Annotated in this window: 42 protein-coding genes and 1 riboswitch; of the genes, 37 read left to right on the top strand and 5 right to left on the bottom strand. The window is 28.7% G+C overall.

Translation table 11 applies throughout. The features are described 5' to 3' along the window. The 4 genes from IC219_RS19645 to IC219_RS19630 all read left to right on the top strand — a co-directional run. Positions 1 to 808, top strand: an 808-nt coding sequence (locus tag IC219_RS19645) for an exosporium glycoprotein BclB-related protein (protein WP_285894939.1), incomplete at its 5' end; no start/stop codon positions are given. Positions 809 to 953: 145 nt separating this feature from the next. Beyond that, complete coding sequence (locus tag IC219_RS19640; RefSeq protein ID WP_227435699.1) at positions 954 to 1715, top strand: epoxyqueuosine reductase; 762 nt, start codon at positions 954 to 956, stop codon at positions 1713 to 1715. Between the two features lie 263 nt (positions 1716 to 1978). After that, positions 1979 to 2257 (top strand): CD3324 family protein, encoded by a 279-nt coding sequence (locus IC219_RS19635; RefSeq protein ID WP_227435701.1) that lies wholly within the window; start codon positions 1979 to 1981, stop codon positions 2255 to 2257. A 295-nt stretch (positions 2258 to 2552) separates the two neighbouring features. Continuing rightward, entirely contained in the window at positions 2553 to 3116 is a 564-nt protein-coding gene (locus IC219_RS19630; RefSeq protein ID WP_227435703.1) for a DUF1062 domain-containing protein, read from the top strand. A 280-nt stretch (positions 3117 to 3396) separates the two neighbouring features. Here IC219_RS19630 and IC219_RS19625 read toward each other — a convergent pair whose 3' ends face one another. After that, on the bottom strand, positions 3397 to 4026 hold the full coding sequence (locus IC219_RS19625; protein WP_227831921.1) for a DUF3786 domain-containing protein: 630 nt from the start codon (positions 4024 to 4026) through the stop codon (positions 3397 to 3399). Between the two features lie 318 nt (positions 4027 to 4344). On the opposite strand from IC219_RS19625, the gene IC219_RS19620 reads away from it, so the two are divergent. The 8 genes from IC219_RS19620 to IC219_RS19585 all read left to right on the top strand — a co-directional run bounded on the left by IC219_RS19620 (position 4345) and on the right by IC219_RS19585 (position 12222). Further along, positions 4345 to 5004: a response regulator transcription factor gene (locus IC219_RS19620; RefSeq protein WP_227481835.1), complete on the top strand. Its 660-nt coding sequence runs from the start codon at positions 4345 to 4347 to the stop codon at positions 5002 to 5004. Between the two features lie 204 nt (positions 5005 to 5208). Next, a complete protein-coding gene (locus IC219_RS19615; RefSeq protein ID WP_227435711.1) occupies positions 5209 to 6267 on the top strand; it encodes a lysylphosphatidylglycerol synthase transmembrane domain-containing protein in 1059 nt (352 codons plus the stop codon). 244 nt (positions 6268 to 6511) lie between these two features. Further along, complete coding sequence (gene fdhF, locus IC219_RS19610) at positions 6512 to 8656, top strand: formate dehydrogenase subunit alpha (protein WP_227481836.1); 2145 nt, start codon at positions 6512 to 6514, stop codon at positions 8654 to 8656. Between the two features lie 47 nt (positions 8657 to 8703). After that, positions 8704 to 9537: a formate dehydrogenase accessory sulfurtransferase FdhD gene (gene fdhD / locus IC219_RS19605; protein WP_227435717.1), complete on the top strand. Its 834-nt coding sequence runs from the start codon at positions 8704 to 8706 to the stop codon at positions 9535 to 9537. 11 nt (positions 9538 to 9548) lie between these two features. Then, positions 9549 to 9722 (top strand): hypothetical protein, encoded by a 174-nt coding sequence (locus tag IC219_RS19600; RefSeq protein WP_227435728.1) that lies wholly within the window; start codon positions 9549 to 9551, stop codon positions 9720 to 9722. 36 nt (positions 9723 to 9758) lie between these two features. Then, on the top strand, positions 9759 to 10310 hold the full coding sequence (locus IC219_RS19595; RefSeq protein WP_227435731.1) for a 4Fe-4S dicluster domain-containing protein: 552 nt from the start codon (positions 9759 to 9761) through the stop codon (positions 10308 to 10310). Positions 10311 to 10330: 20 nt separating this feature from the next. Beyond that, positions 10331 to 11707, top strand: coding sequence for a [FeFe] hydrogenase, group A (locus tag IC219_RS19590; protein WP_227824508.1), 1377 nt, complete (start codon positions 10331 to 10333; stop codon positions 11705 to 11707). Next, complete coding sequence (locus tag IC219_RS19585) at positions 11707 to 12222, top strand: 4Fe-4S dicluster domain-containing protein (RefSeq protein WP_227435736.1); 516 nt, start codon at positions 11707 to 11709, stop codon at positions 12220 to 12222. The genes IC219_RS19590 and IC219_RS19585 overlap by 1 nt, the downstream gene beginning before the upstream one ends. An 83-nt stretch (positions 12223 to 12305) precedes the next feature. Here IC219_RS19585 and IC219_RS19580 read toward each other — a convergent pair whose 3' ends face one another. Then, on the bottom strand, positions 12306 to 13589 hold the full coding sequence (locus IC219_RS19580; RefSeq protein ID WP_227824507.1) for a conjugated bile salt MFS transporter: 1284 nt from the start codon (positions 13587 to 13589) through the stop codon (positions 12306 to 12308). A gap of 193 nt (positions 13590 to 13782) precedes the next feature. Here IC219_RS19580 and IC219_RS19575 point away from each other — a divergent pair, with 193 nt between their 5' ends. The 8 genes from IC219_RS19575 to clpX all read left to right on the top strand — a co-directional run bounded on the left by IC219_RS19575 (position 13783) and on the right by clpX (position 22923). Next, positions 13783 to 14205: a DUF3783 domain-containing protein gene (locus IC219_RS19575; RefSeq protein ID WP_227481839.1), complete on the top strand. Its 423-nt coding sequence runs from the start codon at positions 13783 to 13785 to the stop codon at positions 14203 to 14205. A gap of 107 nt (positions 14206 to 14312) precedes the next feature. After that, positions 14313 to 15251 carry a phosphoglycerate dehydrogenase gene (locus IC219_RS19570; RefSeq protein WP_227435742.1) on the top strand — a complete coding sequence of 313 codons (939 nt, stop codon included), beginning with the start codon at positions 14313 to 14315 and terminating at the stop codon, positions 15249 to 15251. 186 nt (positions 15252 to 15437) lie between these two features. Then, on the top strand, positions 15438 to 17462 hold the full coding sequence (gene ligA / locus IC219_RS19565) for an NAD-dependent DNA ligase LigA (RefSeq protein WP_227824506.1): 2025 nt from the start codon (positions 15438 to 15440) through the stop codon (positions 17460 to 17462). A gap of 157 nt (positions 17463 to 17619) precedes the next feature. Next, positions 17620 to 18969, top strand: coding sequence for a ribonuclease PH (gene rph / locus IC219_RS19560; protein WP_227435745.1), 1350 nt, complete (start codon positions 17620 to 17622; stop codon positions 18967 to 18969). After that, positions 18969 to 19439: a metallophosphoesterase family protein gene (locus IC219_RS19555; RefSeq protein ID WP_227435747.1), complete on the top strand. Its 471-nt coding sequence runs from the start codon at positions 18969 to 18971 to the stop codon at positions 19437 to 19439. Before rph ends, IC219_RS19555 begins: the two co-directional genes overlap by 1 nt. 193 nt (positions 19440 to 19632) lie before the next feature. Next, complete coding sequence (gene tig / locus IC219_RS19550; protein ID WP_227435749.1) at positions 19633 to 20919, top strand: trigger factor; 1287 nt, start codon at positions 19633 to 19635, stop codon at positions 20917 to 20919. A gap of 150 nt (positions 20920 to 21069) precedes the next feature. Beyond that, positions 21070 to 21654 (top strand): ATP-dependent Clp endopeptidase proteolytic subunit ClpP, encoded by a 585-nt coding sequence (clpP, locus tag IC219_RS19545; protein WP_227435751.1) that lies wholly within the window; start codon positions 21070 to 21072, stop codon positions 21652 to 21654. An 18-nt stretch (positions 21655 to 21672) separates the two neighbouring features. Then, on the top strand, positions 21673 to 22923 hold the full coding sequence (clpX, locus tag IC219_RS19540; protein WP_227435752.1) for an ATP-dependent Clp protease ATP-binding subunit ClpX: 1251 nt from the start codon (positions 21673 to 21675) through the stop codon (positions 22921 to 22923). Between the two features lie 60 nt (positions 22924 to 22983). Here clpX and IC219_RS19535 read toward each other — a convergent pair whose 3' ends face one another. Both IC219_RS19535 and IC219_RS19530 read right to left on the bottom strand, forming a co-directional pair. Further along, positions 22984 to 23514, bottom strand: coding sequence for a chromate transporter (locus IC219_RS19535; protein WP_227435754.1), 531 nt, complete (start codon positions 23512 to 23514; stop codon positions 22984 to 22986). Continuing rightward, positions 23502 to 24014 carry a chromate transporter gene (locus tag IC219_RS19530; RefSeq protein WP_227435756.1) on the bottom strand — a complete coding sequence of 171 codons (513 nt, stop codon included), beginning with the start codon at positions 24012 to 24014 and terminating at the stop codon, positions 23502 to 23504. The genes IC219_RS19535 and IC219_RS19530 overlap by 13 nt, the downstream gene beginning before the upstream one ends. A gap of 171 nt (positions 24015 to 24185) precedes the next feature. Between IC219_RS19530 and lon the strand changes: the two genes are divergently transcribed. Then, on the top strand, positions 24186 to 26549 hold the full coding sequence (gene lon / locus IC219_RS19525) for an endopeptidase La (RefSeq protein WP_227435758.1): 2364 nt from the start codon (positions 24186 to 24188) through the stop codon (positions 26547 to 26549). Then, positions 26539 to 27150 (top strand): ribosome biogenesis GTP-binding protein YihA/YsxC, encoded by a 612-nt coding sequence (yihA, locus tag IC219_RS19520; protein WP_227435760.1) that lies wholly within the window; start codon positions 26539 to 26541, stop codon positions 27148 to 27150. The genes lon and yihA overlap by 11 nt, the downstream gene beginning before the upstream one ends. Positions 27151 to 27346: 196 nt before the next feature. On the opposite strand, the gene IC219_RS19515 is transcribed toward yihA, so the two are convergent. After that, a complete protein-coding gene (locus IC219_RS19515; RefSeq protein ID WP_227831920.1) occupies positions 27347 to 28717 on the bottom strand; it encodes an MFS transporter in 1371 nt (456 codons plus the stop codon). Positions 28718 to 28903: 186 nt separating this feature from the next. Next, positions 28904 to 29019, bottom strand: a riboswitch (FMN riboswitch). 276 nt (positions 29020 to 29295) lie between these two features. Between IC219_RS19515 and IC219_RS19510 the strand changes: the two genes are divergently transcribed. The 15 genes from IC219_RS19510 (at position 29296) to IC219_RS19440 (ending at position 43606) form a co-directional block, all read left to right on the top strand. Further along, entirely contained in the window at positions 29296 to 30375 is a 1080-nt protein-coding gene (locus tag IC219_RS19510; protein WP_227831919.1) for an ATP-binding protein, read from the top strand. A gap of 174 nt (positions 30376 to 30549) precedes the next feature. Continuing rightward, the gene (locus tag IC219_RS19505; RefSeq protein WP_227831918.1) at positions 30550 to 31437 is read left to right on the top strand and encodes an AraC family transcriptional regulator; all 888 of its coding nucleotides are present in this window, start codon (positions 30550 to 30552) and stop codon (positions 31435 to 31437) included. Further along, the gene (locus IC219_RS19500) at positions 31434 to 31850 is read left to right on the top strand and encodes an SRPBCC family protein (RefSeq protein ID WP_227831917.1); all 417 of its coding nucleotides are present in this window, start codon (positions 31434 to 31436) and stop codon (positions 31848 to 31850) included. Before IC219_RS19505 ends, IC219_RS19500 begins: the two co-directional genes overlap by 4 nt. Before the next feature lie 421 nt (positions 31851 to 32271). After that, positions 32272 to 32952 (top strand): DUF881 domain-containing protein, encoded by a 681-nt coding sequence (locus IC219_RS19495; RefSeq protein ID WP_227435794.1) that lies wholly within the window; start codon positions 32272 to 32274, stop codon positions 32950 to 32952. Between the two features lie 28 nt (positions 32953 to 32980). Continuing rightward, the gene (locus IC219_RS19490) at positions 32981 to 34324 is read left to right on the top strand and encodes a GspE/PulE family protein (RefSeq protein WP_227831916.1); all 1344 of its coding nucleotides are present in this window, start codon (positions 32981 to 32983) and stop codon (positions 34322 to 34324) included. A 151-nt stretch (positions 34325 to 34475) separates the two neighbouring features. Next, positions 34476 to 35561, top strand: a complete 1086-nt coding sequence (locus IC219_RS19485) for a type II secretion system F family protein (RefSeq protein ID WP_227831915.1) — start codon at positions 34476 to 34478, stop codon at positions 35559 to 35561. Positions 35562 to 35613: 52 nt separating this feature from the next. After that, positions 35614 to 35964, top strand: a complete 351-nt coding sequence (locus IC219_RS19480) for a type II secretion system protein (RefSeq protein ID WP_227435800.1) — start codon at positions 35614 to 35616, stop codon at positions 35962 to 35964. A gap of 261 nt (positions 35965 to 36225) precedes the next feature. Then, positions 36226 to 37098, top strand: coding sequence for a pilus assembly protein PilM (locus IC219_RS19475; protein WP_227435807.1), 873 nt, complete (start codon positions 36226 to 36228; stop codon positions 37096 to 37098). After that, the gene (locus IC219_RS19470) at positions 37099 to 37542 is read left to right on the top strand and encodes a hypothetical protein (RefSeq protein WP_227824498.1); all 444 of its coding nucleotides are present in this window, start codon (positions 37099 to 37101) and stop codon (positions 37540 to 37542) included. Positions 37543 to 37556: 14 nt separating this feature from the next. Continuing rightward, positions 37557 to 38141: a hypothetical protein gene (locus IC219_RS19465; protein ID WP_227481851.1), complete on the top strand. Its 585-nt coding sequence runs from the start codon at positions 37557 to 37559 to the stop codon at positions 38139 to 38141. A gap of 252 nt (positions 38142 to 38393) precedes the next feature. Next, positions 38394 to 39434: a YecA family protein gene (locus IC219_RS19460; protein WP_227435821.1), complete on the top strand. Its 1041-nt coding sequence runs from the start codon at positions 38394 to 38396 to the stop codon at positions 39432 to 39434. 80 nt (positions 39435 to 39514) lie between these two features. After that, a complete protein-coding gene (locus IC219_RS19455; protein ID WP_227435824.1) occupies positions 39515 to 39880 on the top strand; it encodes a hypothetical protein in 366 nt (121 codons plus the stop codon). Between the two features lie 4 nt (positions 39881 to 39884). Continuing rightward, positions 39885 to 40202 carry a hypothetical protein gene (locus tag IC219_RS19450; protein WP_227435827.1) on the top strand — a complete coding sequence of 106 codons (318 nt, stop codon included), beginning with the start codon at positions 39885 to 39887 and terminating at the stop codon, positions 40200 to 40202. Positions 40203 to 40249: 47 nt separating this feature from the next. Beyond that, positions 40250 to 41854 (top strand): FAD-dependent protein, encoded by a 1605-nt coding sequence (locus tag IC219_RS19445; RefSeq protein WP_227831914.1) that lies wholly within the window; start codon positions 40250 to 40252, stop codon positions 41852 to 41854. Between the two features lie 123 nt (positions 41855 to 41977). Then, the gene (locus IC219_RS19440) at positions 41978 to 43606 is read left to right on the top strand and encodes a Na/Pi cotransporter family protein (protein WP_227435832.1); all 1629 of its coding nucleotides are present in this window, start codon (positions 41978 to 41980) and stop codon (positions 43604 to 43606) included. Positions 43607 to 43941 lie beyond the last annotated feature (335 nt).

Genomic DNA, 43941 nt, shown 5'->3' with positions numbered 1-43941 from the left:
CCTCACACGCCGACCGTGGCCCTCCGCCTGCGCTATGTTGAGTGCCCCAACCTGTTCACCACTCCTTCCAGTATCCCACGGGCTAAAAGCATCCACATGCCCATCCCCCACAACAGGAAATACAGGAGCAGATGGAGCAACAGGACCAACAGGGGCAACAGGAAATACAGGAGCAGATGGAGCAACAGGACCAACAGGAGCAACAGGAAATACAGGAGCAGATGGAGCAACAGGAGTAACAGGTCCAACAGGAGCAACAGGTCCAACAGGGGCAACAGGAATACCAGGAGCTAGTGCTATAATACCTTTTGCATCAGGTATACCACTAGCACTTACAACTATAGCTGGTGGATTAGTGGGCACACCAGGATTTGTAGGTTTTGGAAGTTCAGCTCCAGGCCTAAGTATAGTTGGTGGAGTAATAGACCTTACAAATGCAGCAGGAACATTGACTAACTTTGCATTTTCAATGCCAAGAGCTGGAACAATAACATCTATTTCAGCATATTTTAGTACAACAGCAGCGCTTTCACTTATTGGTTCAACAGTCACAATTACAGCTACACTTTATGAATCAACTGCACCAAACAACTCATTTACAGCTGTACCAGGAGCAACAGTTACACTGGCTCCACCACTTACAGGTATATTATCACTTGGTTCAGTTTCTAATGGAATTGTAACAGGATTAAATATATCAGTAACAGCACAAACTCGATTCTTACTAGTATTTACAGCGACAGCGTCAGGACTTTCATTAGTTAATACTGTAGCAGGATATGCAAGTGCAGGAATTTCGATTAACTAAATTATATAATTAAAAAAAGGCTTCTAGTATCTGATTGATATTAGAAGCTTTTTTATATTAATTGATGAGCAGAATATAGCATACTATTATATAATATAAAATAATAGTATTAAATTAGAAAGAGATACTTTTTTGGGGGGATATTATGAAAAATAGAATTGAAAAATTAATGAATAACTTTGTAAAAGATTATTATAATTCAAATGATGTGACTCAAAAGTGGCAAGAGCTTTTATTTGCCTATGCTTCTGCTGAAGATGAAATGTTTTATCAGTTAAAAAATATTGTAGGAACATCTCATGCTATGCCAAAAGATTTTTTAAAAGATGGTAAGACTATAATTACATATTTTATACCCTTTGATAAAAACATAAATAATAGTAATATTGGAGGGCTCGAATGTTCAGAAAGTTGGGCAAGAGCTTATATAGAAACTAATAAATTGATTTCCGATTTAAATAATTTTTTATGTGAAGAGCTAGGCAACATGGGATTTGACTCCTATGCTATTCCTGGGTCATATAATTTTGATAATGATAAATTGATTAGTGATTGGTCACAAAGACATGTAGCATTCATAGCAGGTCTTGGAACTTTTGGTCTAAACAATATGCTTATTACAGAAAAAGGATGTTGTGGAAGGATAGGAAGTATAATCACAAGCTTAAAGTTAGAACCAACTAAAAGACCAGAAAAGGAATACTGCTTGTATAAACATAATAATAGTTGTAAAAAGTGTGTAAGTAAATGTGTGAAAGAAGCTTTAAAAGAAGATGGGTTTGATAGAAATAAGTGTTATGAAATGTGTATGATAAATGAGAAAAAATATTCTTATATAGGTGGATGTGATATCTGTGGAAAATGTATAGTTGGAGTTCCATGTTCAGTAATAAACCCATCAATGTAAAAGTTTTTTTTTAATTAACAATTCTAATTTGATATATAATAAACTACAAATATAAATAAAAAATAAAGAAATTATGTTGATTGACAACTATTTGTGCTATTGATAGACTTATATGTATCGCTGTGATATAAGGAGGGGTGAGACTTTATGCTTGATTTAATCTTTATTTTTGCATAGCAAGGGCTATTGCAACTATAAAATTTAATATACAGATAGCCCTTTGCTATTCCTAATAAAAAATTACTGTTTAATAGGAGAGCAAAATGAGCTATAAAAAAGCAATACATATATTACCAGAAGAATTACTTGAATTGATACAAGAATATGTGGATGGAGAATGTATTTATATTCCCAGAAAATCAAACAATAAAAGAGAATGGGGAAGTAATACATCTACTCGTGAAGATTTAACAATTAGAAATATGCAAATTTATGAAGATTATCAAGTTGGTCATGATTTGCAGTATTTATCAGAAAAATATTATCTGTCTTTGAAGAGTATTCAAAGAATTATATTACAAGAAAAAAGAAAAGATATTTAAATATAAGCCAGTATAGTTATATAACTATACTGGCTTATTTTCTTTTGTTAAAAATGTTTAAGGTATAGTTTTTTTTTAGTGGATGCTATAATTTAATTAATTTCAGAAGCTTATATAATAAGAAAATTCAGCAGTAGTGTCTATATTAAGAGAAAATAATTTATTATATAAGTGTGTAATTGAAATTTAAATTTATTAAAAATTAGGAGGTACTGTTTTGAAAAAAATGCTTGATTATATTCCACCTTTTCACGACTTTCTATTTTAGCAATATTATAGAAAGGAAAATGTATTTATGCAAAAAATTACTTGGGAGATTGAGTATAAATCCCAATTGCCAGTAATTAGGTACTGTAAAAAATGTGGGAAAAAGACTGAATACATCTGTTCAGATTTATTTAGAGTGAATGCCCAACATAAGTATTTAGATATTTGGTTAATATATAAATGCTCAAATTGTGATTCAACATGGAATTCAACCATATATTCTCGTATTAATCCAAAAAACTTAAATCCAGAGATATTAGAACAATTTTATACGAATGATTATAATCTTGTTAAACAATATGCTATGAATGTTGAGTTTTTACATAGAAATGGGGCGAAAGTTGGCATCCCAGAATATAAAATAGTAGGTCAAGATATTTGTATTGATGACTCTACACAAATTCGTATTGCAAGTAAGTATCCATGTCAATTAAAGGTATCCACGTTATTACGTGAGAAGCTTGGCATATCTAGAAAGGTCTTTGAAGACATGTTAGACTGTGGGATGATAAAAAGTATATCTGGAGTTGACCTAAGGAGAAGTAAGTTAAATTATGAGATTGTGTTACAAATTGGAAAGAGTAAACAATAATATTTAAATCGGTTAGACCAGCCAGTTTAACATGTTTTATGTAACATCATTTTAAATAAGTATAGCAGCTTTAAAAAATACAAAGAAGCTATACTTATTTGTGTATAATAACATTATCTTTTTTCTAGATTTTCTAATATCTCATAGTAGTGTGTTGTAGCTAGTGCACTTGGTTTACCTTATCTGATAAATATTGATTTTCTACGTTCATTTCTTAACTCCATTTCATATTAGATTCTGACTAAATTTATCAAGAATTCTACTACAATAGTATCAATGTTTATAATTGATTTACTTTATTCAAAATTGCATCTATAGCTGTGTCAGGAACAACTGCTAAGTCTTCTGCATTAAAATAATAAATTATATTAGAGTCAAATAATATATTTGAATTTGGTGGAAATTCATCATCTCCAAACCAAAGTATAAATATCATAGAAGTATTACCTATGTATGTAAACTTATAAGCTAGGTCACCCATCTTTACTTTTTCAGCTCCAATATTCTCCATGACCAGTTTATATTTATCTATTTTAGATGTAAAGATTTCTGAAAGTCTTGCTAGAGTTCTATTTAGAAAGTTAGGATAATAGACATTGCCTCCAGGAATTTCTTTAAAAGTTATATATTTATTTGTAAGAGGTATACCTTTAGAATTACACAAATACCTAAGCATTAGAATCTTAAGTTCGAAATTTTTACAGAGACTTCCATTGCTATTCCAAACTTCTCCACTCGGATAATCAACTATATACTGTCTACCAAAAAAATCAATAGTAAATTTGCTTGAATCACTATTAAAGTCAATATTACTTAAATTACTAATTGTATGAGGGTCTAATTCTTTGAGTTTTTTTCGTGCATAATCAAATGGAACATTATAATTACTTGTTTTGATATTTTTATCCATAATATTTTCCTCCGATTTAAAGACCTATGTATATATTTATAAAAAGTTTTCTTATTATTGATTTTATTATATATCCAGAATATTACAATATTAAATTAATAAATAAATTTTGCTATTTAAAGGAATCTATGTAAAATAAATATTAAGTGTTTAAAATATAAATTTTTTATGTTTGAAGTGTTAAAATGATTCTGCTATAAAATATTAATTAATTGCTTTAAGTTATAATATAATAGTATGAGATTTTATATAAATTTATAAAGATATAACTAAATATATAAATTAAGGTGTCATTAAAGATGTAATGGAGGTGTTAGTATGTCTAAGATACTAGTAGTAGATGATGAATTAGATATGTTAAAGTTAATTGAAAATATATTAAAAAGAGATGGGCATGAAGTAAAGGTAATTAGTGATGTAGAAAACATTTTTGATATTGATTATAATCCTTTTAATCTAATAATATTAGATGTAATGATGCCCAAAATGGATGGTTTTGAAGTATGTAAAATTATAAGAAATAAGGTTGATTGTCCAATATTGTTTTTGACAGCTAAAAATATGGAAAGTGATGTTATGTATGGTCTTGGTATAGGGGCAGATGATTATATTACAAAGCCTTTTGGTGTAGGTGAGTTAAGAGCCAGAATAAATGCTCATTTGAGAAGAGAAAATAGAGAGAAAAAAAATTCATTAACTATATCAAATGTTCAATTTAATTTTTTGGGAAAAGAAATTTCTGTTGATAATAATAAGATAAATTTTACTAAGAGTGAGTACCTAATATGTGAATTTCTAGCAAAAAATAAGGGACAAGTCTTTTCAAAAGAAAGAATATATGAGCATATATATGGATTTGATGGAGAAAGTGATATAAGTGTTATTACAGAACACATAAAAAATATACGAAGCAAGTTGAAATCTTATGATATTTATACAATAGAGACTGTATGGGGGATAGGATATAAGTGGATATAATAAAGTATTACTCAGTGCAAATACATTATATATCTACAAAATGTTTGTAAAATATTAATCTATATATTAAAATTTAATTTATAGATTAATATTTTTTGTAAATTACAAAATTGTAAGGTATTTTGTTATAAAATATTAATATTAGTAGTGTATACTAATAATATGGTGTTTAATATAAATCTTGAGCAAAGGATGGTTTTTCTAATGGATAAACTAAAAAATATTAGAAAGAGTCTACTACAGTATACATTTTTATTTTTATTAATAGGTATAACAATTTACTTGGTATTTAAAACATTAGATATTAAGATGTTATCAAATGTTATAACTATGGTAGATAAAAAGTTTTTATTTGTAGGGGCTTTGGCAATAATGTCTCACATAATGCTTGAAGGATTAGTAATGAAGATAATTATAGAAAGTACTCACAAAGTCAATATTAGATTTATTGGTTTCAAGCTAGCCATTATGGGATTTTATTATAATCTAATAACTCCATTTGCTTCAGGAAGCCAACCAGTACAAATATATGTACTTAAAAAATGCAAAATGCCACTTAGTAAAGCAAGTGCAGTTGTTACAAATAAGTCTATTATTTTTCAAATAGTAGTTACTGTTTATTGCACAATATTAGTATTAATGAATCTAGCTATGCTAGAAAAACAAATGAAAGTAATCATGCCCTTAGTGTTTCTAGGAATAGCAATTAATTCATTTGTTTTAATTATGATAATTTTAGTTATTTTAAATCCTCAAAAAATAAAATATTTTATGAGAGTTTCAGTAAAATATTTATCAAAATTTAAGTTTTTAAGATTCCTAGAGAGTAAAGTAGACTCTATAGAAAATTTTATAGATGATTATAGTAAAGCAATAAGTTTTTTTGCTAAAAATAAAAAAGTATTGATTTTAACTATTATAGTGACTTTTATTCAATTAAGTGCTTACTTTAGTGTATCATTTTGGATATATAAAGCATTTAATTTACAAGGTTATAGTTATATTTATATATTAACACTACAAGCTTTTTTATATATGGCAATATCTCCAATACCAACACCTGGTAATGTAGGAGCTAATGAATTAGCATTTTTCACTATATTTAAATCAGTATTTCCTCAACCTCTAATGGGTTATGCAGTATTTTTATATGGTGGATTTATGTACTATTTGATTCTGATTGGAAGTGGTATCTTTACTGTAATCACTCACTATAGAATGAAAAATAGAATTGGTAGAAATGCCATTTTAAGTGAAAATTAGATAAATCTAAATAAGCATATAGTAAAAAATATGTCATAAGAACTATAATATTTTAATTAGGCGATTAAAATATAAGGACTGTTATGACATATTTTTTTTGAAATTTAAAAGGAATTGTGAGAAAATTGTTGAATTTAATAGATAATATTGCAAAATATTTGTAAATTTTGCATATTATAAAAGTACTTTATTATCTTTAAGGTAAATTTTACTCATCAGGGGATAAATCTAAGGGGGGAAATGTATGGAGAAGAAAATTTTAACAGTTTGTCCATACTGTGGAGCTGGATGCCAATTATATCTAGTAGTAAAAGATAACAAGATATTAAAAGCAGAGCCAGCTGATGGTAGAACAAATCAAGGAAGTTTATGTTTAAAAGGTCGTTATGGATGGGATTTTCTAAATGACCCTAAAATTTTAACACCTAGACTAAAAAAACCAATGATAAGAAAACAAGGTGTGTTAGAAGAGGTTGAATGGGATGAAGCTATAAGTTATACAGCTTCAAGATTAAACGAAATTAAAGAAAAATATGGTCCTGATTCTATTATGGGAACAGGCTCTGCAAGAGGGCCTGGTAATGAAGCAAATTATATAATGCAAAAATTTATGAGAGCTACAATAGGAACTAATAATGTTGACCATTGTGCTCGTGTCTGACATGCACCATCTGTAGCCGGTCTGGCTTACTCATTAGGTAGTGGTGCAATGTCTAATTCTATACCAGAAATAGAAAACGCAGATGTTTTATTCATATTTGGATATAATGGAGCAGATTCACATCCAATAGTTGCAAATAGAATAATTAAAGCTAAGAAAAATGGAGCTAAGTTAATTGTTACTGACCCTAGATTAACTGAGTCTGCAAGAATTGCTGATATACATCTACCTATAAAGGGTGGAACAAATATGGTTTTAGTAAATGCTTTTGGAAACGTTTTAATAGAAGAAGGTCTTTACAATAAAGACTTTGTTCAAAACCATACACAAGGATTTGATGAGTACAAAGAAATTGTTAAACCATATACAGCTAAATATGCTGAGAAGCTGACAGGAATTCCAGAAGAACTTATAAGAAGAGCTATGAGAGAATATGCAAAAGGTAAGAAAGCAATGATACTTTATGGAATGGGTGTCTGCCAATTTGGTCAAGCTGTTGATGTAGTTAAAGGGCTTGCATCAATTGCTCTACTTACAGGTAATTTTGGTAGAGAAAGCGTTGGAATAGGACCTGTACGTGGACAAAATAATGTTCAAGGAGCTTGTGATATGGGGGCTCTTCCTAATGTATATCCTGGTTATCAAAATGTAACTGATGATAAGATAAGAGAAAAATTTGAAAATGCTTGGGGAGTAAAGTTATCTCCTAATAATGGATATAGTTTAACTCAAGTTCCAAATTTAGTGTTAAAAGAGAAGAAGCTTAAAGCTTATTATATATTTGGGGAAGACCCAGTACAAAGTGACCCAGATGCATCAGAAGTTAGAGAGGCTTTAGATGAGTTAGAGTTTGTTGTTGTTCAAGATATATTTATGAATAAGACAGCACTTCATGCTGATGTTATACTGCCAGCTACTTCTTGGGGCGAACATGATGGAGTATATACATGTGCAGATAGAGGATTCCAATTGATGAGAAAAGCTATAGAGCCACAAGGAGATGTAAAACCAGACTGGCAAATTATAAGTGAAATTTCTACAGCAATGGGATATCCTATGAACTACAAAAATACTAGAGAAATATGGGATGAACTAAGAGCATTATGTCCAAATTTCTTAGGCGCTACTTATGAAAAAATAGAGGCTCAAGGTTCTGTTCAATGGCCTTGTAAGAGTGAAAGTATGGAAGACAAAGGAACTATGTATCTATATGAAGGACAAAAATTCTCTACTCCTAATGGAAGAGGTAATTTATTTGCTGCAGAATGGAGACCTCCTATGGAAGTTGAAGATGATGAGTATCCATTTAGTTTATGTACTGTGAGAGAAGTTGGTCACTATTCAGTAAGAACTATGACTGGTAACTGTAGAACACTTAGTTCATTAGAAGATGAGCCAGGTCGTGTTCAAATAAATTGTAATGATGCAGATAGATTAGGAATTGAAGATGATGAACTAGTTAGAATTAGTTCAAGAAGAGGAAGTGTAATAACAAGAGCAACAGTAACTGACAGAGTTAAAGAAGGAGCAACATATATGACTTATCAGTGGTGGGTTGGAGCTTGTAATGAGCTTACAATAGCAAACTTAGACCCTATATCTAAAACACCAGAATACAAATATTGTGCTGTTAAACTTGAAAAACTTGATGACCAAGAGTTAGCAGAGAAATGTGTAAGAGAAGAATATCAAAGTCTTAAAGATAAAATGACTGCCACAAATGTTTAGTAGTTATTAGATTAAAGATTTATAAAAAGCGGAAGGGCAAATATCTTATGGAGAATATATACTCAAAAACTAAGTCCCAAGAAAATAGTAAAGGTGAAGTTTTTGAAAACAGTTATAGTTTAGTAGATTATGAATACATGAATTCTTTTAAATTAGAAATAAGCAAAATAAATGAACATGATTTATCAAATGAATATGAAGAAATAATTGCAGAATATCCACTTAGCTTTATTTTAAATGATAAATACATAAATACATTTTTATGTACACCATATAATTTAAAAGAGCTTGTAGTTGGTTTTTTGAGAACAAAGGGATATATAGAAAATAAAAAAGACATATTAGATATAGAAATAAATGATAAGGAACGTGTTACAAAAGTAACTATTCAAGAGAGACATAAGGATGAAGAGGAACAAATTATATTTTTAAACTCACTAGACTATATAAGTTGTGCTCCTGTAGAGAGTAATATAAAAATAAATTATGATGCGATTTACAGTATAATGGATAAAAACTTAAATTCGTCAGAATTATTTAAAAATACAGGTGGAGTACATAGTGTATCCATATTTGATAATGATAAAAAAATAGTGACCTGTGAAGATGTAGCAAGGCATAACGCAATGGATAAAGCAATAGGGTTTTGTGTTTTAAATGAAATATCACTAAAAGATAAAACTGTAGTTGTAAGTGGGAGAATATCTTTAGAGATGATACTAAAGGCAGCTATGACTCAAATTCCTATTGTAATATCAAAATCAGCACCAACTAATTTATCAATAGAGCTTTCTAAAAAATTAAATATAACTCTTATTGGATTTGTAAGAGGAAGACGAATGAATATCTATGCAAATTCACAGAGAGTTATCAAAAAGTGAGACTGAAGCGTATGTATGCTAATAAAGAAGAAAAAAAATATTCAAGATGTGAAGTGTGTGGAGTAGTAATTGATGATACTGACAAAGTATATGCCAATAAATATAATTTGTGTAAAAAATGCAAGCGAAATATAAGTATTGAAAAAACACTAAAATATATAAATATATATAATAAAAATAACTAGGGACTTAGAAATATACAAATTGAAAGGTGGGATAATATGAATAATAAAATAGGCTCTTTTGTAATAGCAGACCCAAGTAAATGTACAGGTTGCAGATCTTGTGAAGTAGCTTGTTTTACAATGCATAACCAACATAATAATGTAGGATATACGGTTGGGACAGTTGACATACCAGTTATACCTAGACTCTATTTAGTAAAAGGTGATACTTTCTGTATGCCAATACAATGTAGACATTGCGAAGATGCTCCTTGTCTAAATTCATGTCCACAAAAAGCTATAAACAAAGAGAACAATGTCATGTTTGTTAATGAAGAAAAGTGTATAGGGTGTAAAACTTGTCTCCTAGCATGTCCTTTTGGAGCTATAGATTTACTTCCACAATATAAAGATGGTAAAGAAGTAGAACAAGTAATTTTGGAAGAAAATAAAAAAATAGCGTATAAGTGCGATTTATGTAAAGACAATGAAAAAATAGCTTGTATAAGCGCATGTCCTCAAGATGCATTAAAACTTGTTACTCCAATAGATGACAAAAAAGCTAAGAATAGACAAGCTGCACTTAGTTTATTGTTGACAAATAAATAAAGGATAAAGGGGTGACGTTTATGATAATAAATATAGATAAAGATTTATGTACTGGATGCAGAGAATGTTCAAAGGTATGTCCAGTAAATGCTATTGAGGGGGAAGAAGGAAAACCACAAGAGATAAACTTAGATAGATGTGTTATGTGTGGTCAATGTGTTCAAACTTGTAAATCGTATGCTTCAGTTATAGATGAAGGATTTGAGTTTTTGAAAGATAAAAAACAAGAACGAAAAATACCAGAATCAATAAATGAACCTATATTCGCAGCACATAATGTATGCGATGTAGATAGGGTAAAAAAAGCTTTAAGTGACCCAGATGTATTTACTATGGTTCAATGTGCACCAGCAGTTAGAGTAGCTTTGGGAGAGGATTTTGGATACTATCTAGGATATTTAGGTGCTGGAAAAATGGCAGCAGCGCTTAGAGCATTAAAATTTGATAGAGTTTATGATACTAATTTCGCAGCTGATTTAACTATAATGGAAGAAGGTAGTGAGTTAATTAAGAGGGTTACAGAAGGTGGAACTCTTCCAATGTTTACATCTTGTTGTCCAGCTTGGGTTAAATTTATGGAAAAAAATTATCCTAAGTTAACTAATCACTTATCTTCTTGTAAATCACCTCAACAGATGGGTGGCGCAATATTTAAGACATATGGCGCAGAAATAAATAATGTGGATGCATCTAAAATATTTAGTGTTTCTATAATGCCATGCACATGTAAAAAGTATGAATGTGATAGAGAAGAGATGGATTCTAGTGGATATAGAGATGTAGATGTAGTGTTAACTACTAGAGAACTAGCTTACCTAATAAAAGACATGGGAATTGATTTTAAAAATTTAAGAGAAGAAAAGTTTGACAGCCCTTTAGGTAGTTACAGTGGAGCTGGAACTATATTTGGTGTTACTGGTGGAGTTATGGAAGCAGCTATAAGAACAGGTTATGAGCTTATAACTGGAGAAAGCATACCTAATGTAGAAGTAAAACAAGTACGAGGAGAAAGTGGTTTTAGAAAATCAACTATTAAGGTAGGTGATTTAGACTTAAGAGTTGGTGTAGTAAGTGGACTGCAAAATGTAATACCAGTACTTGAAGATTTAGAAAAAGGAAAGTTGGATATAGATTTTATAGAGGTTATGACTTGTCCTGTTGGATGTGTAAGTGGTGGAGGTCAGCCAAAAATTTTACTAGAAGAATATAAAGAATTAGCCTATGAAAATAGAACAAAAGCAACATATGTGCATGATGAACACTTGGCAATTAGAAAATCTCATGAAAATTCTGACATTAAAAAATTATATGATGAATATCTAGTGGAGCCATTAGGAGAAAAATCTCATCATTTATTACACACTACATACTGTATAGGAAAGGAAGTGGCTAAGTAATGAATTATTTTGTTATAGCAGACCCTGATAAGTGCATAGGATGTAGAACTTGTATGATAGGATGTGTGGTTGCACATTCAGATGAAGATATTTTTTACAAAAGTCCAGACGAGATAAACTTTAATCCAAAACTTTCTGTCATAAAAACAAAGGAAGTTAGTGCTCCAATACAATGTAGACATTGTGAGGATGCTCCTTGTGCAAAGGCCTGTCCAAATGGTGGTATAGTTAGGGTGGGTAATACAATAAAAATAAATGAAGAAAATTGTATAGGATGTAAGACTTGTATGCTGGCATGTCCTATAGGAGCAATAGATATAGTTACACTAAAAGATATAGACAAAGGAAAGCTTTGCTTTAGAGAAAGAATGACAGCAAACAAATGTGATTTTTGCATAGATTCACCAGAAGGACCAGCATGTGTAAATGTATGTCCAACAAAAGCATTTACTATAGTTAAAGATGAGGATATAGATAATACTGTTAAAAATAAAAGAAAGTTAGCTATATTATAATATAATTAATAAAAAGATGGAGTTCTAGTTGTTATTAGAGTCTCCATCTTTTTTGTATAATTTTTATAGGGATTAAGAATTAATTATTGTGCCAATTTATCTAACCTTTTCTTATTTAACTTTGTCATTCCCATAGAAGCTGTGATAAGTAAGGCATAGGCGACTATAACTGATAAAATTATAATAGACCAAGAGAATTTATAGCCAAAATTATCAACGAGTAATCCAAATAATGTTGAACCAAGTGCAAATCCAATTGCAAAAATTAACTGAACAATGCCAAAAATACTGCCAAACTCCTTTTGACCAAAAAAAGCACCAGTTAAATAAGCAGGTCCTATCATATAAGCAAATACAGAAAGACCCTTTAAAATAGCAAATACAAATGCAAGATTAGAAGATTTATCGACAAATAGTAATGATAAAGTAGCTATAAGTACAAATATAAAAGATATAATCAGTGGTTTTATTTGACCAAATTTATCAAACAATAATCCTCCAAATAAATTACCAATAAGAGCAAATAATGCAAAAGTGGAACCTACTGTTCCTATTAAAATTGGATTTATATAATTTCTAAGGTAGGTCGGATATTGTACAGATAATGATGAAACATATATACCTACAAAAGCAAATCCAATTGTCATAATCCAAAAATATTTATTCTTTTTAGCCTCTTTTAACGTATAACCCCATACTGAAGGGGTTATTTTATTAGGTGTTTCATCATTTTTTATTTTAGAGTTTATTTTCTCATTAGTATCTTTAGGCATTTTAAGCATAAATAATGTCACAGGTATACCAACTATTAGTGCTACAATTCCAAATGTTAGATAAGAACGGCTATATCCTTGAGATGCTAATGAACGAACTACAAGTTGTTGTAGAAATATACTACCAATAGAGCCACCAGCAAAAGCAAAGCCCATAGCTTTTCCTTTACTTTTTTCATCAAACCAAGCACTTATTAAAATTGGTATTCCTATCGCAGATATAATTGTAGCTCCAATTTGTACGATGCATGATACTGTATAAAATTGCCATAGTTCAGTACATATAGAAAATGTAGCAAAACCAATGCTAGAAATTATACAGCCTAATAAATATAATATCTTAACATTGACCTTGGAAAATAATTTACCTATAAATGGTGAAGCAATTGCTGAAGCAATAGTACCAAAAGTAAATATTAGAGAAAAAGATGCTAATCTAAAACCTTCTCCTTCTACAACATAACTTATAAACTGAGGCTGTATACTTGCTACAATACTAAATGGTATAGCTTGTATCAACATGCAACCAAGTACTATAATCCAAGCAGATGAAAAGTTTTTAATGCTAAAATTTTTGTTTAGTAGTGTCTTCATGGTATGATATCTCTCCTTTAGATTATAATTTGTAAATATTAATCTAATTATTCTAAATTTATATATTAGTTTTGGATAGATGAATTAGTTGTATGTAATTTGGGGTATTAATATAAAAATTATCTGTAAAAATTGATTATTTTAAATAGATAGGGTAAATTAAAATATATAGATAAATGAAAGGATGGATAAAATGTCATTTGAAAAAATAAATAATAATAATCTAGATAAAATACACAGCAGGAAATGTATTATGTTTGTAAATTTTAATCAAAAAGAATTATCATTAATTAAAAATGTTAGTAATTTTGCTGGAATAAGAGACCATATCATTTTAAGTGATAAAAATGGTGAAAACATAGTAAGAGATATTTTGGATGGGAATATATCAAGTGAATGTGATAATGGAATTAAAAGTAAGTCTGTAATATTTAATAATATTTCCAGCACACAAGTAAATGCATTTTTAGAAGGATTGAAAAAAGTAAGAATAAATAGACCTTTTACAGCAATGGTAACAGAGACATCTATTGATTGGACATTAAATAATTTAATAGAAAATTTAGTTCAAGAACGCAATGCTATGTCTTCAGGAAAAACAATTGAGCATAAGTAAATTAGTTTTTAGAACCATCTTCTAATAAATTTAACTAATATGTGTTAAGTATCATATTATACTGTAAGATATAAAAATCTTAATATAAGTGGATGGAGGAAAGTAAAATGAAAGTATTATTTACAATAAATTATGGAGAAGAAAAATTTAAAAAAATAAATGAATTAGGATATGATGTTATACATTATTCTGAAGATAGTATAGAAAATAATGAAGATGTAAACACTGCAGATGTGCTAGTTACATATAATCCTTTTGACAGACTAGATATTTCCAAAATGGAAAATTTAAAATATATACAAACAACAAGTGTAGGTATAGACCAAATACCAAAAGAAGATGTGTTAAAAAGAGATATCAAAATAGCTAACAATAGAGGCGGGTATAGTATACCTATTGGTGAAAGCATTGTTATGTATATTTTAGAAATTTATAAAAATAGTGCAAAATTTTTTAAACAACAGAAAAATAAAGAATGGAAAATGGATTTTTCTGTATCAGAATTATATGGTCAAAGGGTTGGATTTCTTGGAACAGGAACTATATCATCAGAAGCAGCTAAAAGGTTAAAGGCCTTTGGTGTAGAAATATGGGGAGTCAATACTGATGGAAGTAATAAAAAATACTTCGACAAGTGTTTTTCTACTGAAGATATGGATGTTGTATTTAAGGAATGTGACATAATAGTCGTAGCAATGCCTTCTACAAAGAGTACAGACGGAATAGTAAATAAAGATATGTTTAATCTTATGAAAGAAGGTTCTGTATTTATTAATGTAGGTAGAGGAAACACCATTAATCAGAAAGATTTAGAAGATTGTGTAGAGAAGTTTAGAGGTGTAGCGTTAGATGTATTTGAAAGTGAGCCTTTAAGTAAAGATAATAAACTATGGGAGCTTGAAAATGTTATAGTAACTCCTCATAACTCTTGGGTGTCTGATAAAAATAAAGAGAGAACATTTAATATGGTCTATAATAATTTAAAACATTATATAATAGAAAATAAACCTGTAGATAATGTTGTAGATATATCAAAAGGTTATTAAATATATAAAAATTCTAATGAAAATAAAAAACTCTTATTGGTATTGTTAGAGATACTATAAGAGTTTTTTTTGTAATAAATTTAAAGTCAAAAAAGTGATATACTAAAAAATATATAAATAGGAAATAATTAATTATAGGGAAATTTTAAAATGATTCAATTTAAAAAATATGAAGAGGTGCTAAGAGTGAGCGTTAAAAATGAAATTAATAAACTTATAGAACAAATAAACTATCATAATGAAAGGTATTATAACCAAGATAGCCCAGAGATATCGGACTACGAATATGACAAGCTAATGAAAGAACTAATATCTTTGGAAGAACAAAATCCAGAACTAAAGAGAGTTGATTCTCCAACAAATAGAGTAGGAGGTAAGCCATTAGATAAATTTAATCAAATTGTACATAAAACTCCTATGCTGAGTTTATCAAATGCTTTTTCAGAACAAGATTTGAGAGATTTTGATAAGAGAGTTCAGGATTATGTGGGAGACAATGTTGAATATGTTGTTGAATTTAAAATAGATGGGCTTTCAGTAGGTCTTACCTATGATAATGGAGCGTTTGAAAAAGGAGCAACTAGAGGTGATGGGATTGTGGGAGAAGATATTTCTCAAAATTTAATGACGGTCAAAAGCATACCTCTTAAAATAGATGAAAAAAAAGAGTTAATAGTTAGAGGAGAAGTCTATATATCAAAAGATAACTTTAGAAAAGTGAATGAACAACAAGAAGAACAGGAACAACCACTATTTGCTAATCCAAGAAATCTTGCAGCAGGTTCATTAAGACAATTAGACTCAAAATTAACTGCAAAGAGACCACTAGATATATTTGTATTCAATATGGAAAATATAGAAGATTATGACTTAAAAAGTCACAGCGAATCCTTAGAATATTTAGAAAAGCTAGGCTTTTCAGTAAGTCAAAATTATAAAGTTTGTAAAAATATAGATGAAGTTATCGAACATATTGAACATTGGACAGAAAATAGAGGTAATTTAGAATACGAGATAGATGGAATGGTAATAAAAGTAAATAATATAAAACAAAGGGAAGAGATGGGATATACGGCAAAGAGCCCAAGATGGGCAATTGCATATAAATTTCCAGCAGAAAAGAAAAAAACTAAAATAGTAGATATAATAGTAGAAGTTGGAAGAACTGGTACAATAACACCATCAGCAGTACTTGAACCAGTTAGACTTGCTGGTACTACTGTAAGTAGAGCAACACTTCATAATGAAGACTATATAAAAGAGAAGGACATAAAAATAAATGATACAGTATTGGTTCAAAAAGCAGGAGATATAATACCTCAAGTTTTAGAAGTTATAAAAGAAGCTCGTACTGGGGAGGAAGTAGATTTTAAAATGCCAGAAAAATGCCCTGTTTGTTCAGAACCAACAGTAAGATTAGAAGGAGAAGCTGCTGTAAAGTGTATAAATATGTCTTGTCCAGCTCAAATAAGAAGGGGAATTATACATTTTGTATCAAGAGACGCGATGAATATAGATGGTTTAGGAGAATCTATAATTACATTGTTGCTAAATGAAAAAATAATTCAAGATGTGTCTGATTTATATTATATAAAACAGGAAGATGTAGTTGATTTAGAAAGAATGGGTGAAAAATCTGCTGATAATTTAATAAATTCAATAGAAAAGTCAAAAGAAAATGATTTATGGAGACTTATAAATGGTTTAGGAATTAAATTTATAGGCGTTAAGGCAGCTAAGATACTTGCTTCAAAATTTAAAGATTTAGATGATGTGATTTCTGCAACAATTGAGCAATTAGAAGATTTAGAGGAATTTGGGAGTATAATGGCAAATAGTGTTGTTGAGTTTTTTAAGGAAGATAAAAATATAAATGTCATAGAAAAACTAAAAAGTGTAGGAGTAAATACAAAATCATTAGAAAATACAGGTGAAACAGTAGAAAGAATATTTGAAGGAATGAAAATAGTATTGACTGGTACACTTCCTACATTAAAAAGAAATGATGCAAAAGATATGATAGAAAAAAGAGGTGGAAAAGCTACATCTAGTGTAAGTAAATCGACAACTTTTGTTTTAGCTGGAGAAGAAGCTGGCTCTAAACTTACAAAAGCAAATGATTTAGGAATTAAAGTTATAGATGAAGAGAGATTTTTAGAATTATTAACTTTATTATCGAAAGATGAAGTAAAAGCTATATTAGAGGGCTAAAAAGTCACTTAATTTAGTAGAAAACTACTATAATTAATGATAGAATAGTTCAGTAAGCTATCGAATTATGAAAAATGACATTATATGAGATTAATAAAATTAAAACTTATAAAAATAAATTTATAAAATATATAAGGATTAGGAAAGGATATAAAAAATGACCAGAAGTTATGATAGAACTAATGAACAGATAAGACCTGTAAAGATTACTAGAAATTATACAAAGTACGCAGAAGGTTCTGTTCTTATAGAAATGGGAGAGACAAAGGTTATATGTACTGCATCAGTGGAAGAAAAAGTACCTCCTTTTTTGAGAAATAGTGGTACTGGGTGGATAAATGCTGAATATTCAATGTTACCAAGGGCAACTCAACAGAGAAAAATAAGGGACGCATCTAGAGGAAAAATCGACGGAAGAACTCAAGAGATACAAAGGTTAATAGGAAGAGCGATAAGGTCTGTTATAGACTTAAATAAATTAGGAGAAAGAACTATTTGGGTAGATTGTGATGTGATTCAAGCTGATGGTGGAACTAGAACTGCATCTATAACTGGGGCGTTTGTAGCAGTTGCAGAAGCAATCTATAAATTATATAAAGCAAAAACATTAAAAGAAATGCCAATAACAAATTTTGTATCTGCAATTAGTGTCGGAATAGTAAATGAAACTCATATGCTAGATTTATGTTACGAAGAAGATTCTAAAGCACAAGTAGATATGAATATAATAATGACTGATAAGTGTGAGTTTGTAGAAGTACAGGGGACTGGTGAAGAGAAACCTTTTTCAAGAAAAGATTTAAATTTATTGTTAGAGTTAGGAGAAAAAGGGAATAAAGAACTAATAAGGCATCAAAGGGATGTTTTAGGTGAAATAGCAGATGAGATATTAGGTATGGATTATGGCAATGAAGTTGTTATTGCTACTAATAATGCTCATAAGTTAGAAGAAATAGGTGCAATCTTAAAGGACTTTGAATATACTGTATATTCTCTAAAAGATGTTGATTTAGCAGGTATAGAAATAATAGAGGATGGAAAAACCTTTGAGCATAATGCATTGATAAAAGCTAGAACAATAGCTAGAAAAACTAAACTTATAGCTATAGCAGATGATTCTGGTTTAGAGGTAGATGCATTAGGCAAAAAACCAGGTGTTTATTCAGCTAGATATGCAGGAGAGCATGCTACAGATGAAGAAAATAGAGAAAAGCTATTAAAAGCCATGCAAAATGTGCCAATGAGTAAAAGAAATGCAAGATTTGTCTCTGCAATAGCAGTAGTTTTTCCAGATGGAAAAGAATTTGTAGTAAGAGGAATTTGTGAAGGAATGATAGGCTTTGAAGAAAAGGGCAAAAATGGCTTTGGATATGATAGCTTGTTTATAGTAAAGGGATATAATAAAACTTTTGGTGAAATACCTAGTGTTATAAAAAATTCAATCAGCCACAGAGCAAATGGACTAAAGATTATGAAACAAGAGTTTATGAAAAGGGTAGTGAAGTAATGAGAATAGGCATAATAAGTGATACACATATGATGATTAAAAATATGGAAAAGACAATACCATATTTAGAAGAATGTGACTTAATAATTCATGCAGGAGACAACTTTACAGACTCAAGATATCTTCATAATATGACTAAAGTGGGAATTATTGCAGTTAAAGGAAATTGTGATTTTGATGCTATAGAAGAAGAACTTGTCTTTGAAGTAGCAAATAAGACTATATTTTTATGCCATGGTGATAAGTATGGTGTAAAATATGGAACACAAATGTTAGAAAATAAAGCTACTGAAGTTAATGCTGACATAGTTATATTCGGTCATACTCATACTCCATTTAGAGAAATTAAAAATGGTGTGCTTTACATAAATCCTGGAAGTACTTCACTTCCAAGAGGAGTATCGTATAAGAGTTTTGTAATTATGGAGATAGAAGAAGATGATATAAATATAGAGGAAATACGCATATAAAGGTGTATTTATCTAAAAAAATAGCAAAAAACACTCAAAAAATTAAATTTTATCAAATAAGTACAACGATATTAATGGAACACTTGTAAATAAAAAAACTTATGTGATATAATTAAGTGGTTGAATTATAAATAGAATGAATTATGATACCATTATCGGGTATTACATAAATATCACTAGGAGGATTAGAAGGATGAAAGCAGAACTAATTAAAAAAGAGGGTAATAAAGTTACTTTAAAAATAACAGTAGATAACAATAAATTTGAAGCAGCAGTAAATAAGGCTTATAATAAAAGCAAAAGCAAATATAATATACCTGGATTCAGAAAAGGTAAAGCTCCAAGAATTGTTATAGAAACTCAATATGGAAAAGGTATCTTCTATAATGATGCTATAGAAGTGTTATTCCCAGAAGTTTATCCAGAAGCTATCAAGGAATTAGATATAGATCCAATAGACAATCCAGATTTAGATATAGAAGAAATAAGCAAAGACAATGGATTAGTTATGGTTCTTAATGTTGAAGTTAAACCAGAGTTTGAATTAGGAAACTATAAGGGTATAGAAGTAGCTAAGGTTGAGAATACTGTAAGTGATGAAAATGTTGAAGCTAAATTACAAGAAATGGTTGAAAAAAATGCTAGATTAGTAAGTGTTGAAGACAAAGCTTTAGAAGATGGAGATACAGCTATAATAGACTTTGAAGGTTTTGACAATGGTGTAGCTTTTGATGGTGGTAAAGGTGAAAATTATAACTTAGTTATAGGTTCAAACACATTTATACCAGGATTTGAAGAGCAATTAGTAGGTAAAAAAGCTGGTGAAGAAGTTGAAGTTAATGTTACTTTCCCAGAAGAATACCACTCAGAAGATTTAGCTGGAAAGCCAGTTGTATTTAATGTAAAAGTAAATGATGTAAAAGTAAAAGAATTATCTGTATTAGATGATGAATTTGCTAAAGATACTAGTGAATTTGATACTTTAGATGAATTAAAAGCAGATGTAAGAGCTAAATTAGAAGAAGAAGCTAAAAATAAAGCAGATGCAGAAATTAGAAATTCAGTAGTAGAAAAAGTTGCTGAAAATACAGAAATAGAAATACCAGAAGTTATGGTAGAACATCAAATAGATAATATGTTAAACGAACTTAACTACCAATTACAATATCAAGGATTTGGATTACAACAATTACTAGAGATGACTGGTAGAACTATGGAAGAATTAAGAGAAGAAAGAAAAGAAGATGCTAAAAAATTAGTTAAATCTTCTCTAGTATTGGAAGCAATAACTAAAGCTGAAGGAATTGAAGCAACAGAAGAAGAATTTAAAGCTGAATTAGAAAAAATGGCTTCTGCTTACAATATGGAAGTAGAAAAAATAGAAACTACTTTAAGAGATGCTGATAAGGAAGATATAAAAGGACAAATAAAAATAAGAAAGACAATAGACTTATTAGTTGAAAGTGCGACAATAGCTTAATAAAATAACCGCTATAACTAATACAGTTGACGTTATAGAATGTTTAGTATATAATGTTGTGCAAATATAATTTAGTTAAATGCGTAAAATAATTTACAGTAGCTTAAAAAAGCTACTGTAAATTATATAGAATAAAGGGGGTATGAAACCATGGCATTAGTACCTGTAGTTGTTGAACAAACAGGAAGAGGAGAAAGATCTTATGACATCTTCTCTAGACTATTAAAGGACAGAATAATCTTCTTAGGAGATCAAGTTAATGATGCCACAGCAGGGCTTATAGTAGCACAGCTATTATTCTTAGAAGCTGAAGACCCAGACAAAGATATACATTTATATATAAATTCTCCAGGAGGAAGTATAACTTCTGGAATGGCTATATATGATACTATGCAATACATCAAACCAGATGTAAGTACTATATGTATAGGTATGGCTGCTTCTATGGGAGCATTCTTGTTGGCAGCAGGAGCAAAAGGAAAAAGACTAGCACTACCAAATAGTGAGATAATGATACATCAACCACTAGGTGGAGCTCAAGGTCAAGCAACAGATATAGAAATTCACGCAAAGAGAATTTTAAAAATAAAAGAAACTTTAAATGAAATATTATCTGAAAGAACTGGTCAGCCATTAGAGAAAATCAAAATGGATACTGAACGTGATAACTTCATGAGTGCATCAGAAGCTAAGGAATATGGCTTAATAGATGAAGTATTTACAAAGAGACCGTAGATAGAGAGAGGTGTTAATATGTCTAAATACGAAGAGAAACGACAATTAAAGTGTTCATTCTGCGGTAAAAATCAAGATCAAGTAAGAAGATTAATTGCAGGTCCAAATGTATACATTTGTGATGAGTGTGTTGAACTTTGTGACGAAATTATTCAAGAAGAAATAGAAGATACTATAGATGAAGATACTACATCTTTACCAAAACCAAAAGAAATGATGAATATCTTAAATGATTATGTAATAGGTCAAGAAAAAGCTAAAAAAGCTTTATCAGTTGCAGTTTACAATCATTACAAGAGAATATATAGTAAAAAGTCTAGTAGCAAGGATATAGAAATCCAAAAGAGTAATATACTTTTATTAGGGCCTACAGGTTCTGGTAAGACATTATTAGCACAGACTTTAGCTAGAACTTTAAATGTACCTTTTGCAATGGCAGATGCTACATCACTAACTGAGGCTGGATATGTTGGAGAAGATGTTGAAAATATACTTTTAAAACTTATTCAAGCTGCTGATTTTGATATAGAAAAAGCTGAAAGAGGTATAATATATATAGATGAGATAGATAAGATTGCAAGAAAATCTGAAAATCCATCTATAACTAGAGATGTTAGTGGAGAGGGTGTTCAACAAGCTCTTTTAAAAATATTAGAAGGTACTGTTGCAAATGTCCCACCACAAGGAGGAAGAAAACATCCTCATCAAGAATTTTTAAAGATAGATACTACAAATGTATTATTTATATTAGGTGGAGCTTTTGATGGGCTAGAAAAGATAATCCAAAAACGTGGTGGAGATAAGACACTAGGATTTGGAGCTAAGATAGAAAGTAAAAAAGAATTAGATTTAGGGAAGTTATATGAAAAAGTACTTCCAGAGGATTTATTAAAGTATGGTATAATACCTGAATTTATAGGAAGAATACCAGTTTTAGCTACTTTAGAATTGCTGGATGAAGATGCACTAATGCAAATACTACAACAACCTAAAAATGCTCTAGTAAAACAATATAAGAAATTATTAGAGTTAGATGATGTTGAACTAGAATTTGAAGATGATGCTCTTCGTGCAATAGCTAAAAAGGCTATAGAAAGAAATACAGGAGCTAGAGGACTTAGAAGTATAGTTGAAAGTGTAATGATGGAAACTATGTTTGAAGTACCATCTAGAGATAATATAAAGAAGGTTATAGTAACAGAGAAATCTGTGAACGAAGACTCAGTAAATCCTATCATAGTACTTAAGGATCAAGAGGAAAGTGCATAAGATGATGAAAAGGAGCTTTAAAAGGCTCCTTTTTTTATGCTAATATGAAATTAGGTATTATTATGATAAAAATGTGAGTAGAATACCTATAATACCAAAGACGAATACAATTGCAATAGAGCCAATTTTTCCCTTATATAGAAGATAGAATGATGCTGCAAATGCGATTATTCCATATAAGTCCCAATTAACTTCTTTTGCAGATGAAAAAGCGGCTGACAGTATGAAACCTAGAGTAATTGGTCTAAGTACCATTAATAAATTCTCTACCTTTTTATTATTTTTGAACTTAGCAAATAACTTTGATATAATGGTTAAACCTACTAATGCAAATACTGTAACACCGATAGTTGCAGATAAAGAACCAAAAAAACCAGCAGTCTTAAATCCAACAAATGTAGCACTATTTATTGCTACAGGACCTGGCGTAGATTGTGATATAGCAAGTAAATCTAAGAACTCTTGATTAGTTATAAGGTGGTATTTAGATATAAATTCTTGTTGAATAAATGGTAGCATAGCATAACCACCACCAAAACTAAAGGCTCCTATTTTAAGGAATATTAAGAAGAGTAGTGTTATTTCTGACATAGACTATATACACCTCCTCCAATTATTAAATAAATAGGACTTATATTGAATACACCAACAGATAAAACTGCTATAATTAATAGTAGTATGTTAGTTTTAGACTTTGGCAGTTTCTTAAACATGCTTGTAAAAGAATACAATATAAGAGCTATTACTACAGGCGCAACTCCTTTAAAAAATCCATCTAGAATTTTAGATGAGGAATTTTTAAAGTATAAATATGACAATACTAAGACTATACAAAATGACGGTAGAGCAGAGCCTAGGGTACATATAAGAACTCCTGGTATACCATAAAGCTTATATCCTAATAATACAGATATATTAATTGCTAGTACTCCAGGATAACTTTGAGCTATGGATAGATAATCGATAAATTCTTCCTGCTCTAAAAGTTTTTGTTTGTTTACAAGTTCATCTTGTATAAGAGGAACCATAGCGTATCCACCACCAAATGTAAACGCACCAATTTTTAAAAAGGTTAAAAACAATTTCAACATAATAGAAACCTCCAAATGATAAATAACATCTAAGTATACTAACATTAATATTATATCATAATAAAATAATAATATAATATGCCAAGAAGTTATTGTTAATGTTGAAAATTAACATGTGCAAATATATAATATAAAATGCAAAATAATTAAACTAGAAAAGGAGTAATGTTGATGGAACAAAATTATACTAAAATAGATCATGAATTACCATTAATCCCTTTGAGGGGATTAGCAATATTTCCATATATGATATTAAATTTTGATATAGGAAGAGAAATATCTCTTAAAGCTTTAGACCAAGCTATGATGGATGAAGAACTTATATTTTTAACATCTCAAAAAGAAGCAGATGTTGATGAACCAGGTGAAGAGGATTTTTATCATGTAGGAACAATTTGTAAAGTTAAACAAATGATAAAATTACCAGGAGATACAGTTCGTGTTTTGGTTGAGGGTGTATCAAGAGGTAGAGTTAAAAAAATAGAGCAAGAAGAAGGATACTTTAGAGCAGTAATAGAAGAAATTGTTTTTGATAGTGATAATTTAGATAGTGAAACAGAAGTTGAAATTGAAGCATTTGTAAGAAATGTATTTGATGCTTTTGAAGAGTATATAAATATTGGAAATAGAGTATCACCAGAAATATTGATATCTTTAGCTGATATAGAAGATGTAGATAGATTTATAGATACAATAGCTGCAAATATTTATCTAAAATCAAGTCAGAAACAAGAAATATTAGAAGAATTTGATATTAAGAAAAGACTTGAACTTATATATTCTATATTACTAGAAGAGATAGATATATTAAAAATAGAAAAAAAGATAACTTTAAGAGTTAAAAAACAAATGAATAAAGTTCAAAAAGAATACTATCTTAGAGAGCAATTAAAAGCTATACAAAAGGAATTAGGTGAGGAAGAAGATATAAATTCTGAAGCAGATGAGTATAGAGAAAAGCTTAAAAAAATAAAAGCACCTAAAACTACTAAAGAGAAAATAGAAAAAGAAATTGATAAATTTTCAAAGATATCTTCAATGTCTCCAGATGTATCTGTAAGTAGAAATTATTTGGATACTATATTCTCATTACCATGGAATAAAGAAACAAAGGATAAACTAGATATAGTTAAAGCACAAGCTATACTAGATGAGGACCATTACGGGCTGGAGAAGGTTAAAGAAAGAATATTAGAGTATTTAGCCATAAGAACTCTTGCTAAATCACTTAAAGGTCCTATAATATGTCTAGTTGGACCTCCAGGGACAGGGAAAACATCTATAGTCAAATCAATAGCAAGAGCATTAAATAGAAAATTTGTAAGAATATCTTTAGGTGGCGTTAGAGATGAAGCCGAAATAAGAGGACACAGAAGGACTTATGTAGGTTCTATTCCAGGAAGAATAATTAATGGAGTCAAAGAAGCTCAGACTAAAAATCCTGTGTTTTTATTTGATGAGATAGATAAAATGGCAGCAGATTATAAAGGTGACCCAGCTTCAGCTATGCTGGAAGTATTGGACCCAGAGCAAAATAAGGATTTTGTGGACCACTATTTAGAAATACCTTTTGATTTATCAAAGATACTATTTGTTACAACAGCAAACAGTTTAAGCAATATTCCAAGACCATTATTGGATAGAATGGAAGTAATAGAAGTATCTGGATATATAGAAGAAGAAAAGTTAAATATAGCAAAACAATACTTACTTCCAAAACAAATTAAAGAGCATGCTTTAAAAGAGAATTTTGTAAAAATGGATGATGAAACTTTAAGAAGCATAATAAATCATTATACAAGAGAAGCTGGAGTAAGAACATTAGAAAGAACTATTGGTAAAGTTTGTAGAAAAATTGCCAAAAAATATGTTGAGGACCCAACACTTGAAGAAGTTGTTGTAAATAAGTCTGACTTAGAAAAATATCTTGGAAAAGATATGTTTAAATACCAACTTGCAGAGCTTAATCCTCAAATAGGGCTTGTAAATGGACTTGCATGGACAGCAGTTGGTGGAGTTACCCTTGAAGTAGAGGTAAATGTGCTTAAAGGAAAGGGTGAAATTGTATTAACTGGAAAACTAGGAGATGTTATGAAAGAATCTGCTAAGACAGGTATTTCTTATATAAGATCAATAGTGGACAAGTTTGATATAGACCCTGATTTTTATAAAACTAATGATATTCATATACACATCCCAGAAGGTGCTGTTCCAAAAGATGGACCATCAGCTGGTATAACTATGGCACTTGCAGTGATTTCAGCACTTACTAAGAGACCTGTACCAGGTAATATAGCTATGACAGGAGAAATAACTTTAAGAGGTAGAGTGTTAGCTGTAGGAGGAGTTAAGGAAAAACTATTAGCAGCTCATAGAGCTGGCATAACAAAAGTTCTAATTCCTAAAGAGTGTGAAGCTGATTTAGATGAGATACCAGAAAATGTAAAAGAAAAGATGGAGTTTGTACTTGTAGAGCATATGGATGAAGTATTAGAACAAGCTTTATTAAAGAGTGGTGAAAAAAATGAAAATTAGAAGTTCAGAGATAACTATGAGTGCTGTGAATAAATCACAGTATCCAGCAGAAGGTATCCCAGAGATAGCTCTGGCTGGTAGGTCAAATGTTGGAAAATCATCAATAATAAATACATTACTTAATAGAAGAAACTTTGCTAGAACTAGTCAAACACCAGGAAAAACTAGAACTATAAATTTTTATCTTATAAATAACGAATTTTATTTTGTAGACCTTCCAGGATATGGGTATGCTAAAATAGCCAAATCTGAAAAAGAAAAATGGGGAGGTATAATGGAACGATATCTAGAAAGTAGACAAGAATTATGTTCTATATTCCTACTTGTAGATATTAGACATGAACCTACAGCAGACGATAAACTTATGTACGAATGGATAAAACATTTTGGATATAACTGTGTAGTTATTGCAACTAAGGCAGACAAAATATCTAGAGGACAATATCAAAAGCATATAAGTATTATAAGAAAGAAATTGCAAATGGAGAGTAGTGAAAAAGTAATTCCTGTTTCTTCACTAAAAAAGACTGGTGTTGAAGAACTTTGGGAAGAAATTGTAAGTCAATACAATCAACATGGATATGAAATAACAGTAGATTAATTTTAAGTGTTTATATATATTAAAATCAAATAAAGGATGCCTCAAAATGTTTTTAAGGGAAATTTTGTGGCATCCTTGTTGTTTATAAGCAATAAATATCGGTAATTATTGTTAGAAATTAATAAAATTAATAAAATTAGTGTAAATTAGTTTGTTTAAAGATTTACTGACTTATATAATTAGTAATGAATTTTGACTAAGAAGTAGATTTTTCTGTCTTTCTCATAAAGCAAACGGTAAGTATGAGTCCTATAAAGCATACTGATGCTGCAATCCAGTAAGATTGATTACTAGCCGCAACATAAGCTAGTGTATGACTTGTAGACTTTTGATGATATGTAAGTCTTTGTGCAAAGAAACTACTGAAAAAGGCTGTTCCAAGAGCAAATGACAAATTACGAACAGTTGCAAGAAAACTTCCCCCATATCCTTGTTTTTGAGGAGGAACGTCTGCCAAGATACTACTATTGTTTGGTGAACTAAAAGAACCTAATCCAAAGCCAAAAATAATTAAGCATAGAATCAAAAGATATAATGGAGAATCAGCTTTTAAAAGTGCCATTCCAACCAGAGCAATAGTCATAAATGAAAAAGATACAGTCAGAATATTTTTTGCACCATGTTTGTCAGAAAGAGAACCGGAAATAGGTGCTATAAGTACCATAATAAGTGGATGAACAGTCATGACAGAACCAGCCATAATAGGAGATAAATTTTTTAGTTGTTCTAGATAAAAAGGAAGTAGAAAAGATACTGCCATTTGAGGAAAATAACAAGCTATTCCAATAATATTGCCTATAGTGAAATTTCTATTTTTAAACAAAGGTAAATCAATAAAACTTTGTTCAAATTTTACTTCTCTTAATACCAACATTAAAAATGCTATAATTGCTACTATTCCTAGATACCATTTTGTATTTCCTTCTCCATTCATTGCAAGTAAGATAAGTGTGGTACAAGATGCAAATAATAGAAGTCCTGGAATATCGAAACTTTTGTTTTGTTCATCTAAAATAGGTTTTGGTAGAAATTTTATTCCAAGAAAGACTGCTATAATACCAATAGGTATATTGATTATGAAGATAGAAGGCCATCCAAAGTGTTCTAAAAGTATTCCACCAATTACAGGACCACTCATATTCCCTATACCAACTACTGCTCCAGTAATTCCTATAGCCTTTCCCTTCTCATTTGCTGGAAATGCATTAGAAACTATACCAAGTCCAGTTGCCATTAAAATACTTGCTCCAATTGCTTGAAATATTCTTGATAAAATCAATGTTGTTAGGTTATTAGATATACTACATAGAAAGGAACCTATTGTAAATACAAAAAATCCTAACGTATATAGATAATTTGAACCCACCTTATCGCCAAGTTTCCCAAAAAACAACATAGTAGCTGTTACAACCAACATATAAGCTGTAACTACCCATTGGATTTGCGACATATTAATTTTAAAGTCGGCAGCAATTGTAGGATTTGCGATATTTAGTATACTTCCATCAAGAGTAGACATAAATACACCAATACAGATGATAATTAATACTATCCATTTTTGTTTCACTGATAACACCCCAATCTTTTACATAGTAGATTTTGTTTTATAAGTACAGTATAGTTACAAAATAAACAACAAAAAAGCACCTATGTTTTAGGTACCTTAGAATATGTTTATTTTCATGAATAAATGCGGTAGTTGAAGGATTTGTATAGATTACTCATGTAAAATTACATAAAGGTACTCGTATACTATTTTCTTCTACCATCCAGATTTTACTGTCGGCTTTGGAATTTGACCAAATTCTGCCATAAGGCTCGCGGGCTTTTACCGCCGATAGGGAATTTCACCCATTTCTGAAGAAAAACAGATGTATTTTTTAATTTTATTTTAACATAAAATAACAATCGAGACAATTAGATTTAAGCAATACAGACAGCTACACCACAATATAGAAGGTTTTATTATACTTTTGGACAAAACCTAAATTAGAGTATAATAATAGATTGAAATTAAGTAAAATAAGTTATTGTCATTGCTGAATGATAAGTTTTATATTTAGTAAAAGCATAAAGCTGTAACAAAACTCGTATAATATTAATATCTTAATTAAGAGGTATGGTAAATTATGAGGAGGCGCTAATATGGAAGGAAAGATAAAAAAGGCATTTCCAGGTGGAAACACATCACAAGGCTCATATTCTTTTTTTGACTATATAATTCCGGAAAATGTAAAAAGAGTTTTTTGTTTAAAGGGTGGACCTGGAGTAGGAAAATCCTCACTAATGAAAAAAATTTATAAAGAGTTTTTGCATAGAGGATATGATATTGAATTATATCATTGCCCTTCTGACCCAAGTTCGTTGGATGGTGTAGTTATAAAGAAACTAGGCGTGGTACTTATGGATGCAACTGCTCCACATACTGTAGACCCTAAACTCCCAGGTGCTTTGGACGAGATAATTAATTTAGGAGATTACTGGAATACAGAGGAGTTAGAAAAAAATAGACAAGAAATTTCAAACTATGATAAAGATATTAGTAATGCTTTTAAAAGAGCATTTAAATTTTTAAAATCAGCAGAGCCAATTTTTAGAGATATGGAGGAAAAATATTCTGACTGTATGGACTATGGAAAAGTAAATTTAGTTACAGAAGAATTCATAAAAAGATTATTTGATGGAGTAGATAGTACAGGAAAGTTAAAGAAAGAAAAGCATTTATTTGGCTCAGGGATAACTCCTGTAGGATGCTTAGATTATACAGAACATATTTTAAAGGATGTAGGGAAGGTTTATTATTTATCAGGGGAAATAGGCTCTGGGAAAACTACACTTTTGAGTAAAGTGTACAAAAAAGCAATTGAGAAAGGTTTGAATGTAGAAGTTTATCACTATCCGCTTATTCCTGAAAAAATTGAAACTATATTATTAACTGATTTAGATATAGGAATAACTATAAGCAGTACTTTTAAAGATGAAGATACAATTGATTTGAATCAATTTTTAAATAGAGAAAAATTACTTAAATACGAAGAAGATATTAAATTTGATGAGAAAGTTTTAGATGACTTAATTTGTTGGTCAATTTTAAATCTTAAGAGAGCTAAATCAAAACATGATATTATAGAAAGTTACTATAGTCCGAATATGAGATTTGATGAAGTAGGAAAATTGAGAGATGAATTAGTTAAGAGAATCTCAAAATATGAGGAAAATATATAAAGTATGTCCGTTTAAAATTAATATTAACTAGTATATATAATCAACAGCAGACTGCTATGGCTTTAAAGCTATGGCAGTCTGCTGTTTTTTGCTATAATTTAAACAGATAAATCTTTGCACAAAAAGACAAGAAAATTTAGAGAATTTATTATAAAATATGGGGGTACATATGAAATGAAATGGCTAGATGGATTACAACAATCTATTGATTATATTGAAGAAAATATTTTAGAAAAGTTAGATTATGAATATTTAGCAAGGTATACAAATATGTCAGTGTTTTATTATCAACGAATGTTTAGTGTATTACTAGGTATATCTGTTGGTGAATATATTAGGAATAGAAGATTAACACTAGCTGGGCTTGAATTAACTACTTCAAATAGTAAAATCATAGACATAGCTTTTAAATATGGTTACGAAACAGCAGAAAGCTTTACTAAAGCCTTTGTTAGATTTCATGGAATAACGCCATCTATTGCTAGAAAAGGAAATTTAAGCCTAAAATCATTTAGCAAGATAACATTAAAAATATCTTTAGATGGAGGAAATACTTTAGATTACAAAATTGTCGATGAGGGAGAATTTTCAGTAATTGCTTTAAAAAAACAATTTTCGAAAGATGAAGATGTATTTAGAAAACAAATACCAAGGTTTTGGCAAGACTTGTTTAAGAGTAGTTTGTATAGAGAACTAATTTCTTATGTAAAAGAAAACACTATTACAAAAGGTGGGATTTTAGGAATAGATGAAATGGCAGTTTCACAAAACAAACAATTATTTAATTATTATGCAGCTGTTGAGACGGATGAAAAACCTAAAAATGATAAATTTACCTTATTTAAAATACCTTCTCATAAGTGGGCTATTTTTAAGTGTACAGGTGCCATGCCAAATTCTATTCAAAACTTATGGGTAAAAATATATAGTGAGTTTTTCCAATGCTCTAGCTATGAACCAGTTGCTGATTTCAATTTTGAACTTTACCTTGAAGGAGATAGTAATAAAGATAATTATGTTAGTGAAATTTGGGTTCCAATAAAAAATAGGAGGAGTTTATGAAAAAATGTAGAGTATCTGAGATAACAGCTTATTTTAATGCAGATGTGGAAACAGTTTGGAATATAGTTACAGACAATCGTGATTATAAATGGAGAAGTGATATAAGTAAAATTGAAGTATTTGATGATGGAAGTACTTTTATTGAGTACAATAAGGATGGAAACAGTACAAAATTTACTGTTACAGAAAAAACTAAAAATAAGCTTTATAAATTTAACATGGAAAATAAATTTTTCTATGGTAATTGGCAAGGTGAATTTTCTGAAGAGAATGAAAAAACTAAAATAGTGTTTATAGAAAATATATATGTTAAAAATCCTATTATAAAAGTTTTATCTTATCTCTTTATGAATTTAAAAAAAATACAAATACAATATGTTAAAGACTTAAAAAGAAAATTAAATGAGATGTAAAATATTAATACTTTGTATACATATAGATTTATTATAATTAAATTATATTGGAGAAATATTTTAATTTATAAATAAAAAGGAAATGAACTAGTAAAAACTCATTTCCTTTTTCTATTTTAGATTTTAATAGATTTATATTTACAATTACATTTTCTAAAGCATTAATTTTATTATATTTAAAAATTGGAAATAGAAAAAACTATTTTTAAGGCGACTTAAGTTATTTTTTTCTTCTACAGCAAAATCCAATGTACCCATATATTCGATGTTAGTAGGGTAGGGGCATAAGTATAATGTATGATATTATATACTAAAGATGAATTTTAACATATAACTCTGATATAATAAGCATATGTAAATGTTTAATATTTAATTAAAGAAAATTATCATATAAAAATAAATTTGTAAGGAGTAATACAGTATGAAAAAACAATATGTGTTTATAATACTAGCAAGTACTATTTTAGGTATGCTTGTTGGAACCATATTTAGAGATTATAGCAATGAAGAAACAGTTTATACAAGTAAGGATAAGTCAATAAGAAAAGAAATAAGAATAACAAGAAAATCTATAAAAGAACTGGCAAAAGAGAAAGATAAATTAGATAAAGAAATTAATTCAATGAAGAAAAATCAAAAGAATTCTGATGAAATCTCTAAAATAGAAAGTCTTAGGGAGAGTCTTTCATATTCAGATGTAAATGGTAGCGGAATAGTATTAAGTATAGATGCCATAGATGAAAAAACAGGAAACATTGCCAATAGCATAGACTACAATAAAATCCTTGTGAAAGTCATAAATGAATTAAAAGCAAATGGAGGAAAATACATAGAAATAAATGGTCAAAGAATTAATCAGTACTCAGAAGTTGTACTTGCAGGTAGCCATATAAATATAAATGGAGTTCCAGTGGCACAACCCTATGAAATAAAATGTATTGGTGATAAAGATAAACTATCTAGTTACGTAGATAAAGGTAGTAAATATTTAGATAGTATACAAAGTACTTATCCAATGAAAGTTAGTATAAAAGCTGAAGAAAATATCTCTATGAAAAAACTAAAAATACCTAATAAATTAAAGTATATAAAGGGTGAGTAAGATTATATTAGAGGAAAGCAGTTTACCAATGTTAATACCAGAAAAACTTGCAAAAAAATATAATGTATTTCCAGTGGAATTTCAAGATGACAATCTAGTAGTAGAAATAGAAGATGAAGACATATATGCACTACAAGACTTGAGACTAGCAACAGGGAAAGAAATTATATTAAAAAAAGAAAGAAGAGAACTTATAAGTGAGAAGATAGAAAAATATTACAATAGCTTTGAACTTGATGAAAATTATGCAAAAAAATTATTTGAAAATCTTATAGAGAAAGCTATAAAAGAGAACGCAAGTGATATACATATAGAACCATTTAAAGAGCATTTGATAGTTAGAATGAGAGTTGATGGAGAGTTAAAAGAAATATCAAAATTTTTAATAGATGTTTATCCAGCATTAGCTACAGTTGTTAAATTAAAAGCTTCAATGGATATAACAGAAAAAAGACTTCCTCAAGATGGAAGAGTAGACATAAAGCTAGATGATAGCTTAATTGACATTAGAGTTTCATCAATCCCAACTGTATATGGTGAAAAAATTGTTTTGAGAATCCTTAATAGAGATACTTTTTTAAAAGATAAATCAGAACTTGGATTTTCAGAAGAAGCGATAAATTCTATAAATCATATAATAAGTAAAAGAGCTGGAATATTATTAGTAACAGGGCCTACAGGGAGTGGAAAGACTACTACAGTATATTCCTTATTAAATGATTTAAGAGGGATAAACAAAAATATAATGACTATAGAAAATCCAGTAGAATACAAGATGGATGGAATAAGTCAAATACAAGTAAATTCAAAAGTAGGATTGAGTTTTGATGTAGGTCTTAAAGCTATATTAAGACAAGACCCAGATATAATAATGGTTGGAGAAATCAGAGATGCAGAAACAGCTAAGATAGCAGTAAGAGCCGCTATAACAGGCCATTTAGTTATAAGCACTTTGCATACTAATGATGCAGTATCTTCTATAGCTAGACTATTGGAAATGCAAATCCCACCATATCTTTTAAATGCATCTCTTATAGGTGTAATATCTCAAAAGCTAGTTAGAAAGGTTTGTAATCATTGTAGCCATGAGATTATGATAAAAGATGATTTTAGTGGAGATGTAAATACTAAAGTAGCTGTAGGCTGTGAAAAATGCAATGACAAAGGTTATTTTGGTAGAACAGCAATTTATGAAATTCTAGAAATCAATGATGATATAAAAACATGTATAAGGGATATGAAGGATTCTAGTATTGTTAAAGAAGTAGCACAAAAAAATGGAATGATAACATTAGAAGATAGCTGCCAAAGGCTAATAAATGAAAAAATAACAACATTAGAAGAATGTTTAGTAGTAAACGAAATAATTTAATTAAACAGTGTAATCAAACTTCATACAATCGATTTTAATAAAAATTCTCGATTGTAAATCATATCTAGATAAAATAAAATTAACATATTAAATTAGAAAATATCGAGATTATTTAATTGTAATTAATATAATTTGGAAGGAATTATAATACATGAAATTATCTAAAAATATATTTTATAATTTAGACAAGATTCATTTACTCTTAAACAAGATTCGTGATAAAGAGCTTAGAATAATTTGCAAAGAAATAGGTATTTTACTAGAATCTGGATGTGAAATTACAAAGATATTTCAAGTTATTGAAGGACAATCTAGTAAAAAAGTAAAAAGTTTGTTTAATACAGTATCAAATCATATTCAAAATGGGAATTCCATAGCAGAATCATTTCAAATCACAGGAACATTTTCTAAATTTTTTATAAGTATGATAAAAGCGGGTGAAACCAGCGGAAACTTAGATATAATAATGAGCGATTTATCTAATTATTACGATAAAGAATATAAATTAAAAACAAAAATAATAACTATTTTAATCTATCCAATAATACTTATCATATTATCTGTAATATCAATAGTATTTATCTTTATATTTGTGATACCAAATTTTCAGGTGGTTTTTGCCAGTAATGGAATTGAACCACCTTTCATAACTAAGGTTTTAATAGGAATTTCTATAATAGTTACAAATCATCTAGGTTATTTAATATTTAGTCTTATATTGATTTCAATAGTAACTATTTATTTTTTTATAATGAATAATAAACTAAAGAAATTAATTAATTTATTTAAGTTCAAAATACCTTTTTTAAAAGGAGTTAATCAATTAATAGCTACAACTAGATTTTCAAGGGCATTATCTATTTTACTTAGTAGTGGGATACAAATAGTGGATGCAATAGAGATGTCAGCAAGTGTCATAGATAATGAATTCATTTATGAAAGACTAAAGATTTCTAATAATTATATAAAAAAAGGAAATAGTATAGGTAAGTCTTTGAATCTAGCAAATATATTTCCTAAGTTATTTGTTTCAATGGCAAATACAGGTGAAGAAAGTGGAAAACTCGATAAGAGTCTAGATGTAATAAACAGATTTTATGAAAATGAATTAAATAATAAAATAGAGCAGATAATGAAATTTGTAGAGCCTGTAATAATTGTATTCATGGGATTGATTGTTGGAGTTTTTGTTTTATCAATGGTTATTCCAATGTTTGATGCAATTACTAGTTTCTAATATAAAAATAAATTTTACTAAATAAAACTTTTAAAAAGGAGCGAAAATTTAATTGATAAATAAAAAACGAAAAGGATTTACACTTGTTGAGATGATTGTAGTAGTAACAATTTTAGGCGTTATATCTAGTATAGCATTAGTTAAATATGGTAAGGTCCAAGAAAGTGCTAAGATAAATGCTGATTATACAAACGCAGCTAATATAGTAACCGCAGCGAGTATGGCTATTAATGATGATGAAAATATAGTTGAATCTCTAAGTGTAGAATCACTTAAAGAAAAAGGTTATCTAAGTACAGTTCCAGTTCCTCAAAGTACATCAGGTAAGTTTGAACTTGTTATAAGTGATAATGGTACAGATATAAGTGTAAATGTAAACTCAAAACAATTTTATCCGAGATAATATTTGTTTTTATACGTTTTTAGTGTCAAATTATAAAGATATTTTTAGTATTAAATTATAATGAATTGTAGATATATTAAGTTTAATTCAAAACATAATTAAATGATTTAAATAGGTATTGATTATTTAAAGTTAATATATGCATAAATAAAAGATTAAGTATTTATATAATTAAAATATGGCTATATAAATACTGTATAGGCTTTGTAAAAATCAAATATACTGTGTAAAATTTAAAAGCTATTATCACCTAAGGAGGAGATGGTTATAATTAAAAAATTTTTAACTTTAGAAATAAATGACGATTATATAAGGGTTGTACTTTTAAGAAAAAACTATAAAAAAATATTTATAGATAAATCTATTATAAAAGAAGTTAGCTTTAATATTAAAAGTGATATTGATGAGATTGAAAAAACTGGATATGTAGAAAATGTAGTAAAATTAGTAAAAGATGAAATAAATAATATAAAAAAATCATACAAAAATTTGTACTTTAATATTCAAACTCAAGACATAGTTATTAGAAATATTGAGATATTGAATACTAAGAAAAAAAGAGACATATTAAACATGATAGAATTTGAGATAACACAATATATTCCAATAAATATAAATAACTATTCAATAAAATATAAAATTATAAACTCTAGTAAGGATAAGTTAAATATACAAGTAATTCTTTTTCCTAAAAATATTATCAAAGTAATTAAAATCATTTCAGAAAGTCTAAATATGAACCCAAAAGCGATAAACATAAATTTTGATATACTACAAAAACTTATAAGTTTAAATTTAATAGATAATTTTATAGAAGATGGAGTGTTTATAGAATGCAAAAAAAATCAATTTATTATAAACATAACAAAAAATAAAAAAATAGAAGAAACATATCTATTATCAAAAGAAATAAAATCCTATGACTCAGTAAAAAAATTAATAAGTAGATTTAAATATGTTTATTATTATGGTATAGAAAATTGTTTTATAGAGGAGTATTTTAAAGATACAGAAAAAATTGCTGAAGTAAATCCATTGAGATTAAAAAATAAAGTAAGGGTGGAAAATAATTTTGATAAGGGTTTAAGAGATACTAGTATAACTTATATAAGCAGTATAGGGATGATTATTTAAATGAAAGCTTATAAAACAATAAATTTTTTAAATGGATTTAAAGAAACTAAGCGATATAATAAAATCTATAAAATAACGATAATATCAATTTTAATATGTGTTTCATTAAAAATGTTTATGTATATGAAATCTATAAATGAATTAGAAAATTATATAAGTCACAATAAACCCATAAATGAATCTAAATATACTGTACCAAATCTGGAAAAAACAAAAGAAAAGTTTTCTAGAATAAAGCTTGATGAAATTAAAAAAATATATGAAATAGTTGGAACAGATAACATTACTAAAATATCTATAGATAAAAACAAAATGGAGATGGAAGGAGTATGTGATAATCTAGATATTTTAGATAATTTAAGAAAAATAAATTACATAAAATATTACTATATAGACAGCATTATAAGAGATGGAGAATGTTATAAATTTAGAATAAAAAGTTAGACAGGTGATTAATTTTGAAATTAAATAAGAGAGAAAAAAATCTGATGAAAATATTGCTAATATTAATTATTGTATTAGTAGTTAATGTAATGTCCAGACCTCTAGAAGAGAACCTAACTAATTTGAAGAAAGAAAAACAAAATATAGTGAATGAAATAAAACGACAAGATAATTACAAAATTAAAGGTAATGGGTACAAAGATGATAGATATGTAAAAAATGTTGAATTAGATAGTAATACAAAATTAAAAAATAATTTTAATAACTCATTTTTAGATAAAAAAACAAATAAAGATATAGTATTATTAGTAGAAAATGAATTGAGAGATATTGTAAATGTGGAATACATCAATCAAGAAAGTAGCTTAGACAACTACAGTAAAAAACAAACTAATTTAGAAGTAAAAGTTAATGGAGAACTTGAAAATGTGTTGAAACTTGAAGGTGTAATGAAGAACTTAAGGTTACATAATAAAATTGAAAAAATAGAAATTAATAAATTAAAAACAAGTAATCTTGAGGCCAAAAACATTTCAAACGAATATAAACAAGAAAAAAACAATCTTGTAGAATGTAAAATGACAATTAGAGTCACATAACAAAAAAGAATAGATAAAGTAAAAAACTATTATCAGTTCATAAAACTTTATAGAAGAATTAGTTTTACGATAATCCATTTCTGTAAGAGGGATTGTTAGTGATTTTATCGAAATCCTAATTAAAGTGAATATATTATACCAAAATATAAGTAAATTTGAGATAATATTTGCTTATACTATAGATTGATTGATAAAAAAATGGTATAATAACAAATTGTACTTTAATTTAATAATAAGGGAGTGGAAGTCATATTGTTAGGGAGAAATGAGCTATGCCCTTGTGGAAGTGGCAAAAAATACAAGAAATGTTGTTTAAATAAAGATATTGTTTCAGAAAGAGCAAGCAGAAAAACTGAACTTTCACAAAAGCAATATACAGATTTATATTCAAAATTATATGATTATTCAAGACAGGATAGATTCAAAGATGAATGTGAAAAAGCTAAAGAAATGTTTTATATAATGCAAAATGATACTGTAAATGAAAAGTTCGAAAGATTTTTTAATACGTATTTAATACAAGACCACATAATGGAAAATAAAAAGGTCATGACGGTTGGATTTCTTGAAGAGAATGGTGCAAACCTAAGTCAATCAGAAATTTCAATATTAAAAAGTTTGTTTGAATCCTATGTAAGCATTTACGAAGTAAAAGAAATTTCTACAGGAAAAATAGTTTTAAGAGATTGTTTAAGTGGGAAAGAACTTTACACAGAAGATGTAAAACTTCTAAGAAGCTTTAAAATCGGAAGCTGTATGATAGCTAGAATAATTGATGTTGAAGGAACTAATATATTAATAGATGTAACTATAAGTATATCAAATGAAGTTAAAGATATAATTTTAAATGATGTTATGAATTTATTTAATCAATATAAAGACCTATATAAAGATATGAAGACGTTCTTAATTTATCATACACATGTATTATATAAATATATACAACAGCTTTTAGACCCAAGTATAGCCGAATATTTAAAAAGAGAAAGAGATAAAAATGATAATAAAAAAGTTAATTTAGAAGGTGAATTAGCTGAAGTAGAATGTAAAGTTTTAGATACTCTTAAAGAAAATGTGGAAAAAGAAAATATAGATGCATGTATAGAGTTCTGGAATGAATATAAGAAAAGTCATGAAAATATAAAAGGAGCTGAAAGTGGTTGGGCAGCTGCTGTTGAGTACTATGTTAAGAAAGAAGCAGGACAACCTATAACTCAAGTGCAAATATCAAAAAAATATGATATAAGCTCTAGTACATTAGGAAAAAGATACAAAGATTTAAAAATATCTTAATTAATTATAAAAAGCTTTAAGTCATAGATAAAGAATCTATAGTATAATATATGTATAATGTGTAGAAAGAGGTATTAATAATGAGTCTTAGTTTAGGAAATGCAATTGCTGTATCAACAAACTTTATAAAATCTAACCCAGCAGTACCTGTATACGACGGAGAAGAAATATATGCAGTTATTTATCATATAGAAATAGGATATAATAATGGTGTATCACCTGATACTAAACAATATATAATAATAGACTATAAAGAGTTCGATTTATCTATGGATAGAAAAAATGAACTAGTAGAAGTTGCTAAGGAGTACTGCAAATCTAAAAATATTGTAGAAAATGAAAATCTTGAAATAAATCTTTTGGATAATGAAGAAGCAGAAAACTTCTTAGAAAAGGTATTTAATAACATGAAAGTTATAAGAGGCCTTATAACTAAAAGAGGATAAGTTAATGGAGTTTATTGGTATAGAAAATATAACACCATATGAAAACATATATGAATTTAGTGTATATAAATACGATGATGAAATCACTTTAGGTAGTGAAGATTTATATATATGTGAATTAAGGGTTATATTAATTAAAGTTAATTCTTTATACGTTGAAAGATTGAATAAATCAGTTGAAGCAATGGTTTTAGTAAAAAATCTAAAAAAAGATTTGGATAAAGAACTTATTGTAGACAAAATAAAGAAATTTGTGCTAGACGAAATTTGGGTAGAAAATCTAGTAAAAGAGAATATAGAAGTTATATTTGTAGAAAGCTAGGAGTAACCCTAGCTTTTTTATATTATAATCTAAGAGAGGAAAACAATATGTTAAGGGTATCTAATATAAAACTTGGAATCGATAAAGATATATCTTTATTAAAAGATATTGTACTTAAGAAATTAAGAATAAAAGAAAAAAACTTAATAAAATATAGTATATATAAAGAATCTATAGATGCTAGAAAAAAAGGGAAGATGGAATTTGTTTATTCTGTAGATGTAGAAGTTAGAGATGAAAGTAAAATACTAAGCTCAAAAATAAAAGATGTAACAAAAATAAAAGATATAAAATATGTGAATGTAGCTATGGGTCATAAAAAATTGAATAATAGACCTTTAGTAATTGGAAGTGGACCAGCTGGTCTATTTGCAGGGCTTATTTTGGCTCAAATGGGTTATGAACCAATTATACTTGAAAGAGGTCTTGATGTTGATAGTAGAACTAAGGACATAAGTAATTTTTGGACGACTAGAAAGTTTAAAAATAATTCAAATGTTCAATTTGGAGAAGGTGGAGCAGGAACTTTTTCAGATGGGAAACTCACAACTAGAATAAAAGATATACGATGTAGAAAAGTGCTAGAAGAATTAGTTCAGTTTGGAGCACCAGATGAAATATTATATTCACATAAGCCACATGTTGGTACAGATATATTAAAAAGTGTAGTTAAAAATATAAGAAATGAAATAATAAATCTAGGTGGACAAGTTAAATTTGATTCAAAAGTTACAGATATAGTTGTATTAAATAATTCTATACAATCTGTAATTGTAAATGATAGTGAAAAAATAGATACAGATGCAGTCATATTAGCTGTTGGGCATAGTGCAAGAGATACTTATGAGATGTTGCATTCAAGAGGTGTAAAAATAATTCAGAAACCATTTGCAATAGGAGCTAGAATTGAACATCCTCAAGACTTGATAAATAAAGCACAGTATAAGGAATTTTATAATCACCCTCGACTAGGAGCTGCTGATTATAGACTTATAGAGCATGTCTCAAATGGAAGAACAGCATATACTTTTTGTATGTGTCCAGGAGGCAGTGTCATAGCATCTGCATCAAATGATTTTGAAATAGTTACAAATGGAATGAGTGAACATGCAAGAGATAAAACAAATGCTAATAGTGCATTTCTAGTAAATGTACTTCCAGAAGATTTTGATAGTGATAATCCACTAGCAGGGGTTCATTTTCAGCAAAAATATGAGAAATTAGCTTTTGAATTAGGTGGTAAAAATTACAATGCGCCAGTTCAACTTGTTGGAGATTTTATTAATAATAAGACTTCTGAAAATTTAGGAAGTGTTGAACCATCATACAAACCTGGATACAAGCTTACAAATCTCAATGAATGTTTGCCTAGTTTTGTAATAGAAACTATGAGAGAAGCATTTATATCTCTTGATAAAAAATTAAATGGATTTGCAATGCATGATGCAGTCTTAACTGGTGTAGAAACTAGGTCATCATCACCAATAAGAATAGTAAGAGATGAAAACAGTTTGGAGTCAATAAGTATTAAAAATTTATATCCCTGTGGTGAAGGTGCTGGATATGCAGGTGGAATAGTCACAGCAGCAGTAGATGGTATAAAATGTTCAGAAAAAATAATACAAAAATATGCTAATAACACAAAAATTTAACATAAACTTAATGATTTTTTAATATTTAACATGGATTTAACATTACTACTCCTATAATTTGATAAAATACAATAGGTTATAAAATTTTTAAATATAGTAATCTCTTTACAAGGAGGAAATAATTTGAATATTATAATAAGTCTAATGGGTGGATTAGGGCTGTTCTTATATGGTATGAACCTTATGGGAGAAGGTCTGCAAAAATCTGCTGGGACAAAATTAAAAAAGATAATAAAATTACTTACTAGTAATCTATTTATGGGAGTTTTAGTAGGTACAGGAGTTACAGCAGTAATACAAAGTTCAAGTGCTACTACTGTAATGGTTGTTGGTTTCGTAAATGCAGGCATAATGACTTTAAAACAAGCAATAGGGGTTATAATGGGTGCTAATATAGGTACTACTGTTACAGCCCAATTAGTATCTTTTGATTTAGCTGGAATGGCTCCAGTAGCATTAGGTATAGGTATTATACTTTATTTATTTGGAAATAAACCTAGAATAAAAAATATAGCCGAGATACTTATAGGTTTTGGGATATTATTTACAGGTATGGATTTTATGAAAATGGCAGTTGAACCATTAAAGGACTATCAAGGGTTCACTGATTTACTTGTTACATTTGGTAATTATCCGCTACTTGGACTATTATTAGGATTTGGTATTACAGCAATAATACAGAGTTCAAGTGCATCTATGGGTATGTTGGTTGCATTAGCAGCAGAAGGTTTAATACCACTAGCAGCAGCATTACCAATTCTTTATGGTCAAAATATTGGTACATGTGTAACTTCATTGCTATCAAGTATTGGTGCTAATAAAAATGCACGAAGAGCAGCTATGATGCATTTAATCTTCAATGTTTTGGGAACAGTAATATTCTTATTGTTGTTGAATAAACCAATTGTAAATTTAGTTACAAGTTGGGACCCAAGTAATGTTGCAAGACAAATAGCTAATACACACACATTGTTTAATATTATATCCGTCTTAATACTTCTACCATTTACAAAGGTTATCATAAAACTAGCCATTAAGCTTGTTCCTGATAAAGCTGGTGATGCAGATGAAGATGAAGCTAAGACTATTAAATATATAGATGATAGAATGATAGAAACTCCTTCCATAGCTCTTGCCAATACGATAAAAGAAGCACTTCGTATGGGAGAAAAAGCTAAGGAAAGCTTAAATGCATCTATGGAAGCGTTAGTAGAACATTCAACTGAAAAAATAGATAAGACATACAGACGTGAAAAACTAATAAATGATTTACAAAAAGCTATCTTAAATTACTTGCTTAAACTTTCAAAGGCACCTTTAGATGATAATTCTAGAGAAGTTGTAGACACCTTATTTAATACAGTTAATGATATAGAAAGAATTGGTGACCATGCTAAAAATATAGCTGAATTATCTCAAGTTGCAATAGATTCAAATATTTCTTTCTCTGAAGAAGGACAAGCTGAACTTGATATTATGTACAATAAAGTTGTTTCAGCTTATACTTATGCTTTAGAGTCAATGAGAACTGATGATGTAGATTTAGCTTGTAAGGTTATAAAAATTGAAGAGCAAGTTGATATAATGGAGAAATCTTGTAGAGCTAATCATATGTATAGATTGAATAATAATTTATGTAGTATAGAAAATGGAGTTATTTATTTAGATGTAATAAGTAATCTAGAAAGAATATCTGACCACGCTGTTAATATAGCACAACAAGTTATAGCTAAGAGATTGGGAACTGATTAAAAATAGTAATTTAAAATAAAGTAAGAATTAAAATAGATAATGAACAAAAAAGAAGGAGTTGTCTTAAAATTGATTTTTTCTAATCAAATTTTAAGTTCAACTCCTTTAAAATTTAGGCTAATTATTCTTAATAAATCATCATAAAGAATAATTGTTTCAATGTCTAATGGCGATACAATTTGTTTATAACACTGTATATTTTATAATCAAAATATTAAGCTATTTCTTTAATTTGTTTAAATGAATTTTCATTTCCATTTCCACCAATTTGTGTTACTGATTTAAATCTCATAGTTTTAAATAGTTCTTTTTGACTATAGTCTAGTAAATTTCCT

This window comes from Clostridioides sp. ES-W-0018-02, from assembly GCF_020658175.1.
Taxonomy (GTDB): Bacteria; Bacillota; Clostridia; order Peptostreptococcales; family Peptostreptococcaceae; genus Clostridioides.
The sequence above is the reverse complement of the archived record's forward strand: the minus strand, read 5'-3'. Positions and strand labels throughout refer to the sequence as shown.

Coding starts and splice junctions, on each gene's coding strand:
- IC219_RS19495 (WP_227435794.1), top strand. CDS start 32,272: ATGAAAAAACAATATGTGTTTATAATACTAGCAAGTACTATTTTAGGT.
- IC219_RS19570 (WP_227435742.1), top strand. CDS start 14,313: ATGAAAGTATTATTTACAATAAATTATGGAGAAGAAAAATTTAAAAAA.
- IC219_RS19455 (WP_227435824.1), top strand. CDS start 39,515: ATGAGTCTTAGTTTAGGAAATGCAATTGCTGTATCAACAAACTTTATA.
- IC219_RS19600 (WP_227435728.1), top strand. CDS start 9,549: ATGTATGCTAATAAAGAAGAAAAAAAATATTCAAGATGTGAAGTGTGT.
- IC219_RS19615 (WP_227435711.1), top strand. CDS start 5,209: ATGGATAAACTAAAAAATATTAGAAAGAGTCTACTACAGTATACATTT.
- IC219_RS19470 (WP_227824498.1), top strand. CDS start 37,099: ATGAAAGCTTATAAAACAATAAATTTTTTAAATGGATTTAAAGAAACT.
- IC219_RS19620 (WP_227481835.1), top strand. CDS start 4,345: ATGTCTAAGATACTAGTAGTAGATGATGAATTAGATATGTTAAAGTTA.
- yihA (WP_227435760.1), top strand. CDS start 26,539: ATGAAAATTAGAAGTTCAGAGATAACTATGAGTGCTGTGAATAAATCA.
- IC219_RS19530 (WP_227435756.1), bottom strand. CDS start 24,014: ATGTTGAAATTGTTTTTAACCTTTTTAAAAATTGGTGCGTTTACATTT.
- fdhD (WP_227435717.1), top strand. CDS start 8,704: ATGGAGAATATATACTCAAAAACTAAGTCCCAAGAAAATAGTAAAGGT.
- IC219_RS19585 (WP_227435736.1), top strand. CDS start 11,707: ATGAATTATTTTGTTATAGCAGACCCTGATAAGTGCATAGGATGTAGA.
- IC219_RS19505 (WP_227831918.1), top strand. CDS start 30,550: ATGAAATGGCTAGATGGATTACAACAATCTATTGATTATATTGAAGAA.
- IC219_RS19450 (WP_227435827.1), top strand. CDS start 39,885: ATGGAGTTTATTGGTATAGAAAATATAACACCATATGAAAACATATAT.
- IC219_RS19510 (WP_227831919.1), top strand. CDS start 29,296: ATGGAAGGAAAGATAAAAAAGGCATTTCCAGGTGGAAACACATCACAA.
- clpP (WP_227435751.1), top strand. CDS start 21,070: ATGGCATTAGTACCTGTAGTTGTTGAACAAACAGGAAGAGGAGAAAGA.
- IC219_RS19630 (WP_227435703.1), top strand. CDS start 2,553: ATGCAAAAAATTACTTGGGAGATTGAGTATAAATCCCAATTGCCAGTA.
- IC219_RS19500 (WP_227831917.1), top strand. CDS start 31,434: ATGAAAAAATGTAGAGTATCTGAGATAACAGCTTATTTTAATGCAGAT.
- lon (WP_227435758.1), top strand. CDS start 24,186: ATGGAACAAAATTATACTAAAATAGATCATGAATTACCATTAATCCCT.
- IC219_RS19475 (WP_227435807.1), top strand. CDS start 36,226: ATGGTTATAATTAAAAAATTTTTAACTTTAGAAATAAATGACGATTAT.
- IC219_RS19555 (WP_227435747.1), top strand. CDS start 18,969: ATGAGAATAGGCATAATAAGTGATACACATATGATGATTAAAAATATG.
- IC219_RS19485 (WP_227831915.1), top strand. CDS start 34,476: ATGAAATTATCTAAAAATATATTTTATAATTTAGACAAGATTCATTTA.
- IC219_RS19535 (WP_227435754.1), bottom strand. CDS start 23,514: ATGTCAGAAATAACACTACTCTTCTTAATATTCCTTAAAATAGGAGCC.
- clpX (WP_227435752.1), top strand. CDS start 21,673: ATGTCTAAATACGAAGAGAAACGACAATTAAAGTGTTCATTCTGCGGT.
- IC219_RS19595 (WP_227435731.1), top strand. CDS start 9,759: ATGAATAATAAAATAGGCTCTTTTGTAATAGCAGACCCAAGTAAATGT.
- IC219_RS19580 (WP_227824507.1), bottom strand. CDS start 13,589: ATGAAGACACTACTAAACAAAAATTTTAGCATTAAAAACTTTTCATCT.
- IC219_RS19490 (WP_227831916.1), top strand. CDS start 32,981: ATGTTAATACCAGAAAAACTTGCAAAAAAATATAATGTATTTCCAGTG.
- IC219_RS19625 (WP_227831921.1), bottom strand. CDS start 4,026: ATGGATAAAAATATCAAAACAAGTAATTATAATGTTCCATTTGATTAT.
- IC219_RS19635 (WP_227435701.1), top strand. CDS start 1,979: ATGAGCTATAAAAAAGCAATACATATATTACCAGAAGAATTACTTGAA.
- rph (WP_227435745.1), top strand. CDS start 17,620: ATGACCAGAAGTTATGATAGAACTAATGAACAGATAAGACCTGTAAAG.
- IC219_RS19445 (WP_227831914.1), top strand. CDS start 40,250: ATGTTAAGGGTATCTAATATAAAACTTGGAATCGATAAAGATATATCT.
- IC219_RS19590 (WP_227824508.1), top strand. CDS start 10,331: ATGATAATAAATATAGATAAAGATTTATGTACTGGATGCAGAGAATGT.
- IC219_RS19575 (WP_227481839.1), top strand. CDS start 13,783: ATGTCATTTGAAAAAATAAATAATAATAATCTAGATAAAATACACAGC.
- IC219_RS19640 (WP_227435699.1), top strand. CDS start 954: ATGAAAAATAGAATTGAAAAATTAATGAATAACTTTGTAAAAGATTAT.
- tig (WP_227435749.1), top strand. CDS start 19,633: ATGAAAGCAGAACTAATTAAAAAAGAGGGTAATAAAGTTACTTTAAAA.